Source organism: Sulfuricurvum sp. (genome assembly GCF_041651515.1).
GTDB lineage: Bacteria > Campylobacterota > Campylobacteria > Campylobacterales > Sulfurimonadaceae > Sulfuricurvum.
The window spans coordinates 230,687-287,587 of the sequence record NZ_JBAZJF010000004.1; the positions used below are offsets into that span (position 1 = coordinate 230,687).

A 56,901-nucleotide genomic window follows, 5' to 3' on the forward strand; every position below is an offset into this window, starting at 1 on the left:
TCTGGATGAATGTCCATCCGAAGCTGCCGTTCTACGCCGTACTTAAGTGTATTTCCACTACTCGAACATCCGATACACGCCCCTTGAAGCTGCACATAAATCGTTCCATTTTTAACGGTCAAAAATGCAATATCTCCTCCGTCTAATGCTAAAGAGGGTCTAATTTTATCGATTACGTGACGCACAGGTTGCATCAACTCTTCATCAGTGAACGGAATCATAATAATTTTACCTTTAATATACAAAATAATATGGGTAATAATAGGAAATTTGCGCTAAATGAGCACTAATGCAAAACAGGATGATTTTCGAGCGAAGCTCGGTTTAAGGGGTTGGGGGATTGAACTCGTTAAACGAGTTCAATATATGCCATATGCGTAGCATCGCCGCGACGAATACGAGTTTTAACGATACGAGTATATCCGCCGTTACGCTCTGCATATTTAGGAGCCACTTCATTGACGAGCAATTTAGTTGCTTCTTTGTTTTGTAAAACAGCAAATACAGCGCGATGAGCGTTCGCATCACCTGCACGAGCAGTTGTAATCAATTTTTCAGCGAATGAACGAAGTTCTTTTGCTTTAATCAACGTTGTTTCAATTTTACCGTGTTCAATCAACGCAATGCTAAGGTTAGTCAATAAAGCTTCACGATGTGCGCTTGTACGACCTAGCTTGCGGTATCCGTGACGATGTCTCATGATACTTTCCTCTTGTGTTTACTTATTCAGCTTCAATTTTCTTTTTGAGTGCACTGACGAGATCATCGCTTAGATCTTGTCCAACAGCATAACCGAATTCAGTGATTTTTTCTAAAATCTCTTCAAACGATTTTTTACCGAGGTTTTTAACCTCTTTCAAATCATTTTGACTCATCATTACGATTTCGCCAATGTATTTGATGTTGGAGCGATCCAAGCAGTTAAAACTACGTGCACTTAATCCGAGTTCTTCGATACGTGCACCTAAACGTTTAAGTTCCGGATGCTCATCACCGCGTTCAGCAGTTGCAGGAGCTTTGATGCTCACTTCACTGTTGAAAACAGCCATTTGCGCGTACATTACTTCCAACGCATTTTTAAATGCATCGACCGGTGAAATCTGACCGTCTGTGACAATGTTGATAATCACTTTCTCGAAATTCGGGTTATCTTCGACCAAAATATTTTCGATCGCATACGTTGCACGGCGTACAGGGGTGAAATATGCATCAAGTGCAATATAACCTTCACCTAATACATCACGTACATCTTCACTCGGAGCATAACCGATACCTTGATGAATTTTGACGGTAAAATTTAACGTCGCATCTTCATTCAAAGTTGCTAAGAAAGCATTCGGTGTCACCACTTCGACATCATCATTCTCTAAATCACTACCGTGTATTTCGCAAGGGCCTGCGAAACTGTAAGAGATATCTTTCTCTTTAAGGCCGTTTTTCAATTTGAAACGTACCCCTTTGAGATTAATGATGAAATCCGAAATGTCCTCAAGCATACCGCGCACGGAGTCAAACTCATGCTTAGCACCCTCAATCTTGATACCGATCGGCGCAAATCCAACCGAACTGCTTAATAAAAAGCGACGGATAGGATGGGCGAGTGAAACCGCGAAACCGGTCTCAAACGGGTAGGCAATAATGTTCGCTTCGTTCGCGCTGATTTGCTCGACGACAAATTCTTTCGGAAGAAGCGGAGATGTTTTAATTTTTTTCATGCTGAGCGCCCTTTCTTTAATGATTATTTCGAGTAAAGCTCGACGATTAGACGTTCCTCAACAGGGATAACAACTTCTTCACGCTCTGGGAGACGTGTGAAAATTCCGAATACTTTCTCTTGATCGATGTCGACCCAAGCAGCAATACCGGTTTGGTTGGTAAGCTCTACCGCGCGAACGATTTGGTTATTCTTTTTGCTTTTTTCGCCGATTTCCACTTTTTGACCCGGTTTTACACGGTATGAAGGGATATCAACACGTTGACCATCAACCAACACGTGGCCATGGTTTACCAATTGGCGAGCAAAACGACGTGTCGTTGCAAAACCCATACGGTAAATAACGTTGTCTAGGCGTTGCTCAAGAAGCATAACCAAGTTTGTACCGGTATTACCTGTACGGCGTTTTGCTTCGGTAAACAATGAACGCATTTGTTTTTCACTAAGACCGTACATAAACTTCGCTTTTTGTTTTTCGCGAAGCTGTGTACCGTACTCAGAAATTTTTGTACGACGTTGACCGTGTTGGCCAGGTCCATACGGACGTTTGTCAAGGGCACTTTTACCTGCAAGACGACGCTCACCTTTTAATCCAAGGCTTACACCGAATCTTCTTTCGATTTTTTCTACGGGTCCTCTATATCTTGCCATTACAAACCTCCTTAGACTCGTCGGCGCTTAGGCGCACGACATCCGTTGTGTGGTAGTGGAGTAACATCTTTCATGAATGAAACACGTAGTCCTTCGATTGCACCAACACTTTTTACTGCTGTTTCACGACCAGATCCTGGTCCTTGAACTTTAATTCCCACTTCTTTAATACCGTGGACCATTGCTTTTTCGAGCGCAGATTCTACCGCTTGTTGAGCAGCAAACGGAGTTGACTTTTTAGAACCTTTGAAACCAAGGGCACCAGCCGAACTCCATGCGATCATATTACCCATTTCATCAGTTACCGTTACAAGGGTATTGTTGAATGATGCCAAGATATGTACGATACCTCGTGCAATATTCTTCTTTACAATTTTTTTACGGGTTGCTTTTCTTTTTGCCATACTCTAATCCCTTACTTTGTAACTGAGCCGACAGTTTTCTTCTTACCTTTGCGCGTACGTGCATTGGTTTTGGTTTTCTGACCACGGCATGGGAGACCTTTACGATGACGAAGACCACGGTAAGAACCAAGATCCATCAACGCTTTAATATCCATAGCAACTTGTTTACGGAGGTCACCCTCTACGACGAAACTAGCACGAATCTCTTTTGCAAGAGTTGCTGCTTCATCTTCGCTCAGTTCGAATACACGTTTGTTGTAATCGATACCTGTAGCATCTAAAATTTTGCGTGAAGTATGTAGACCGATACCATAGATATAGGTCAACGCATATTCCACTCGTTTTTTCTTAGGTAAGTCCACACCAGCAATACGTGCCATGCTTATCCTTGTCTTTGTTTATGTTTTGGGGTTTTGCAGATTACGCGCACAATCCCTTTACGCTTGATGACTTTACAATCATCGCACATTTTCTTCACTGAAGAACGTACTTTCATCGGTTGGCTCCGTTGATTTAAATCACTTGCTTTTCGTAGGTGGGATTGATCACACCAATACTTGTAACTACGATTGAACGCAGTTAGAAACATTCAATTCTATTTGTCCGAAAGGGCAAAGTGGACGCGTATATTACAGTATTTAAAGTTAAACTTTTATTAAGGTGTAGAAAGAGGGGAATCGATACCAATCGTAATTAGACGATCCGTATCATATAAGGTGTTTCTAAAACAGCATCCAATACTTCAAGCTGAGACATCAACTCTCGAACGGAGCGCTCCGTTGCCTCATGGGTCGCAAATAAAAGATGAGCACACTCTGTTTCGCTGGGGCGTTGAATCACTGCCTCGATAGAAATCGAATGATCTGCAAATAATTGGGTGATTTTGGCCAAAATTCCCGGTTTATCCAAAACACGCAAACGGAGATAATATTTGGAACAGATATCATCTCTATTTTTGAGATGGAGCCCTTCTTCTAGAGGATGGTTAAACCCAAGCATAGGAGAACGTTTTCCTGACCTAACAATATCAATGATATTAGCTACAACGGCACTGGCCGTCGCATTTCCGCCGGCACCCGGTCCATAGTAAAGGGTTTCTCCCACACGGTCACCCACAACGCTGATCCCGTTCATAACACCATCAATCTTAGCGATCATGGCACTCTCTCTTACCAATGAGGCATGTACGCGAAGTTCAACTTCAGCCCCGTCGCGCGCAGCAATGCCCAAAAGTTTGATCGTATAGCCAAACTCTTTTGCAAATGCGATGTCAGCCTGCGTAATTCCCTCTATCCCCTCTATCAGTATCTCTTCGGGTTTGGCATCGATACCGTATGCTATAGATGCTAAGATAAGGAGTTTATGCGCCGCATCAAAGCCGCCGATATCAAAGGTTGGATCGGCCTCAGCATACCCTAAAGCCTGCGCTTCATCCAAAACCGCGTCGAATGCTACCCCTTCCTTCATCATTTTGGTCAGCATAAAATTACACGTACCGTTCATAATACCCATTATGGAGAGGATATGGTTGGCAGAGAGACCGTCACGAAGGGCATTGATAATAGGGATTCCCCCTGCTACACTTGCCTCAAATTCAAAGGGAATTTCACCTGCGATTTCTTGAAGTTCATAGCGATGGTAGGCCAACACTGCCTTGTTCGCAGTTACTACCGCTTTACCGTTTTTCAAAGCGCTTTTCAAAATCTCAAAAGGGGTTTCAATCCCCCCCATCAATTCGACGACAATATCAATTTCGGGATCATTAATAATGTCATAGGGGTCTTGTGAAACAAGAATCGAGAGGTCACGTACTTTATCCAGATTACGAACCACGCCGCTCTTAACGATAATCGTGTCACCGGCACGTGCCGAGATAATCGAAGCGTTCTCCTCTAAGATAGAGACAACCGCTCTTCCGACTGTTCCGACCCCAATTACACCGACACGAATCACTCTTGTCCCTTAGACTCTAATTGTTGCAAAAAATGTTTAATATTTTTAGCTGCCTGACGGATACGCTTGTCGTTTTCTATCAATGCGATACGGACATACTCGTCGCCGTAATCTCCAAACCCGATCCCAGGAGCAACGGCCACATTGGCTTCAACCAATAAACGTTTTGAAAATTCTAAGCTCCCGAGATGACGTGCACATTCAGGAATTTTGGCCCATACAAACATAGATGCTTGATTGCGGCGTACCGGCCATCCCGCCCGGTTAAACGCTTCAATCAAAACGTCTTGGCGATGATCGTATTTATCGGTAATCTCCTGCACACAGGTCTGATCACCTTGAAGCGCTACCGTAGCCGCAACTTGGATAGGAGTAAACATCCCATAATCCAACCAACTCTTAATTTTTTGCAATGCACCGATGAGTTTTGGATTTCCTACAAAAAATCCGACACGCCATCCCGCCATGTTATAGCTTTTCGAGAGGGTAAAACTCTCCACTGCCACATCTTTAGCGCCTGGAACCGACATAATTGATGGGGTTTTATACCCGTCAAATGTCAAGTCACCATACGCGATATCACTGATAATATAAAAACGTTCCCGCTTAGCCATCTCGACAATACGGGTATAAAACTCCGGCGTTACTGTCGCTGTTGTCGGATTGTGAGGAAAGTTTACGACCACAAATTTCGGTTTAGGAAAAGAGATATGAAATGCTTGTTCCAATCGCTCAAAGAAAAGATCTTCATCCACTTTATAATCTTCATCGAACGGAAGTTCCATTTTTTGGACATTCCCCCCGGCTAAGATAAAGCCATAGGAGTGAATTGGATAGGTAGGATCGGGGACAACCGCCACATCTCCCGGATTGGTGATTGCATACGCTAAATGAGCATATCCCTCTTTGGAACCCATAGTTGCAACCGCTTCGGTATCAGGGTTAAGATCCACATCATAACGGCGCTTATACCAATCACAAATTGCCTGACGCAGTTTTGGGATCCCTTTGGAAACAGAATATCCGTGTGTTTTAGTTTTTTGGGCAGATTCAATCAGTTTTTTACGAATGTGCTCCGGGGTATCCCCATCGGGATTTCCCATACTAAAATCGATAACATCGGCACCAGAGCGTCTACGCGCCATTTTCAGCTCATTAACTTCAGCAAAAACATACTTAGGGAGGCGTTTAATCCGGTCAAATTGGATTTCATCAAACATGGCTACAACCTGTGATTAAAAAATTGCGCCATTTTAGCATAAGAGACTTAGTTTTTATATAACTCAACGCCCCAAACTGATCGATTCAACCCACATTCCCTCTCTAAGTAGTTTCATCCCATTGGTATTGGAAACTTTTAGATAATAACTTCCGTCGGGCAGAGAAAATTTCAGTTCATCCACGCTTTTATCTGAACGGTATGTTGAGAGGACATGCATGGAGGCATCCAGCACACTGACATCCGGATACCATTTCCCTCCGTAAGGGGGATCGATATGTATCTCTTGAGCAGATTCGACCCGAAACCAATAGGGGAGAATTGAGCGTGACATTTGTGCCCCCTCATCTATTCCAAGTGCTTGGATATTCCATACAGCTGACGTAACATCGATACCTAATTCCATCGTACCATGATTCATGCGGGCGTAAAGTAGTTTTATCCCCTCATCTTGGATATTCTCCGTAAGAACAGAAGCGCTAAAGGGCTTTGCACCAATCACCGTTCCATCCATTGCAATGAGAGAGTTTTGGGTTGAAAAAGTCTCTATTTGGTACTTGTATCCAAGGGTATTTAAGGTATGAGAGAAGGTTGCAATCCCGACTAAAGGATCACCAGTGAGATCAATGTGCACTTTAAACTGGACCGCCAGCAAAACAAGAGGCGTTAATAAGAAAATTCCAAGTGTATGCTTAAACATTATTACCAGTTATTACCGCCATTACGCTCTGCAAACTCTGCTTTTGTAAGCCGTTTGAGCGTGCCGTTTTCATACACAAACCATACCGCACCATGCTCTCGAAGCGTTTCATTTCCGCTGGACGAAACGATTTCAATCCGTCCGTGCCCCAATCCGATAAGCCAATTTTTAGAGGTGTCAATTTTAATGGGATCTTTGGTGATGGTTTGCGTTTTTGCATGCGTTCCCATGTCAATCATACCGACCCAAACTTTGTACACCGGACGAATCTCAAGCCCATTTACTGCACGAATACTTTGTTGTTTTTCCGGCACAGTACTATTTTGCTCTATCACCGGTTGGGTCGTATTGGCTTCAACCGTTGTATTCATCTCAACGGCTTCCGTAGTGTTGAGCTCTTTTCTATCATCAACGACCTCTACCGTTGCACTATTAAGCTGCATCACCTCTTCTTTTGGGACATTAGCCATATTAGACTGTGCAAAATATCCGCCGACCACCAGTGCCGCAATCAAAACAAAACCGACAAGTATCCATTTTTGCTTTGAATTAGTATGGGACTGCAAAATAACCGATTGTTTAGGAGGAAGGGTACTTTTGTGTTCCTCTTGATACGCAAGGTACTCTTCCCTTATAGTACTCAGATCGAGACCATATTCACGTTCGAGAATGGATAAGAATCCCATAAATTGAATTTTATTGATCTCTCCATACGATTTAGTCAGTACCAGCTCAATTTTATCACGCGAGATATGAGTTCTCTCATGAATTATTTCAGCTCCTAATGATTGTAATTCCTCGAACGTTTGGCACCCTTTCATCGCATCCTCTCCATCAATATTGCTCCGGCTACGCCCACATTGAGCGAGTCAAAATCATGTGCCATCTCTATCGATACACCATAGTCAAGCCCTTTTTCAACGCGGCCACTCAATCCTTCCCCTTCACTTCCTAGAATCAATGCACGTTTAGCGTCAAAACTCACTTCTCGCACATTCGTCCCCTTCAGTGTTGCACCATAAAGGCTAAAACCTGATTGTTTCAGTTCATGCATCACATCATGAATATTATGAACCACTACAAGAGGTAAATCAAGAGCCGCTCCACTGCTGGTTCGAATCAAACTTTCAAGATTGGGCTCTTTAATACCGCATATCACCAACGCTTCAACTCCAAGAGCATAGGCGCTGCGAACCAACGACCCCATATTTCCCATATCCGTAATGGAGCTAAGCACTACTACAAATCCGCAACGTTTCAAAAAAGGTGAAGCGTAAGGGACAAGGTTGGACATCTCTGCGATGTATCCTTGATGATTCCCCCCCTTAACCATCGATTGTGCCGCATTTTCAGGAATTCGTTTTACCTCGAATCCCATTTTCATAAGGGCTGAATACTCTTTTTTATCGACCTCTTTGGCTAAGAATAGCGTCTTGATACGATCACGATGACGCTCTAGTGCATAATAAACCGGTTGTTTTCCATAAATAAGCATTTGTTATTGTATCCTTATGAGTTTAAGAGTCGCTGATAGCACTCTTTCGGATTTTCTCCGGTAATCTTTGAAATTAACTTCGATGCCGCTTTTTTCGGAATATCAAGGGCTAAAATATCTTGTTCACTTAACGAAGCCGATTTCCCCTCCGATGCTTCTATTACGACAACCCACTCTCCCCGAATCTCGTTTTCCATCTGATGTGCAAGTTCTGAAGCAATACCGTGATGAAAACGCTGATATTTTTTGGTGATCTCTTTGGCCAAAAACACCTTCCGCTCCGGTGCGGCTATCGCAATCTCGGATAGAAGTTTGTCCAGTCGTTTAGGCGATTCATACAAAACTGTTGTATAGCCATTAAACAGTGCTTCTTGAAGAGCCGATGATCGGTCATTCCCTTTATGAGGTAAAAAGCCGAAAAAAAGCATCTTGGTTTGAACAAATCCGCTGGCGACAAAAGCGCTCAGTACCGCATTGGCTCCGGGGAGAATATCATACGCTATCGAATTATCAATACAATAACGGACCAATATTTGTCCCGGATCGCTGATTCCCGGCATCCCGGCATCACTCACATAAACAATATTACGGTCAAAGAAATCAGGTGTTAAAGAGGTGACAAATTCGGCTTCATTATGGGAATGCAAACTAATAAATTGGGGATCATTGAGGACTAAAGCATAGCGTTCTTTGAGAAAATGGAGCAATTTTTTCGTAACACGCGTATCTTCACATAGAAAAACATCAGCTTGTGAGAATATTTCAAGGGAGCGGAGTGAGACATCGGCAATATTTCCGATAGGTGTGGGGACAAGAGACAGCATTGTTTTCTCTATTCTTATAATTTTCTCTATGATTCAAGAAAAAACTTCTGCTTCGAAGAAGCAAGTTTAGTAGCTCAAGCGGCTAGTGCAACCAAAAGGAAAATCCTTTTGGCATTCAAGTTACGAATTAAGTGCGTAACGTTTTTTGAATTTATCGATACGACCTGCAGTATCTACTTGACGCTCAGAACCGGTATAGAATGGGTGACACTCATTACAGATATCAACACGGATAGTATCTTTTGTGCTGGTGGTGGTAAATGAATTACCGCAAGCGCAACTTACAGCGCATTCTACTACGTTAGGGTGAAGATCTTTTTTCATTTTATTAGCCTTGTGATCGACGGCGTTGTACGTCGAATCGGTATAGTTTTACATCCGTACCTGGGGACGGATTGTTAAGGGCGAATTATATCGGAAATTTTCTTTTTTTACAAATGCATGGCAGCAATGGCTACGGCTGCCGTTTCGGAGCGTAAAATCATCGGGGAGGGGAGAGATCGGACACGATGGGCAGCAAATAATTTACGCTCATTATCGTCAAATCCCCCCTCGCAACCAATCACAACCGTATCCATACGATCATCCTTACTCAGTACATCTTCGGCAAAATCCAAAATTACCGCCTCAGGATTCTCTTTTAAAAAGGTACTCAAAGCAGGAGATTCGGATAGCTCAATCAATGAACTCCGTCCGCACTGCATAATCGAGCTTTCCATGATCCGTTCAAACCGCTCAAAATCAAGACGAAAATTACGCTGAGAACGGTGGCAATGGATGAATGTGATCTTGGTTACCCCGAGTTCACTCAGCATCGGAAGGGTTTTTTCAACCGTTTTGGGATCTACCAAACACCACCCTATATGAAGTCTATTTGTTACTTCGCAGAGAGCTTCATGATGCCCTTGAAGGATAAAGTACCCGTTGCGTCCATCGGTGCGGTCCAAACGATACAGATACTCTTCACGCAAATTCTGACGTGAACGAAATGCAATCAGATCACCGATAGTATGACGACGTACTTTGATCAGATATTTATACTCTTCACCCGATACACACAGTTCGCTTGTTCCCGCATCTGAACTCAGGACGAATTTCATACCATCATCCACACGCTAAGTGCCAAAAGTAATGCCGCTTCAATCCCTAAAAAGCGAAAGGCTTTACGTTTATACAGATCAAAAGCCCCCTCATCGGTAATATCCGTACGCCGTTTGAGTGTTTTATACCGTTTTGCTTCTAAAATGATCATAACGATGCCGACCACAATCATTGCAAGATTGGCAAACGTAAAGTGCAAATGTTTTGCCGCCATCATAATCGATCCCGTAAAAAGGATCAATGCAATCAACGATGCCGAAATCGGCATAACGATCCGCATCCGTTTAGAGTAACGAATGACTTGCTTACTCAATGCGAGCATGACGATATTAAACATCACAACTCCCATCAACACCATAACGCCGAAATAGTGGATTTCTAATCCCATTTTATACATAGCTTCCATAAAGGGGATTTTACCTTAAATTGCCTATAATGATTTTTTAAATAACCCTGCAATGCTGTGAATGAATGTTGCATAAAGCAGAGCAGACAAATCCAAGGAGAGAGTATGGCGATAAATGTAGAGGGTGCATTGAAGGAAATCTATACCCTTTCCCTTCCGCTTGGGAGTGAGATCGTCACCCTCGAAAGTGCCGTTCATAGGGTTTTAGCCGAAGTTGTTATCGCTTCTCATTCTCTCCCGTCATTCGATAATTCGGCTATGGATGGGTATGCGGTGCGTGTAGAAGATGCCGGAAAAACACTCAAGCAATCCTGTGTTATTTTTGCCGGAGACGGCGATGAAATCCGTATGGTTGAAGATCAATGCATCCGAATAATGACCGGAGCCAAAATTCCTCAAGGCTGTGAAGCCATTGTCCCTATTGAAGAGGTAAGGGTAGAAAATGATTCCGTAGCCCTCCCCCATACGATTAAGCCCTCGCAACATATCCGCCTCAAGGGCGAAGACATCCAAAGCGGAATGCAACTACTCGATATAGGAACACAACTCTATGCACACCATATCGCTCTGCTCGCATCCCAAGGGATTACCCATATTCGGGTCTATCGCCGTCCCAAGGTCGCCCTTTTCTCCTCAGGAAATGAACTGAAAATGCATTTCGAATCTCTCGGAGCCAATCAACTCTACAATACTAATACCCCAACCTTTGCTTCTCGTGCCGCAGAACTCGGCTGCGATGTCATCTTCACAGGTACCGCTGAAGATACTCTTGAATCCATTCAAAACCATATCCGAAATGCCCTAAGTGCCGACCTCGTAATTACCTCCGGTGGTGTCAGTGTCGGAGATGCTGACTACACAAAAGCCGCATTTACCTCATTGGGATTTGAAGGTTCGTTTGAATCGGTGGATATTAAACCCGGCAAACCGACAACATTCGGTCGTATCGGCAATACCCTCATACTCAATTTACCTGGCAATCCCCTCGCAGCCGCACTTTGTTTTGAACTTTTCGGGCAAAGTGCTATCTTAGCTCTCAGCGGGAGAAGCGATAAATACCTCTCTACGATTACAACCCGTATCGCGAATCCCTTCAAAATGAAAAAAGGTCGCCGTTCATTGATCCCAGGCTGGTTTGATGGAGCTACTTTTACCCCAAGCCCCGTTTTTGGTCCGGGAATGGTCTTGCCTCTCTCACGTGCCAATGCTTTTATGATGGTGGATGCTTCGGTAGAAGGGTTTGAGGAGGGTTCGGAAGTAAAAATAATCCCTACACGATGGTGTATGAGTTCAACAGTACAACATTCTCTCGTGACGGATTAAACCGTCTCCGGATTCATGAATACTTCGCCGGAAAGCATTTTTTCCCATAAGCGTGAATCGCTCCACCCTTCGCGCACTTCGTGGCTAAACACAATCGATTCCAGCGAGATAACCCCCATCAATTCCGAATAGGCATCTTCCTCAAAAGCTTGCGCATATCCCGTCTCGGTCTCATGGACGATAATACTATGCAGCTTCACCCCCTGCTCACCGTTAATCATCTGCGTAGATCCAAGAAGACGATCCAACATCAGAAACAGGACACGGCTAAACTGCTCGCACGATGGAGAGACCGGAAGAATCACCCATCGATTAGAGTGCTCTTTCATACTTGCGATATACTCCGCATCGTCCCCGTCCCAAATCGCTACACCGTGATCGAAACTGTCAATGAGCTCTTTCATACCCCGCTTCATCAATCCGAAATCGTAAATCATCTGACCATTATCAAGATATTGAGACTCAAACAATACTTCAACTTTGTACGAATGACCGTGTATTGACGCTCGGCACCGCTGGGTTGAGCACCCGCGAACGACATGGGCATTTTCAAATTTAAAAAGTTTACGGATAATCATGATGAACCTTGGTATTTTGAAATCACATTGTGTGATCTCAAGTGTTATACGTATTATACTCCATGATTTTGATCCCATATACGGATATGGAGACGGTCGCTGTAGATAAATCCGCGCCGTTTACAAAACTCGATAACCGCTTCACAGTTTGCTTCGATATGGGCTTTATCCCCACCGAGCGGCATACAATAGACGGGGGTAAAAGGATGAGAGGCCACGATGGCGTCGATCTCTTCTTCAAGTACACTTGCCAACGAGGGTTCATCCACGCTGAATTTAAAAAAACTTCCCTGCGTGTGGGCTAAAATAGCCTCTATCACCTCAGGCTTTACCCGTCGGTTCAGCGGCTCACCGCTGTTAGAGAGTTTGACGGAGAGGGCATAGGTAGCCGCTGCATAGAAGGGATAGCGTTTGAAATCGGGTGCGATTGTCGCATTGGTCTCAAAGGTTACCCGATGTCCCTGTCCGATCAAATAATCGATAAATTCGACAAAAATCGGCTCATTCGCATAGATCAACGGTTCACCGCCGGTCAAAACGACATCCACATGCGGAGGCAGGCGATAACCGTTCATAATCCAGATAAGGGTTTGAAGCTCTTCGATCTCTTGCCACAGTTCGCCAAACCCTTTTCGATCGACGGCGTAAACGGTATCGCATCCGATCACTTCGCGCCCGTCGGGAGTTATCTCGGAACATCCAAATCCGGGACAGGTGAGATTGCATCCTCCAAAACGGAAAAAGAGGGAGGGGACACCCGTGTGTTTCCCCTCCCCCTGTATCGAGTAAAAATGTTCAACTAAATAGAGCATCTCATCCCCCCGTCTCATAAAATGCCCGTTTGGACTGTTCGCCGTCCGGATCAGACCAACGGTTCTTCTCTGGTTTGGTACGGATCACCTCTTTAAGTACCAAGGCCGCTTCTTTGATGTCACCTCGACGTACCGCATCACGAATCGACATTGCCTCGTCAAAATAAAGACACGGAATCAAATTCCCCTCTGCGGTAAGACGTATGCGATTGCATTTGGTACAAAAATCGTCTTTGTGCGGTTCGATGATTCCGAATTCATATCCGTCGTCAAGTCTGTAATAGTGTGATGGAGAGTGACCGTCAAAGCCTTGGTCTTCGTAGGCGTAGCGTTTGCTGATAACGCTTAACAGTTCATCACTGTTCATCCCCTTAATGTCCACCTCTGCATGCACGTTCTCCATATACTCAATAAAACGGATGACCATACCACGCGCTTTGCAATATTCTAGAACATCTAAAATTTCGTCCTCGTTCATCCCTTTCATCGGGACCATATTGACCTTGATTTTCAGCCCCACTTTAAGCGCCTCTTCGATCCCTTCTAAAACATTTTTTAATACATCTTTTTTCGCTATCGCTTCCGCAACTTCCGGTTTCAAAGAATCGATAGAAACATTGATTCGGCGCAGTCCTGCGTCGTAAAGTTTTTGCGCAGCGCCTTTGAGCAAAAATGCATTCGTTGTCATAGCCAGATCAATATCGTTTTTATAATCGTGAATCATTTTGACAAAACGGTCTAAATCTTCACGCAACAAAGGTTCTCCGCCCGTAATACGGATCTTTTTTACCCCTTCATCAATAGCAACTTTGATAAACTCAAACAACTCTTCGAAACTGAGCAGATTCTCTTTTGGAACCCATGAAAAGGGTTTTTCGGGCATACAATACTGACACCGAAAGTTACACCTCTCCGTTACCGAAACACGCAAATAATCGACCGTTCGGCCATAACTGTCTATTAACACGACTATCCTTGAAAAATTCCTATAATTAGGAGCGTTGCGCGAGTGTATCGAAAAGTTGTTTGGATTTTTATTTAGCGATAGGATTAGGAAGAGGAATCTGCCTCGAATGAGGAGCCAAAGGGGCTTTTCGTCCCTTTGGAATTAAACTACGATTTACTTACCAGCCGCGAACGACTGCGTGACATGCCGTACAAGCATTCACGATTTCTGAATACGATTGATGCGCTTTAGAGAATTGTTTTTTATCCAATGCTTTAAGCATTTCATCACTCGCGCTGTCAATACGTTTTGATGCATTGAAAGCGATATTACTCATATGTTGTTTATCTTTAGGAAGAAACTTTTTGGTTTCGTCCACATTGTGAAAAAGGGCATTGGCGCTGTGAATATCACTGACACCGCTCTTAATCAACGCAGGGGCATTATACAAAAACCCTTTTTGTACGCTGCTAAGGCCACTTTCCATTTGACTCATGTTCTTAGCCAATGTATCGTCTGCCATTGCACCGCTACCGACAAGTGCACAGAGAGCTAATATTTTGATCATTTTCATATGTTATTCCTCTGAAAGGCACACCTTAGTGTACCTCCTCCCAAATTTTTCGTTTCCACAAATAGGCGAAAATCGCAAATACGACTGAGTACAAAATAACCCATAGGCCAAGACTCTCACGCTCTGCTTTTTTCGAGTCACCGACCTCTTCCATATAGGCGATAACCTCTTCTTGCGCTTTTTCGTTCAATCCCACACGTGGCATTGAAGTCCCTTTGAGCAATACTTGAGGATCATTCACGAAACTATGTAAATAGTGTTCACCACGGCTTTTGATATATTGAGACAAATCCGGTGGTGTCGTCCCCATATAGTTTTTAAGGCTATCACTAGGAGTTGTCGCTTCAATGCCCGCGTATTGCATATTGTGACATCGTCCGCATGCCGCTTCAAACGTTGCTTTGTGCCCTTCTTTATCATCCGCTACTTTTGGAGCAACCGATTGAAGATAGGCTACAACGTCCATGATATCTTGAGGAGACATCCAGTTGTACGATGGCATTGGGAATGCTTTTCCACTCTCAGGAGTGTATTTGTGCTGCAAGTGCATTGCACTTACCGGATCAAAAATAAAGTTAGCCAAGAAGTTTTTATCGTAAATACGACCCGCATGACTCAAATCCGGTGGAACAACACCGTACGAAGCTGCAGCATCGGCATTCGGCATAATCGCAGGATGCCCTGCTTTTTCGATTGCGTGACACGCAATACAGTTTGCTTCAACAAGCGCTTTACCGTTTGAAGTATTACCCTCAAGTGAAGTATCGACGTTTTTTACATCTTTAAAAGTGAAATCAGCTGCAGTAACTTCAGGATGCATTACACTGTGTGCATACGGTTCAATACCGTAATAAGTAATGCCGACAAGAGCCATAATAACGGCTAAGATTTTAAACTCTTTCATTATTTACCCTCCACTTTTTTCGCTTCTAGTTTAGTGATAAACGGCAATGCGATAAATAGAATAAGGAACGTTAATGATGCACCAAATCCTACCCACGCATTCGGGCCGGTCGGAGGTAATTTACCAAATTCTGTAAGAACCATCAAGTCTACAATCATCAACCAAAACCAGTATTTAAAGTAAGGACGTTGATTTGCCGGTTTAACCATCGGTGAACGATCCAACCATGGCAATACAAGGAAAATAACGTTTGCAAAACCAAATGCCATCAATCCTAATGATTTACCGGAAATACCTGCGATTTCAAAGAACCAACCGCGTAATACTTCATAACTCCACAAAAAATACCATTCAGGATAGATATGTGAAGGTGTTTTAAGCCCGTTTGCTTTATCAAAGTTGATCGGGTCCATTGCGAAACCGTAATGGAAGAAAACCAAGTAGAAAAAGAAAACCAAAAAGACACCCAAAACAAAAAAGTCTTTTGACAAGAATACCGGCCAAAAAGGGATAACTTTTGAACCTTTTTTATCACCTGCTTTGAATTTTTTCGCTTCCTCTTCGAAATCGAAAAACTCACCCGCTTCGTTATTAACGTGCGGAAAACGGAGTGCATAAAAGTGAAATACAATCGCACCGATAATCGCGAGAGGGATCAATAATACGTGAAGCATAAAGAAACGGGTCAATGTAGCATCCGCAACGTAGAAGTTACCGCGAATCCAAACCACCAACTCGTCCCCGATAAACGGAATACCGCCGAAAATCTCTGTAATTACGTACGCAGCCCAGTAAGACATTTGTCCCCATGGAAGCATGTAACCACTAAATCCTTCTGCTGAGAAGAGCATAAACAGAAGCATCCCTGAAATCCAGATCATTTCACGCCCTTTTTTATAAGAGCCATAATAGATACCGGTAAACATGTGGATGTACACGATCAAAAATACAACCGAAGCACCAACCGCATGAATGTGACGGAATAACCAACCATACGCAACTTCTTGCATAATAGTGTAGTTAACGCTGTCAAATGCCATATTGGCATCCGGTTTATAATACATCAAAAGGAAAATTCCAGAAACCACCAAGAAAGTAAACAAAACGGTTAGTAATACACCCATCGCCCACAAGAAATTGATATTTTTAGGAATCCAATATTCGCTCATCATCACTTTTGCAAAGTTAATGACACCTAAACGCTGGTCGAACCACTCGAGCATCGAATCTGCTTTTTTAAATTCTGCCATCTCGCTCCCCTTACGCTTTCGCCGTCATTTTTTTGTATTCCGGGCCTTCATCACCCAATACAAGAGTCACACCGTCAAGTTTGAACGGAGGGATATCGAGCGGACGAGGTGGTGGTCCAAATGTATTTTTACCATCAGCAGAATATTCTCCGCCGTGACAAGCACATTTGAACATTTTTTTATCCCCTTCATATCCAGGGATACAGCCAAGATGGGTACAAAGACCGATCATAACTGAGAAATAGCTGTCACCAATTTTGACACTACGGCCATCGGTTGGTTTCATATCTGCGCTGTATTTAAGAATAAACACCGGTTTACCCCGCCATACAACGATTTCTAATTTGTTGGCTTCTAAGCCCGATACGTCAACCGTTGTAAAACCGGCAGACATAACACTTGGAAGCGGATCCCATGTTTTCTTCATCGCAAGTAGGGAGGCTATCCCCCCGACAGCGGCGACGGCACCAAAGGCTTTTCCGACAAACCCTCTTCTGCTTTCATCCATCATTGTCATCTCACTTAGTTTGGAAATTTAACCCTCTATCATAAGTTAAAAAGGTTTAAGTTTCACTAAATCGAAAGTTTTTCTTATGAATTCGATTACTTCACTGTTACTTTTTTTGAAGATGTGATAGCTATGTGATGGAGCCTCTTTTAGTGCTTGCATAAGCTGTTCTGGGCTAAATCCATCAATAATCGGGATAAACAGTGATTCAAATAACGGAATGAAATCTCTAGGATAATCGCTCCTTTGTAAATAAATCGGTTTACCGCCGCCGATTAAGTTTTGAAGCACTGCTTGAGGAGAAGCGCTCACTAAAATCTCACTTTGGCGAATCACCTCATCATAGGCTTCCGTCTCATGAATCGTCACAAAACTCTCTTTGAGCGCGTTCTCATATCCGAGAAAATGGTAAAACCCCATCAATAAATCCATTTTATACGGGGCGAAAAGCGCTTGATTGGCTTCCAAATCTTTCTCATAATCATCATCACCGAAGAAAAGGGCCAAGGGAATAGTTTTCGGAAGCTGCTCGTAATAGCGTTCATTGACCGGAATGGCTTTGCAAATACCCTCACCCTCCAAATACGGTGAAATTAAAAACTCATTGGGGTGCTTAACATCGGAGGGATCATCACTGATACGGATTAAGGGGGAGAAAAATTGGGTCATATCTTCCAAAAGGGTGGGATTGATCTCCGCCGAATCAAAAATAATTTTGTCCCCGTGTTGAGCGATTTGGGGAATATTCCGCACCAAATCCACTCCGACGGCTCGTTTAATCCCAAATTCTTTGGCTTCTGCCGCAATCCGAAAATCAGAGCATAGCAAAGTAATATCAATCTCTTTTTGGAGTTCATTGACAATGGCAACAGCACGATGGAAACGATCCAAACCGATACGGTGTCCGGTGTGGACGTAATAAAAAAATCTCATTTTTTGCCCGCCATTTTGATGTAAATTTGTAAAATATCCAATGCCGCAGGGGTCATTCCGCTGATTTGCGATGCCGCTTGCAATGTTGGTGGATTAAATTTTCCCAATTTATCGACAATCTCGTTCGATAACCCCGAAACTGATTTAAAATCGAAATTTTCAGGGATTGCGATATGGAGCATTTTCGACATTCGCTCAATATCTTCGCTTTGCTTTTCAACATAACGGGCGTATTTAGCTTCAATCAAAATTTGCTCTTGGGTGTATACATCCAATTCACCTAATTTCGGAAATAATTGAATCAATTTTTCTTGTGTAAAACTTTTACGGGACACAAGTTGAGCAGCCGCTATTTTGTCATTGATGTGCTCTTCGTCTATCGACGCTAAAAAGGCTAAGAACTCTTTATTTGGGGTGTAAATCGTCTCTTCAAGAAGTTTCAATCCCTCTTCAATTTGACGCCGTTTTATCTCAATCCGCTCCATCTGCTCATCACTGATTAAGCCCAATGCGTGTCCATAGCGACCCAGACGCAAATCAGCCGTCTCTTCACGAAGAAGAAGCCGATATTCGGCGCGGGAAGTGAACATACGATAGGGCTCTTTTGTCCCCTTGGTCACCAGATCATCGATGAGGACACCGATGTATGCCTCATCACGACGTAATATGAGCGGTTCTTTGCCTTGAAGTGATAATGCGGCATTAATCCCTGCCATCATCCCCTGCGCAGCCGCTTCTTCATATCCTGTCGTCCCGTTAAGTTGTCCCGCGCAATAAAGGTTTTTGACTTTTTTCGTCTCGAGGGTATGCTTCAATTCGGTTGGATCAACATAATCGTACTCGATGGCATAACCGTAACGGACAATTTTTGCGTTCTCCATCCCGTGAACGGAGTGGATCATTGCTCTTTGAACATCCGGCGGAAGAGAGGTGGACATACCGTTAATATAGCACTCGGTATTTTCCGCCGTCTGAGGCTCAATAAAGAGGTGGTGACGCTCTTTGTCGCGGAAGCGGTTGATCTTGTCTTCGATACTGGGGCAATAGCGCGGGCCTACCCCTTCGATCTGTCCGGTGAACAACGGAGCACGATGAAAATTCCCCTCGATCAACGTATGGGTCTCTTCATTCGTATAGGCGATATAGCATGGGAGCTGTTTTTTTGTCCGGGCAAATTCTTCCCGATCGGTGCGAAAACTAAACGGTTTGGGAAGTTCATCCCCCCCTTGAATCTCCATCACGCTAAAATCAATAGAAGAGCTGTCTACGCGGGGACAGGTCCCCGTTTTGAGCCGTCCGACATTAAGCCCCGCGTCACGGAGAGAATCAGTCAGCCCTTTTGCCGGAAACTCTCCGAAACGTCCCGATTCTTGGGTAATTTCGCCGATATGAACGACACCGTTAAGAAAGGTCCCGGTTGTTAAAATAACCCGCTTTGCACGATATTCATTCAGAAGATGGGTGCGTACACCGATGACCGTACTGTTTTCAATAATAAGGGTATTGACCGTCTCTTGGATCAGTGACATATTGGGCGTTGTTAAAATCGTGTTACGGGCGATAATACGGTAACGATCCATATCAATCTGCGCACGGCTTCCCCGAACAGCAGGACCTTTAGTGATGTTGAGAATACGAAACTGGATACCCGCTTCATCGGTAAGCAATCCCATCTCTCCGCCAAGAGCATCGAGTTCACGTACTAAGTGCCCTTTTGCCAATCCTCCGACTGCCGGATTGCAGCTTGTCGCTCCGACCTGTTCGGCTAACATTGAGACCATCAACGTATTGTGTCCCATCCGAGCTGAAGCAAGTGCGGCTTCGATTCCGGCGTGTCCTCCGCCGACGACGATAACGTCATAATTCATTATTACTTCTTTTTGCGTAAATTATTAATGCAATTATAGCTTCCATTGTTGAAACCTATAAATATCGAAAGCAAAAATAGCTTACAATTAAGCAAAACTTTTGATGACGAGTGATTGCCATGAATGACGAAAAACCAAAAACATTAGAAGAGCTTCTCAAAAATTATGACCCTTCACCGATGGAATATGATCCGAATGTTGATGGCGATGAAGAGCATTTGATCCGAGATCAGCTTCTTGAAGAGAAAGAGCGGCTCAAAGATGTTATTACCAAACTTAAAGAAAAACAGCGCCTTGATCGGAAAGTGCGTCGCTAAAGCACCCTAAGATATAATCCGCCAAAAAGAGACTAAACGACCATGATCCAAACTGCATTTGACGCTTTTAATCGGGGAGATTACCCCGCTGCCCTCACCCATTTCACAGCCCTTGCGGAGATGAACCATCCGACTGCACTCTCTTCACTGGGGTATATGTTCCAAAAAGGGTTCGGAGTATCCCAAAATCTCGAACGTGCATTCGAGCTTTATACGCAAGCAGCGCAACTGAATGAACCGACCGCTATCTTCAATCTTGCTCTTATGTATGCAGACGGTGTCGTCGTAGCACATGATCAGTATAAATCGCATGAGCTTCTCATCCAAGCCGCCGTACTCGAATTTCCTCAGGCACAATTTGAGGCCGGACTGAGTCTGGAACGGGGTCTTGGATGTATCCAAAACTTTTCAGAAGCGGCATTTTGGTATGAGGAAGCGGCAAAACGGGGTAATGCGAATGCCTTCAATAATTTAGGCGTTCTTTATAAAGAGGGACATGGCGTTCCACAAGATTACCCACGAGCCTTTATCTGTTTTTCGCGCGCCGCCAATATGAACCTCCCTGAAGCCCAATATAATTTAGGACTGCTCTACGATCAAGGTCTCGGCTGTGATGCGGATCATGATACGGCATTGGAATGGTGTCGTAAAGCAGCCTACAACGGTCATGAAAAAGCGAAAAGTATTATCAGATCGCTCCAAGAAGAGGGTAAAATTGTATTTTAACAAAGGAACACTATGTTTACAGGACTGATTCGAGAGATGGCAAGTGTAAAAAGCTTCGGAGGGAATCGCCTCTCCCTCAAAGCGGCGCACAAACCTAAACTTGGGGACTCAATTGCCATAAACGGCACCTGTCTATCAGTCGTCAGTATCGAAAGTGACGGCTTTTCCGTCGAACTCTCCCCCGAAACGCTCAAGCATATCGCTACCGAAAAGCTCTCAGGAGCAGTCCATATCGAACCGGCTATGATGATGGGAGATCGGTTTGAGGGGCATATCGTTCAAGGACACATCGACACGATCGGAACCATCCGCTCTGTCACGGACAACGGCAACAGCTATGATGTGATCGTCGATGTCAATGCGGAATTTATCCCCCTCATCCCCCCGAAAGGTTCCATCACTATCGATGGGATCAGCCTGACGGTTAACGAGGTTATGGTAGATGCTTTTCGCCTCACCATCATCCCTATTACTATGCGAGAAACCCTCTTTGGCACCTATAAAAAAGGGACACGGGTTAATATCGAAACCGACGTATTTGCCCGTTATATGCGCCATATACTCACCTCATCGACTAAAAAAGATCTCAGCTGGAACGACATCGACCATATCAGTGCCCTCTACTGAAACAAACCCCCATCCAGTTTTTCAGATTTTTACTTTGTACCACTCTACCGTCATTATGAACAAGATAATAATAAACACCCGATATCGATTTCAGTAAAGCCATCCCCTCTTTTTCATCCATCACAGCCACTGCGGTACTCAAAGCATCCAAAGCCGTATTATCCCCCTCCCCCATTAACGTCACGGATGCAAACCTCTGTTCAGATTTTCCCGTTTTAGGATCAAGCAGATGGTTGTGCTTTTTATTACGGATATACCGTTCATAATTACCGCTGGTACTAATCGCAAACCGTGAGAGTGATGATGTTACCGTAGCAATAAAAGCATTCGGATGAAACGGATCGGTGATTTTGACCTCACATTCTCCCAAGCATCCGATATCCCCGCTAGCGGCAATTACCGCTTTCGTAATCCCGTGTTGCATCAAAAGTTCAATGGACTTATCGACGGCGAATCCTTTGCCTATCCCCCCTAAATCAATAATCGTTCCCGGAGTCACATGAACACGATCATGATCAATTTTCAGGTGATCTTCCCCCACAAAAGTGAGCGCATGATTAATCTCAGCCGATGTCGGAAGTCTCTCTTTCGCTCCGAAATGATACGCACCGTGACTCAATGAACCGATCGTCACATCAAAGGCACCGTGCGTAAGTCGATTCATTTCAACAGAACGCGCTAATACCTCACGGATAAGAGCAGATACATTTATATCCTCGTTACGATTTAACCGTGAAATTTCCGAATCACTCTTATAGGTCGAAAGGCGTTGATCCAAATCACGAAACAGATCAAATACCTTATCACTCAAATTCTCATCGTCCACACGGACACTGATTAATGTCCCCATATGCACCTGTGTCCGCTCATGTGCACCAAGCAGTGTTCCCAACACCAAAAAAAGAATAAATGTTTTCATATGGAAAGTTTACCATGACAAAAACTCTTTTAAGTAAATGATAGTTATTTTCAATATTAACTTTAGATTCAGGTTTGTGCTCTATACTTTCGTTATTAATAATCATAATCAAAAAGGATAACGGATGAAATCTCTTCTATTTAGTACCGTTACGGCGATGGCGATAGCAACAACCTTGAGTGCCGATGAAATGAGTGATCTCAAGGCTCAACTTAAAGCTCTAAGTGAACGCCTTGCAACATTAGAGGCGAATACTAAAACGCAAACCGAACAAACGCAAACGTTGACCGATGAACTCATCAATGTCCAAAATGCAACCTCTTTCTCAACGGTCGATACTACAAAAACAGAGGCCGGATTAGGAATTGCAGCATCCAAAGTGTACTATTCGAAAAATCCTCTCTCCATTGGGGGATACGGCGAGCTTTTCTATTCTAGTCAGCTCAACAAAGGCGATACACAGGTTGATGCCAACGGGGTACGGGGAGGAAATACCTCTGAAGCGTATCGTTTTGTCCCCTACATCGGATATAAGTTCAGCGATACTATTATCCTCAACTCCGAAATCGAATTTGAACACGGCGGTGCAGAGATTTCGCTTGAACAGCTTTATATCGATTTCCTCCTAGATCCGAAATTTAATGTCCGTTTGGGTCAACAAGTCGTTCCAATGGGGCTTATCAATCTTAATCATGAACCGGTGATGTTTAATACCGTCAGACGCCCGGATGTGGAAACCTATCTCATCCCATCCACTTGGCATGAAAATGGTCTTACCGCATACGGCTCGCTAAACAATTTTCAATACGCTGCCGGCACCGTCATAGGACTTGACATGGGACTGGCAACCCATGACGGTGCCGTATCCCAAAGAGGGGTTAACTGGATCCGAGATGGCCTACGCGGTGGTACCGAAACCAATAGCGCAACCTCCAATATCGGAGGAGTAGCGCGATTAGATTACATAGGAATCAACGGTTTACTCGTAGGGGCTAGCGTCTATACCGGTAAAGCAGGTCCTGCCAATAAAACAGGTGCACAAGAGGGATCTCTGTTCATGGCAGACCTCCATGCCCAGTATCAAACGGAAGGGTTCAAGATCAAAGGGCTTTACACCCAGACACAATTAACGCATGCCGATTCCTATCAGGGCAACGCTATTGCCGGATTTGATTTCAGTGCAATCCCTATGCCCGAAAAAGGTCACGGCGGTTATGTGAACTTAGAGTATAATATCTTACCATTTTTCGCACAAACGGCGAATCGCCTTCCACTCTTTTTCCAATATGAAAACTATAATCTTGCTTCTCGCATGAATGATGGAACATCCTTTGGAACAACGGAAAGCTTCACCTACGGTTTCAACTATTTTCCGCATGAGCAAGTTGTCTTGAAAGGGGAATATAAATTGCGTAATAATCGCAACAGTATTGATACCTATGCGGCCGAGGGAATCTATTCGTTTGGATTAGGATTTATCTTTTAATGAAAACACTATTACTTTTATTCCTCTCTTTTACCGTTAGTTTCGCCCAGGTATTGGGCGATCCGATCGCACTGACCCAGCGCGTGTTCAGTGCGAAATCGGTTGAATCGCAAAATATCATTCTGAGCGAAGAACAGACTCAGCAGCTTTCCAAAGCCTCGATGCAAAAAATAGAGACAAAACTTTATCGGCTCTATATTGCCAAAAATGATGCTAAAATCGTAGGGTATGGGGTATTGCTCAACAAAAAGGTACGTACCAAAACCGCCATTTCCCTTTACCTCATCGGAACCGATAATAAAATCAAATCCATCGAGATTGTAGCCTTTAATGAACCGATGGAATACCTCCCCACCAAAACATGGCTGGACGGATTTGACAACAAAAGTGCCGCCAATACCCTCCGTCTTAATCAGGATATCCCGACCGTCAGCGGTGCTACCCTCTCGGCACGCGCTATCACCGACGGAGCCCGTATCGCACTCTCGCTCATCGATATCGCAAAGCCCTGACCTATGAAATTTATCGCCTCTAAAAAACTCTCCGATAACACCACATTACGCGCCGTCATGATGTGGATGCTCATAGCCCTTATCCTCGCGATGGGGTTAAACATTGCCGCCAAATCGATCGATTACGGAACCACCCCTACCCAATGGGAAAACACCATCTTGGGCAATGAAGCCGAATTTATCGACCCGCTCAGTTTCAACGACCTCCTTTTAGCCGTTCATACCGAGCTGTTCGGACTGCTATTGGTCTTTATCCTCATCGCATCCCTTAGCGCTCGCACCTCCCGCCCAGTTATTGTTAAAATGGGTTTCTTGAGTATAACACTGCTAACGCTTATCCTCTACCCTGTTGCTCTTCTAACGGCGCCCTGGTTTGGATCGATTAGTGTTATTATCGCTGTATCTGCATATCTCCTTTTTCATACCTTGATGATTGCAAGCGGAACCGATCTGTTTATTGCACTTGTGCGGAACAAACTTTAATGCATCGATTATTGCGTCTTTTGGCACTTGTATTTGTTGCTTTAGTCTTGCTGCAAGCATTTATGGGGGGTATCCTCTTCTACAAAATAATAGGCTTTGGTGCCGATCAGATATTTACCTATTACCATGATAAATCCTTTCACGGTCTCCTCGAAGTCATTCTTCCCCATACCCTCTTTATCGGCATTGCCCTTATGAGCACACTCCATTTTTTAGCGTTTATCGAAACCCTCACAGATAAGATGAAAAAAACGGCTACCCATTTACTTTTTACCCTTTTTATCCTCGATCAGACCAGCCCGATTCTCATCCTTTTGGGAATGCACCTATTTACTTACGTTAAAATGGTCGCTTTTATCGGATTTGAGTTAGGATTAGGATGGGTTTGGGCATTGATCTTTAAACAAACCCTGAAGGAGCTAAAATGATTAAGTGGATGATGATGGGCGCTTTTATAGCCGGACTGGCCCTTTCACTCTATAAACTCTATCTTTTCCTCCCCCAAAAGCCCTTAGCGGATGATGATACGACATCCGAATCGGTTGAGTTGCTAGAGCGGATTATGGTCGAATGCAACAATGCCCACCCGCACCTCGATGAAGAGTCTCTTTATCAGATGATGACAGAACACCACAAATTTGATCCGAAACACTTTTGGCGTTTTAATGAAAACCGCCTGCGCCACCTCATCGAGCACTATCGCCTAAAAGAACCGGATTTTCGTATAAATTAAAAACCTATTGTATTTTTCTGTAACAACGAACATTCCATCTATCATTTTTACTATTGCTCGTTAAACTTAACCTGTTTTTACCGCCAACATAATTAAAATAAACTCTCCAAGCGGTTAAATCGGTGTTTTGAGTTGATGACCAATATAAATCTTCAACATGATACTTCAAATCTTGTTCCTCAAAAAACAGTTGAAATAATGTTTCTTTATCAGGTAAGCGCCAATCATCATATCCATCTAATTTTAAATCTAAGCAATAATTCATGGCTTCATTCCATGTCAACTTGAGTGTCACTGTATCTTGATTATCTTGCCACATTATCATATTTTGGATACTCTTTTTTTCTTCCCTTATAGGCTCTGTTGTAATATTAACAGGTTCAATCTTTAGGGTTGGGTCAACTTTAAGTACCGTATCTTTTGAAACATTATTCTCAAGTAATGGAGAAGATACTTTTTTTAATTCGTCTTTAACTTCATGTATGGGCAATTCAAGTCTTTTTTCATTCTCTTGTATCATCTCAACATTTCGCTTTGCTAATTCATCCCCATTAGTAGCCGCCAACGTAAACCAATAAAGTGCTTGTTTTCTATCACATGGCACTCCTATTCCTTTATAATAGAAATGTCCTAAACTCATTTGTGCATAAACATTTCCGCTTTGAGCCGCTTTTCTATACCACTCAATCGACTCCTTCATATCACGATCGACACCATTCCCTTTTTCATACAATTCGCCTAAAATACGCTGCGGTTCAGACATACCTATAGAGCCAAGCATATGAAAACGTAAAACATCAAAGCGCGAAATACTCTGCGACAAATCAGTTTTTGGAGAAAACAACATATAAATAATTAGAACAATACTAGCCAGTAAAAGGTAACGTACAAATTTATTTGAAGACGGTCGATCTGATTCATTTGTATCCATCCCCGAATCAAGGCTTACTTTCATTTTATCTTGAAAATAACGGCTGAGCGCTTCAAAGCGCTGAACTTGCCGACCGATCAATATCTCTTCAAACAACGGATAAATAGTTTCCGGTACAAACCTTTTTAAATATTCTTGGGTTATTTCAACTTTTTCTTTATTCTCGAAACCTAGAAAATTCAACAGAACTATCGCAAACAAAGCAATCTCTTTTTCGCGGCTCTCATTTTCTGGCTTCAAACTCCAGTTATCGCTAAAAAAAAGCTTGATTTCACCGCCATCATCTACGAAGATATCTTTTAGGGACAAGTCATCCAATCCTATCTCGTTTCGTTGCAGTAAAACCAACGCTCTTAAAAGACCCTCTCCGATTTTTCGAAAACGATCTTCATCATATCGTTCCAAAGGCTTGAGCATTTTGCCTTTTGGTATCTCAGAGACCACAAAACCAGAATCACCTTCACGAAAAAAATCAGATACCTGAATGATACATGGGAGCGAAATCTTTTTAATTTGAGATGCTAAGTTCAGCCACTTATCGTCTGTAGCGTTTCCATTTCTCTCAAAAAATTCGGTGATCCATACCGTTTTATTTGAACGCATATCTTCAGCTAACCACCGACAATAGTGTTTTTCAGAGTGTAGCGTTTCAGTCAACATATAATGGGATATAAATCTTTTTTCAAGTGTCACAATAAAATCCATACCATATTAAATTTTAATTATTTAACACTCTGATAATACACTAAATTTCATAATAAAGAATGCTAATTAAAAAGGCTTCCATCGCTTAAACTCGTAGCATTCGGATTGCACCCGATTTTATGCGCCATATCGACTTTCTCAAACTCGCTTAGTTCCCGTCGTGATGCAATCGTCGCATTACGATACCCCTCACCCGAATTGAGATAAACACTAAAGCCATTTTCATACAGTGCCAGCCGTGTAGCGAGCGCTGTCGAATAGGTCGTAACGATACCATCCTCTCCCAACAACCTCGCAATATCGGAAAAATACTCTTTTGTCCAAAGTACCGGGTTAACCGAAGGGCTGAAGGCATCCTGATAGCACACGTCCCACTCCCCCTCTAACTCCCGCATTGCAACCCGTGCATCCATAATATCGACGGTGATTTGTGTCCGCTCATCTTCATAGCCACCGAGGGTTGCAATGTCGATAATGACATTTCGGTACGGCTCAAAAATTTCGGGATAGGGGAAATCGACAAGCGAAGCGACCAGTTCGCCGTCGAGTTCGGGGGAATAGATTTCGAGCGTCGTATCGGGATAATAGGTGTCACGGTAATAGAGGCTCAACAGGGTATTAAACCCCAAACCAAAACAGATATCGATAATACGGAGATGATCTTTCTGCGGGTGCAGTGCAAAAGCGGGTTCGATGTGTTTTTTGAGCGATTCGTTGAGAGCGCCGTCTTTGGTCGAGTGATAATGCTCGTCGTATTCACTGCTATACGCGGTATAACTGCCATCTTCGCTCTGTACCCACTCTTTCATAGCCCGTTGCCCCACATATGCATCTTCTTCGCCACAATTACATCATACCCCTCTATCAAATCACCAATCGTATTTGCCGCACGAAATTCCGATTTTTCCAATAAAGCCTCCACATCTGATGTCTCCATCACCCCACATTTTTGAATAATAATAACCTCAGCGGAGTTTTCGAGTGACCGATAGACGAGCTGTAACAGTTTTAAAGGGAGAGAATGCAAATGCAAAATATCCTGAAGAATGATTGTCTCATAATCGCGAGTAGCCGAACGAATGGGAGAGTTAAAATCTTTGATCGTATCGACTTTAGAGAGGTAAGGAGATAGGTGTTGCGAATGTTCCCCCGGATATAAGGAAAGATCAACCGTTGCGTTAAAAGGTTCTAAAAAAACACATACCTCTTCGATCAATGTATCCGCATGAGAGGTCGCCACCAGAATTTTCATCTGCGGTGACGTTTGAAACAAATCACAAAAAGAGATCATAGAGCCAAGTCGTGAAGTTCTCTGAATAAATACGCTTCGACAATATCATCGATGGTGCGCTGTGTATGGGCGACAAGAACCATCATCTGCTTATCGATAAACTCCATTACGGGTTCATAGTTATTGGTGACGATAACGGCATCAAGCCACGCTTCGATTTCATTGCGGTCGGTATAGAAATTGATCTCTACTACGCGCCCCTCTTCCACTTCGACGGTAGCCCAATGGGTGGCAGACAAAATTCCGGCTAACTCGCTCTCTTGCGTATCATCTCCGTTCATCGGCAACAAAAGAATCATTAGTCGTTTACCTTTTCAAGGTCAAGTTTCAATGCCTCGTTGTCCATGATATCGATGTCTTTGCGGAGCACTTCGGTCGCAATCGCTTTCGCATCTTCGAGGGAGTGCATTTTATAGGTGCCGCATTGATAAATATTGAGTTCAGGTATATCACTTTGTTTTTCCACCGCGAGGATATCTTTCATCGACGCTTCCCACGCATCGGCAACGATCTCTTCACTCGGTGTCCCGATCACGCTCATATAAAATCCGGTACGGCATCCCATCGGAGAGATATCGATGATCTCCGTACTCTCTGAATTAAGATGATCACGCATAAACCCCGCAAACAAATGCTCTAATGTGTGAATCCCCTCCGGTGATAAAATCGCTTCATTCGGACGGCAAAAGCGAAGATCAAAAACGGTAATATCATCCCCTTTGGGTGTTTTCATTCCCTTAGCACGACGAACGGCTGGGGCTGGCATAATAGTATGATCTACGCAAAAACTATCAAGTAATGGCATGAATATCCTTAAAATCAATCTTTTATTTGCGCTAATATTAGCACATTTCATCCTTGCATCGCTATAATTTGGCCACTAATAGAAGGATCTAACATTATGACAAGTCTCTTTGACGACGCAACCGCTATCCAATTTCAAAATGACCCACTGGGGATGAGAGTTTATACGTCTCAACTGCTAGGTCAAAGCAAAGAGTTGGTTCTCCACGGCGGCGGAAATACCTCGGTTAAAATCGATAACACCCTCTACGTAAAGGGGAGCGGTTGGAACCTAGATACCATTGAAAAAGCAGGGTTTTCTCCCGTAAACCTCGAGGTGCTTTTAGAGATGGCAACACGCGATAGGCTGAGTGATACTCAAATGGTCGCCGAGCAGCGTGCCGCGATGAGCGATCAAAGCTTCCCCAATCCCTCCATCGAAGCGATCCTCCACGCCATCATCCCCTACACATTCGTCGATCACACCCATGCCGATGCGGTCGTTACCCTAACCAATACCCCCGAAGGGAAAGCATTGGCTCATATGCTCTACGGGGAACATATGCTCATCATCGATTACGTGATGCCCGGATTTGAACTGGCAAAACATATCTATGAGATGACCCGTAATATCGATTGGAATAGCCTTACGGGGATGATTTTGATGCATCACGGCGTATTCACCTTTGATAATGATGCCAAATCTGCCTATGGGAAAATGATTGATATCGTCACCGTTGCCGAAGAATATCTTGCAGAGCATGTTACCCTAGCGTGCGGCGATTGCGAAGGGAAAGGAGATATATCCATTGCCACTGCCGTCGCTAATGAAGCATCAAAACTTCGCAGATGCGAACTTTTCCCGCTCCTCATCGATTCGCCTCGCGCCCAGCTTTTCAGTATCCTTCCAAATCTCGAATCACTCGTAAAAAAGGGGGGATTGACCCCCGAACACGTGATCCGAATCAAACCGTTCCCTGCCATCATTGCTAACGATATTGCAGTGGGGATCGCTCAATTTGCAGCGGATTATAAAGCCTATTTTGATACCAATGCCTCCTCGGAGCACATTTGTCTCGATCTCGCTCCGCGCTATGCAGTCGTCAAAGGGGTCGGGATCGTAGTGCTCGGAAAAGATGAAAAAGAGTCCCGCATCATCGGCGATATCGTCAAACACACCATCACCGCTATCCTCTCTGCCGAACAACTCGGGGGATGGCAATCACTGTCATTAGCTCAGATGTTCGAGATGGAATACTGGGAACTTGAACAGGCAAAACTCAAAAAATAAGGATACAACATGAAAATTACGAAAAAAGTGACCTTTATCGCCAAAGAGGAACATATCGCAACGGTAAAAAAATTATTAGAAGATATGGTAGCACCCTCACTCAAAGAGCCGGGATGTCTGTTTTATTACATCTTCCAGTCTCAAACCAATCCGCGCAAATTCTTCGCCGTCGAATCATGGGCAGATGAGGAGTCGTTAGAAGGGCACAAGCATACAGAGCATTACGCCTACTACAAATCGCACTACGAGCCGTTTGTGGACGATAAATACACCGAAGAGCTTGATTTACTCGATCCTAAAGCGTATCAGTTCTAAATCCCTGGAGCCTTCCACATCGGCTCCAATATCCCATCACGTACTAATTCCATCTGTTTGGCGTACACTTTGAGCCATCTCTCTTTGATCTCGCCGTATTGTTCGTGATTGGCCGCGTTCGGTTCATACATCCGCTCGATTTTGACGATATTTTTCCCCGCCTCTTCAAAGCTTTTATATTCGCCTGAACCGATCCCACACGCCATCGCCACGCCCAGTGCAGTCGCCTCTTTGACTACCGGTACACGCACTTCTAATCCTGTAACATCCGCTAAAATCTGCGACCACAACGATCCGTTGGATCCCCCACTAGCAAACGTGATGGAGGTGGGTGAAACACCGCTGAAAGCTTTGATGTTTTCTAGATTGATCGCACTCACGATACACGCGTTCTCTTCGAGAGATCGAAACATCGATGCGATGTTATATTTTGACTCATCCAGCCCCAATCCGATAAACGAAGGGGACGCATGTATCCACTCGCCGTAGTTCATCCGATCACTAAAAATGGGGGTAATGCCGTACGATCCGACCGGAACCGAGGCGGCCATTGCTTCAAGTTCTACATAACTTTTTCCGCATCCGAAGGTATTGCGAAACCAGCGCATCACCAACCCTGTAAAAAAGGTAATCCCCTCTGCCTGAGACATTCCGCGTACGACATGCGGATTAACCCGCAACAGCATCTCATTGGAGAGTTTCGCATCGCTAGGGATATTGACCACCTGCTGCCAAAAACTCCCTCCGAGTACTACTGCATCACCAAGCTTGGATGCTCCCAGACCCGCCGTACCGATCTGAACGTCACCGCCCCCCATTACGACGAGGGTATCACGGCTTAATCCCGTCTCACGTGAAGCTTCTGCACTGATATGACCTAAAACTTCTCCGCTCTCTCGTATCGGGACAAATAAATCTTTGAGTCCACATTGTTCGAACTCTCTTTTGTCCCAATTTCGATTTCGGAGACTAAATGAGCCTGCCGTACCAGCATTGGATGGTTCAGAAGCTAGCTCACCACTGAGTTTGAAAAGTATCCAGTCGCTGATCATCGTAAAATAACGGGCTTTCTTATACAGCGAGAGACGATTGTTTTTCAGCCATAACAACCGAGGTGCGGCAGAGAGGGCAAAGGTTTGTCCGCTGATGGCGTAACTCTCTGATTCCAATGAGGGAAATGCTTTTTTGAGCGAGGAGACTTCTTCACCTGAGCGGCCGTCGACATTGGCTACGCCCCAGAGCTCACGCTTTTCACTGTCATAAACAACAATCCCCTCACGCATACTCGATGCCGATACCGCCACAATCTCTGACGTATTGATTTGCGCTTTAGCTATTGATTCTCGGATGCACCGCTTCGCAAGTTCCCAACCGTGAACAAAATCAAATCCCATCGACCCCGCAACGCCTGTCTCAGCAATATGCTCCCACTCGTATTGTGCAATGGAGATTTGATTCCCCGTTGTGTCAAAAAGTATGGCACGGATACTTCCCGTCCCCGCATCAATGACAAGAAAATATCGGTTCAACGAAGCTCTTTCATATTCACAAAAACATCCATCGGTACATATTGATCCATATCCTCTTTCACTTTATCAATGTGAATATTGCATATCGAACTTTTTAACTCTTCTGCAAGTTCTATAAGTTCATGAATATGTTCACGCTTTTCAATGCCGCGTGCGGAACATCCGGTAACACCGATGTGGTTGTAGGTCATGCGATACATAATTAATTCCAAAACTTTTATTTTGGTATAAGAAGCAAAGAGAGTTCCAAAGTTATATAGAAGAGAATATGGAGAAAAGAGAGGGAGAGGAAGTGTCTTAGACACTTGCCTCTTCACGACGTTGAAGATAATCCCATTTAGCATCGACGCGTGCTTGCCACTCGTCGATAAGGTATTCGTATTGTTTGGTGAAAAGGTGTTTAAAACGCCCTTGTGCACCGAGGTAATCGCGTACCGGAATAATATTTTTCGGACGGTAGGTAATGTTTAATTGAGTACCATCAATGATTTCATACAATGGGAAAACCAATGAATCGGTTGCCAAATCGGAAATCGCAATGGTATCTTCCGGAGCAAATTTCCACTCAGTTGTACATGCTGACATCGCATTGATATAAACAGGACCTTCTGCTGCAAATCCTTTTTGGATTTTAGCTACCATGTCTTTCCATTTATTTGGAGCAACTTGAGCTACATACGGTGCACCGTGCGCTGCCATAATCGCCATCATATCTTTTTTATTTCTTTTCTCACCGTAGCTTACACGTCCCGCAGGTGTAGTCGTTGCCGATGCACCGATCGGAGTAGAAGATGAACGTTGTCCGCCGGTATTCGCATACACTTCATTGTCCAAACAAACGTACATCATGTTGTGTCCGCGTTCGAAACATCCTGAAATCCATTGAAAACCGATATCGTAAGTTGCACCGTCACCGCCGAATGCAACAAATTTAGGGACGCGATCCGGTTGTTTCAAACGCCCTTTGGTTTTAAGCGCTTTGTACATCGCTTCGGCACCTGCTACTGCAGATGAACCGTTTTCAAATCCGATGTGGATCCACGAAGCATCCCATGAAGTATACGGATAAACGGCCGTACACACTTCCAAACATCCTGTTGACGCTGCAAGGATCAAATCATCGTTGGTAGCATTTAAGACTTCACGAACAATAATCGAATGGGCACAGCCCGGGCAAAGAAGGTTAGCCCCCTCAAAGCGATCCGCCGAAGTGGAAAAATCTTTGAGGTTTTTAATTTTTTTAATTTCTGACATAATTGCCCCTTAGAAAAAAGAGAGTTTCGGTCCGCGAAGGCCGATGTACTGTTGCAATGGAGTGGTTACTTTACCCGCATCCGCATTTGCTTTAAGATCCGTAAAGATGCTCACTAAATGTGCTTTCGTCAAGTCACGTCCGCCCAATCCATAGATGTAATTCGTCAATACCGCTTTGGTATCCGTGTTGAATAACGAACCTGAAATTTCATTAAAAAGTGCTCCAACGGTACCGTGTGGACTAGAACGATCCAATGCACCGATTGCTTTAACATTTTTCAATGCTGCTGCGATTTGTTCCAATGGCCATGGACGGAATACGCGGATACCGACGACACCCGCTTTAATGCCGTGTTGTGCACGCATCTCTTCCGCTACTTCTCGAGCCGTTTCAACGGATGTTCCCAAACATACGACCGCAACTTCAGCATCTTCCATGTTATAGGTCTCAACAAGATTGTATTTGCGTCCGCTCAATTTTTCAAAATCATCGAAAGCCGCTTGGATTTTAGGAAGAACCGCTGTCATCAAGGCATGCTGTTGACGTGCTTTATGCTCAAAATGCCAATCTTCTTCCGTTTGTACCCCGTGGGTTACAGGATGATCAAGATCGAGCATATCATTCATCGGTTGATATTGACCTACAAAATTGTATGCCACTTCATCGGTAAGAGTGTGAACCCCTTGAGCTGTATGAGAGGTCATAAACCCGTCTTGGTGAACCATTGCCGGCAAACGAACATCATGATCTTCTGAAACTCTAAAAGCAATAAAGTTCAAATCATACGCTTCTTGCGGGCAATATGAATCGAGCTGAATCCAACCGCTATCACGTCCCATGTACATATCGGAGTGGTCACCGTTTACGTTCAACGGCGCACCGATAGCACGGTTAACGACGTTAAGAACGATCGGCAAACGCATACCTGATGCAGAATATAGGGTCTCAACCATCAAAGCAAACCCTTGGGAACTCGTAGCCGTTGCTACACGTCCGCCTGCGGCAGCTGCACCGATACAACATGACATTGCACCGTGTTCAGATTCCGTCATTACGAATTCACCGTCTACATACCCATTTGCCGTAAAACCGGCATAATTTTCAACGATAGGAGTCGATGGGGTAATTGGGTAAGCGGCAACAACATCCACTTGCACTTGGCGAAGCGCATGGCTCGCCGCCATATTACCGTCCCAGACTTCAATATCGCGTAGTTCCATAGTATCAGCCATTAGTCTTCCTTCACTTCGGTATCAGCTTTTTTCTCTTTTTTAGGCCATTCGGCAAGTGCCGCTTCTTCGTCTTTTTGTTCCGGGAACATTAAAAGAGATTTAGGATTGGTCGGACATACCTCGACACAGATCCCGCACCCTTTACAATGATCGAAATCAATCCCGATCATCTTTTTATCGCGAGCAATAATCGACATATCCGGGCAATACACCCAGCAAAATTGGCAATCAATGCAGTAGTCTTTGTTAAACAAAGGCTTTTCAATACGCCAATCCGCTACACTCGCAGTAAACGAGTTTGATTGTGAATAAGGGCGATCTTCAGGCAATGTCGTCGCGATATCGCGTGTTGCTCCGTCAAATGAACGAAGCATAGCACCGATTTCAAATCCATCCCATCCTTTTTTTTCCATCATGTGCTCCTTATTTCACTTCATCATACGCGCGTTGAATCGCGATCATGTTAGCATCGATAATTTTTTGTGGTAATTTTTTCAGTACCCGTATCATATTCTCTTTGAAAAAATCCATCTCATACATTCCGGATATTTTCATCAAGGCGCCTAACATAGGTGTATTCGGAATTGCTTTTCCAATTGTCTCTTGTGATATCTTGATACAGTCTACGGTATACACTTTTTTACCTGCAAGTTTAGGCTGTGACGCGATCAACTCTTCGGTACTCATATGCGTTGTAATGATATAGACAGTACTCTCTTTTTCATTTGCTGTAATATCTGCCACATAAACAAGTGCAGGGTCAATTACCAAAACATAATCGGGACTCATGAATTTTTCGTGATTCATAATCACTTTATCATCGACACGGTTATACGCTGTCATCGCAGCTCCCCGTTTGGCTGAGCCGTAAAATGCGAATGCCTGAACATGCTTACCGGTGGTGGATACAACGTCTGCCAAACCTTTTGCACCTGTTACGGCACCTTGTCCGGCTCGACTATGCCATCGAATTTCCAGCATGACTTCTCCCTCTGACTTAAGTTTTAAGTTGAATTTTATCAATGATGGTATTCTATGAAAGTTGCTCTTAAATGTAGCTTTTCACTATTTCAGAGATCCAAAACCATAGGAAAAATGTTACTTTCGTCCCCTCTTTGCGATATATTGAACCGCTTCAAGGGCATTGGGTTTTATAATATCTGTTAATGTTCGCAATTGTTCCTCATTATCATACCCTGTAGTGACTGCTACACATTCAACCCCGGCACGCAAAGAGGCTTCAACATCCAAACGGGTATCTCCGATCATCCACACCTCTTGATCTTGGTGCCCCATCTGCGTTAATGCCTTTAAAATCGGTTCGGGGTGAGGTTTTCGGTGTTCTACATCTTCAAATCCTATCAGAACCTCAAAATAGTGCATTATTTCGAAATGTTCCATCAGTTCACGTGAATATCGCCCCGTTTTTGTCGTTACAATCCCAAGTCTAGCGAAGGAAGATGCTTCCTGTATCGCTTCAACGGCATTGGGAAGCATGAAGGTTTTTTGACGCGCTATCTCTTTATAATAAAGCTTGTAGGTGCTCACATGGATATCAACCCTATCCGCATTCACACCGACCCCCGCAAACATCACCTCAAGAGGATGCCCTATCTGCGAAGTTATCATAGACTCTGTAACCTCTAAACCCAGGGCGTGCGTTTTAAGCGAATGGTAAAAACTCTCCAATATTGCCTCTGTCGAATCGATCAATGTGCCGTCCAAATCAAATAAAATAACCGTTTTCATTGTTTTTCCCAATCAATATAATTTTCCCAAATACCATTAATAGTGGGTTTAATCCCTGTAATTTTTCGATTATACACCGTAATCTCATTGGGTATTACTAAAAATAAATAGGGGTTATCCGCTACGATTTGCCCAAAAATAGCTCTTTGGAGTGATGCAATTTTTTCAGGATCAGTCGAACCTTCCATCCGCTCGATTAGAGAGTCGGTAACGGCACTGTGATAACCGATCATATTGAATCCACCCGGAACATCGCTGTCACTGTGCCACACCATATAAGGATCGGGCGTCAATGACAACGACCATCCCAGCAATACAGCATCAAATTTTTTAGGCATAACAACGGTATTTAAAAAAGCCTGCCACTCCATGACCCGCAGCGTCACTTTAACCCCGATACGTGCCAGTTGACGTTGCATAATCTCCGCCGCGTAAGGACGTATTGCATTTGAATTGGAAGTCGCAATCTCAAACTCAAGAGGGTGCGCCGAATCATATCCCGCTGCTTTTAGAAGGGCTAACGCTTTTGGTCTATTTTGCTTCGGTGCTTTGATCTTATCATTAAACCCTTTACTCCCCAGCAAAAACGGGCCAGTACATACTTTACCGTGGTTTAAAAATAAAATATCGATCAACTCTTGACGATCAATAGCAAGCGAAAGCGCTTCACGCACCCTAGGGTCTTTAAATTTATTAAGACGCAGATTAAATCCGAGATAGGTGTAGCTATGAGAAACCGTTTCAATAACGCCGAATGATGTGTGGAAATTCCCCCCTAGTTGCCGCTCATACTGCATCGGTTCCAGTGAGTCAATATCTATTTCTCCCGATTTCAGCATCAAAAACCGTGTCATAGGATCACTGATTACATGAAAAACAATCCGTTCAATCTTTGCTTTGTGCTCAAAATAAGAGGGGTTGGCTTCCAAAATGATCTGTTTTGAAAATTCAAGTTTTTTCAGAACATAAGGGCCGGTTCCGATAGGATGAGTGTTAAAACTGCTCCCCATAATGTCTTTCTCGTTTTGAAGGATATGACGGGGAACAATCCCCATCATCCAGATTTCCAACGCTTTAAAATAAGGTTTTTTATAGGTGACTCGAAGGGTAAAATCATCCATAACGTTTACCGATTGTACCACCCTGAAATCCGAGGCATAAGGGGTGATAGTTTTGGGAGATTTGATCAGATTGTAGGTGAACAGGACATCCTGTGCAGTGAAAGGTTTCCCGTCATGCCACGTAACACCGTGACGCAGTTTGAATTCGATCACCGTAGGGGTAACATATCGATACGATTCGGCTAAATCACCGATGATTTTTTGTCCGGTTGAATCGTATTTCACCAAGGAATTAAACATAAACGCGGCGATGGATGAACTGGCAGAGTCGGTGGCGATAAGGGGGTTAAGGCGTGCCGGATTGGAAGATGCGCTCAGATGAAGGGTTGATGCGATCAGCCAAACGCTTTGGAGTAATACAAAAAAGAGTTTCATCGTGCTTTAGTATCATGCAGTATGTCTAATTCCGGTCGATACACCGTGCTGTTGACATCAAAAAGTCCCAACATCGTATGGAAAAGATAATCATGAGTATACGGCTCAGATGCGCGTTTTTTGAGGGCATCGCGATTAATTTTAAACTCTTTTCCAAACCACATGAGTGCAGGAACATGCTTTTGGGCATCCGGGGCAATCGAGTATGGGAATCCATGCAGATAAAGTCCGTTTTCCCCTAACGACTCCCCATGATCACTCAGGTAAAACATAGCCGTTTCAAATTTTCCATCGTTCCCTTTGAGCAATCCGATCACTTTAGAGAGAAAATAATCGGTGTAAAGGATTGCGTTGTCATACGCATTGGTAATTTCTGCTTGGCTGCACTGTTCAAGCTGATTGGTTTTACACACCGGCGTATATTTTTCAAATACTTTGGGGTAGCGTTTGTAATACGCAGGGCCATGATTTCCCATTTGGTGCAACACAATGACGATATCCCCTTTCGGATGTTTGTCTATGTACTCTTGTAACCCGACCAACATCCCCTCATCCCGACACTCACCCTCATCACACACCGTATTTTTTTCAGCCGTTTTGTAATCTTCATAGGCCACTCGAAGAGCTACCCCTTTGGAGTCAGAGTTGTTATCCCGCCACAAAATAGTGGCACCGGCATGGTGCAGCACATCCAATACGTTCTCGGTATGCTGCGCGATATCTTTATCATAACCTTCCCGACCGTAACAAGAGAACATACACGGTACCGAGACCGCCGTTTCGGTGCCGCTTGAGGTAAACTGCGGAAAGTTAATAATATTTTCTTTTTTGAGCAACGGCGTCGTCTCACGAGCGTAGCCGTTGAGCGAAAAATGGTCCGCACGTACCGCTTCACCTACCACCAAAATCACCAATTTTCTATGATTGTCCGTATTGGTAATATGAGCATCATTGCCAATGGTTTTTAATCCGCTCAATTCATGCGAATACGACTGGTGAATCGTTTCTCCGATCGCATAGAGATAGTTAGCCGGATTGGTATAAGAGCGGAGTGAAACATGCTCCCGAAAAAAGGAGGTGTAAAATTTACTAAATGCAAAAATCAGCAAAAGCGAAAGCCCTAAAGACAATCCAATACTTTTAATCCCATCAATAAGTGCACGGTTTAGCGTTGTCGGTTCAATCTTGGAGCGATACACCAAAATAGAAGGCAATACCCCCAAAATAATGAAATAAAGAACTTGACGGAGACTGAACAGATCCATCGATTCATGGATATCCGTTTCGAGGACGTTTTGGATCATCAGTTTATCGACAATGATGTCATAAGTCCCCATAAAATAAGCAACCAACGAAGAGAGGAGGAGAACAACAATCAAAAACGGTTTCAACAGATAACGAGAACTAAAAAGGGTAAAGAGTATCACCAAGACTGCACCCAAAACAATCCCTAAAGAGGCTATCATAGGAGCATTAGACCACGTTAGAGGATAAACTTGAAGGACGTGTTTAAAAAAAGTACCGTTTGCAAAAATGACTAAAAATAATGAGACCGCAAGTATCAACGTGCGGCTTCGTATCGTTTTATTAAAATTGAACACCCATAACTCCACTGCAAAATCTATCCGGAATGGTACCGAATATTCGTTAATTGTAAGGAATCGACCACCCGCATCTATTATCCATTCTATGTTATAACTTTATATCTACTTTTAGGAAATATCACTTCATGCGGCTACTCAAAGAATTATTGAAAATCTACCTCCTTTTTATACTCCTCTTTTTTCTGGGACGACTGGGGCTTTATCTCCTTTATTTTGATCGGTTGGGGGATATCAGTTTTGCTGAATCGCTCATTGCATTTCTCTACGGACTGAAGCTTGACACGATGAGCACCTCTATGATCCTCATTATTCCTGCCCTGCTTCTTACCTTAACGCCGCAGATGTTTTCGCGCTTTATTGCACGTATCACCACCAGTTATGTGCTGATTTTTTTACTGATAGCACTTTACGTCGAAAATGCAACCTTCCCGTTCGTTGCCCAGTACGATGTTCGCCCTAATTATCTCTTCATTGAATATCTCAAATACCCCAAAGAGGTCACCTCGATGATCCTCAAAGAGTATCCTTTGCAATTGTTTGCCGCCTTGGCCATGATGCTAGGAACTGCATGGGCATTTTTACGCTTTTCACCGCTACGACTGCAAGAAGTTATTCAAACGCCGCTTTGGCAGCGTCTCTTGCTTCTCCCCTTTATCGTGGCTCTTCTTTTCATCGGTATCCGCTCCTCTCTCGGTCATCGTCCCGCCAATATCTCCGATGCGCTGTACAGTACTAACCGCATGGCGAATGAAATTGCCAAAAACTCCCTCTACAGCATCGGTTATGCCTATTACAGCTATTCCAAAGAGTCAGACAAGCTTGTAGCGACCTATGGGAAAATGCCTCTAAATGAAGCATATACACGCGTTTCGAAAGCGCTCAATATTCCTCTCGGAGAAAAAAAATTCCCGTTTAACCGGCTCGAGGCTACCCATTTCCCGACCCAAAAACCTAAAAACTTGGTCATTTTTATCCAAGAGTCCATGGGGAGCCAATTCGTCGGATTCAGCGGCGGCAATGTCTCCATCACCCCCAATATGGAAAAACTCTCTCATGAGGGAGTAGCCTTTACCAACCTCTTCAGTAACGGAACCCGAAGTATTCGAGGACTCTCCGCCATGACATCCGGATGGCTACCCCTCACGGGCGAAGAGGTAGTCAAACGAAACAAATCCCAAAGCGATTTTTTCACCGTAGCCTCACTTCTTAAGCCGCTGGGATACAAATCCAGCTTTATTTACGGCGGCGAAGGACGGTTTGACAATATGCGCAGCTGGTACATGGGAAACGGATTTGATGAAGTGATCGAACAAAAAGATTATAAGAACCCCGGATTTGTAAGCACATGGGGGGTCAGTGATGAAGATTTAGTGATCAAAGCCAATGAAACATTCAAAGCCCATGCACAAAAAGGGGAGAAATTTGTCAGTGTCATGTTCTCTTCTTCGAATCATTCACCGTTTGAACTTCCGAACGGAAAAATAGATTTTATCCCGGGCGAACCACGACAAAGCGTAAATAACGCGGTCAAATACGCGGACTTTGCTATCGGACGTTTTTTCGATTTGGCCAAGAAAGAAGCTTATTATAAAGACACCGTTTTTGTTGTCGTTGCCGATCATAATGTCCGTGTCTACGGAGATGATTTGGTTCCGGTCAATATGTTTCATATACCGGCACTCATCATCGCCGATGGACTAAAGCCACAAAAATTTACTACCCTCGCTACTCAGCCTGAAGTACTCGCAACCGCCCTTGATCTGATCGGTGTCAATTTCACCTATCCGATCTTGGGACACTCTATTTTCAGTAATGCCAAAAAAGAGGTTTCATTGATGATGTTTAACGATATCTTTGCCCTTCGCGATCACAATAATATTGCGATTCTGCAGCCCAATAAAGAGGCTCAAAGCTTTGTATATCTCAATGAGCATCTCAAACCCTCACCACACAATAAAGAGCTTGAGAAAGACGTGTTGGCGTTTATTATCGTCCTTGATGATATGTACAATAAAAAACTTTACCGGATGAAAAACTAAAACGAGAGGGGAACTTAGTGTCCCACTCGTTTTTGGTGTGCTTCAATTACTATAGCTCTAGACCCTAAAACATCAACAACTACTGCATCAGACAACATCTACGTTCAAACAGATATCTGCCCTCTACGGATGATATAAGTGATTTGAAGTCAGTATAATTGGAAGCGTACGTAAATATTAATGACTGAAAAATAGGAATATGAGAGAGAAGAAGGATAGGTATAAAAAGTTCTCCCATAAAAGGGAGAAAAACGATTAACGTTTTGAGAATTGAGGAGAACGACGTGCTTTGCGTTTACCCGGTTTCTTACGCTCGACGATACGAGAGTCACGAGTAAGCATACCGTACGGTTTCAAAATAGCACGGAACGCAGGATCAAATACACAAAGAGCACGAGAAATACCGTGACGAAGTGCATCGGATTGACCTGAGAATCCGCCGCCTGTTGTTGAAGCAGTAATGTCCACAGATGTGTCTTGTTTTGTCAATGAAAGCGGTTGAGTAACACGCAATTTCTTTGCTTCAAGACCACCGAGCCATGCATCGAGTGAAAGACCGTTTACAGTAATTTTACCTGTACCCGGAGCAAGCCATACTTTAGCGATCGAAGATTTTCTTCTTCCGGTTGCATACGTTTTTGCCATAATTTATCCTTACTTAGCGATCTGCGCAGAGTGTGGATGTTCAGCACCTGCATAGACTTTCAATTTTTTCAACATCGCACGACCTAATTTTGTTTTAGGAAGCATACCGCGTGCCGCAAGTTTGAAAAGTTTTTCCGGGTTAGAAACCATAAGCTCTGTCAATTTTTCACTTTTAACGCTACCGAAGTAACCGCTGTGTGTATGATAGGCTTTGGTTGCCAATTTACCGGCACCGTTAACGTTGATTTTTGCCGCGTTAATAATAACAACGAAATCTCCGCAATCAATATTTGGAGTAAAATACGGTTTATCTTTTCCGCGAAGACGAGTAGCAACATCTGTCATTAAACGACCAAATGTTTTCCCTTCAGCATCGATCAAAACCCATTTACGGTCGATTTGCTCAGGTGAAGCAATTTTAGTAAATTTCATCTTGAGTCCCCTTTTAAAGTCTCTATAAATAGTGGCGAAATTATACCTTTTAAAACTTATATAACGCTTAAATTAAGTTATTTATAAGCACTCTATCCACTCTGTTTCCTCTTCGAGTAGATAGCATAAATAGCCACGCACGTCATCATTGCCGAATGCACGGAGGGCTTCCTTATACCAAAGCACTTGATTACGATGCTTCTCCTCGCCCTCACGTCCTGACTTATAATCAATAATAACCCAATGATCTTCATGCCGTACCAGCAAATCGATAATGCCGATAGAGCCATTATGACGGATCATCTGCTCTTTCATACACTCTGCACGGGTCAAGGTAGAAAATTGCTCATCCTCTATCAATCGCAAAATGCGCCGTTCAATCCGAAGCAATGCACCCGATTCCAGCATGGCTCCATAACGATTTCGCGTCGATTCAATGGCAATAACGAGAGATTCTTTATCAAAACTTCCCAACATCTCCATCGTATAATGAAGGGCTACTCCAAACTGTACCGCAGCGTAATCGTGGGTTAGCTCTTTCTCAGTAGAGAGAGATTCCTCCTGTCGTCCGTATGAAAGCCCTTGGTACTCAATGGGTTGGAGCTCTTCTCGTGCGACACATGCTTTACTCCCCTCGAGCAGTTCTCCGAGTTCTCCCTCTCTCAGTTCCAAGGGTGCGAACCATGAGTTTTTTTCTTTGGCAATCACCGCGAGTGATTTTACCGCGCGAGTCAGCGCCACATACAGAGCATTAAGCTGATCTTCCGCTTCAAGCTTTTTCTCTTTTTCCAGCCCCCTCGCATACACCTCATCGAGAAACTCACGCCCTTTTATCCGATAATGGAGTGCTTTAAGATTGGAATCGTCGTATTCATAAAGGATAGGGTCACTCTTGGCGCGTGATTGTCCCAAGCGATCTAGAACGATCACATGCTCAAATTCCAACCCCTTGGATTTATGTACCGTCATAACCCGAATTCCCTCTAAATCGCTCTGCGGCGAAGAGGCTTCCATTCGATCCACTTCAAATACCGCCTCCTCAATATCACGATAATGACGTAATGCTTCTAAAAACATCAAAGCGCTTTTATCGGCAATTTCCCATCGTGAAATAAAGCGAAGAGACATTCCGACGAGATCATCACACGACTCACGACCGATCTTCTCCGATTCTACCCCGATCAATGCCGCACAATTATGCCGATACAATGGTGCACCGAAATAACAGTAGCGCAGATATTCGATAATCGCTCTCACACTCCGCTGATGAATCAGCTTAGCCGTTGTCTCTGTGATAACCGCATACCCAAGACTCCCCAAATACTCCTCTACCGCGCTTCCGTCTTTATTGGTCGCGGTTAGAATCGCGATCTCCTCTAATACAACCCCTTTTTCGATCAAAACACCAATATGTTCCCCTAGCCCTTCCAAAAGCTCGACACACGTGTGAACTCGAACGTATCCACCCGCAAGCCTCGCAGGACTCTCCTGATGAACATACCCCCGAATCCTCTCTCCAAACGCCGTGTTGACAAAGTTAACAATGACACTGTGCGAACGGTAATTAACCCGAAGGGGTTCAACATGGACATCGAAGTGTTCCGCCACCTGGTAAAACAGGGCACTTGTCCCTCCACGAAAACGGTAAATCGATTGTTTCACATCCCCGACAAAAAAGAAGCTTCCCCCCTCATTCACCCCTTTGCCTGCTCGAATCTCCTCGATTAACGGTCGCAAAATATCAAACTGCACAACACTGGTATCTTGAAACTCATCCAGTAATAAATGTTTCAATCGAGAATCGAGCCGAAAATAGAGAAACTCACTCTCCAGTTTTTCACGTAGCAACGAATGAACCATTAGGGTAATATCATCAAAAGAGAGTTCATTGTTTTGGACAATCAAACTTTGGCGGCTTTTAATATAGAGTTTCAAGATACTTAACAGCTCTTTGAAATAGCGAGCCTCTTTTTGGCGCATTTGCCTCCTGATCGCATTTTGTATCCCGCGCAGCAATTCATCCATCTTAGGTTCATAGATTTTTTTGAAATCCCAATACTCCAGACTTGGTTTCAACAGCCATGTCTTCTCTAAAAGAGCCTCATAACTTTCAATCCGCATCGTTTTTTGGGCACGCTCGCTTAACGGCTTGCTCAATACCAATGCAGAGAGTTCATGCGCCAATTCCATGGCTTCCGCATAAGGATTTCCCTGTATTGCCTCATCGCTAAAGCGGAGCGAATCAAACTCTTTGTGTTTTGCGTACAGATTCCCCAATAAAGCGAACAAATCGCTCAACCGCTTATCACTCAACAAAGAGAGCCTGACCAATGCATCACTTTGTCCCGACACCTCAATCTCATGTAAAAAGCGCTCCAACAGTTTCACTTCATGGTGATTTTGAGTCGTTTTATACGTCGGCATAATCCCGGCGTTCAATGCAAATTTGCGCAAGATAGTTCCAAAAAAGGCATCAATAGTCGAAATTTGTACATTGGATCGTAAAAACCGTCTAAGCACATCATCACGACGCTCTACTATTTCATCCTCACTAAGACCGCTTACCACAGCTATTTGTGAGAGTTCACCCCGCTTTTCGAGTTGCTGCAAGGTCACCGTGACCCGCTCCATCATCTCATTGGCCGCTTTATTGGTAAAGGTCAATGCGGTAATGGACGACGGTTCTTCTCCCATAAATAATAAACTTAGATATCGAACGACAAGATTAAATGTTTTACCGCTGCCGGCACTCGCCTCATACGCCAAAAAGGGTTCAAATCCCACTAAAAGCCTCCCGATGGCATAAATACCCGTACACACAATAACGGCAACGGCTCACCTCTTCGCACATCTCCCAATCCCATTGCTTCGTTGCAGCCATCTCTCGCAATATTTCTCGTAAGCGATCAATTTTTACCTCCAAATACTGCTCAAACTTCAATACTCCGGTGGAAAGATCATAATATCCGCATCGATGTACATCCCCAAACTCTCTCGCTAACAAAGCATAAACACTAAGCTGATAATCGACATCACCCTCTTTGGGCTCTTTGTCAGTATCGGCGAATTTACCGCTCTTATAATCGATCACTTCAAGCGCACCTAGATAGTGGTCTATCCGATCAATCCGCCCGATCAAAGTAATCCCCTCAACCATAGCAGAGCCCTCTTTCTCGCGGTAGGCTACACGGTGCCCTTCTCTAAAGCGGACTATTTCATTTTCATAAAACGGGTTCAATTTATCCAGCCACAACCGTCTCATATAGCGCTCTAATGCATCAATATTAGCCTCATTACTCCAAATATCATTCAATCTCTGTTTGATCTGCTCAACAGTAGCATAGGAATCTTTATCGGTGTAGAGCAGTTCCAATGCACGATGAAGAGTATTCCCGATATCCCGCTCTTGACTCATATCGCGCGGCAACTCATGCGATGCGATTTTTGCTATTCTGGAAAAATAAAATTTACGCCGGCACGTTAAAAAATCTTTGAGTCCGCTCGCAGAGAGAGGATGTTTCGTAAAATCGTATTCGGTGTTAAATTCTCCGACATTTCGAGGATGCAGTGAGGGTGCCGCAAACAATACCCGTTCATAGGAATAAAGAGCCGTTTTTGCCTCTATCCCCAGTTGCAGCAAAAAGCGTGACGGCACTGATTCACTGTTTTGGACACACCCTATCGCAACCGATTTAGCTCGGTTAAAGAGCATTGAGTAATAATGTTTTTGGAGGGATTCACGATCATTCGTCGTCGGAAGCGAGGCAAATTGACGTGTTGTCGTATTTAAGAAAAGATCTTTTTGACTTTTATGGGGGACGAATCCTTCATTGAAATCAACTACTATCACCCCATCATAACTCATCCCGCGTGTCTCAAGAAGACCCATCACCGTGATTTTTCCCCCACGTACATCATCAAGGGTAGCACTTCGGAGCCGATTCATAAAAATCCGCAATACCGATTTGAAATCCATACCGCTCAAAGCATCCCCTAAATGGGAAAATCGGTGTACCTCTTCGGTTATAAGCTCCAACGCATCGCTCTTTGCTTCGCCCATCATCTCAAGCAGTTCAGCGAGGAGGGTATGATTAAAGGGGCGATAATATCTCTCCCTTAACCACGACACATAGGCAAGAGGAACTTTTTGGACACGTGCTTTGTTTTGCTCCGTTGATTCGTCCAAAAAGAGGACAATCGCTTCTAGAGATCGAAACAATGGATCGTTTTCCAGTGATGAGCCCATTGCAAAGTTAAAGTTCTCTTCCACATCAAACTCTTTTAAAAACTCCACAAACCCCTCATCCGGCAAAACAACGACAATATTTTCAGGTGCTATTCCACCCTTCACCATCAACTCGATACGTGCTTTTATAAATCCGATCTGGGATAAACGATTATAAAAGATTTCGCACTCTATTCCTCGATTGCAAAACAACGGTACACTGGATAAGATAGTTTTATCACTCAGAGATATAACGTATTCATTCCCCTCTTCCAACACGATTCCCATCTCTAAAAAACGTTCGGTCATCTTGCGATTATAGGCCGTAGTGTTATACTGAATACTTAAGGGTATGATTTCTGCACACGCTCTCAGCAGATTAATCTCACGCCGTGTCAAATACCCTTCCACCACAATACGCAGTGCATCAAAGCTTTTCAAATACGCACAGTTAAGTTGCAATGTCTCAGAAGCAAATATCGGATCGCACCATCCATTTCGGATGCATATATCACGGTATCGGCTCCGAAGATGACTGAGAATCGTTATGTGTTCTTCGTATTCACCATACACATCCGCACGCTGCAAAGCATCGATACCTACCTCTTCCGAAGCAAGCTCCTCAAAAAAACGAAAGATGTATTGAGAATTTTGTATAAAGCTAAAAAAGTTTCGTTCAATTTGCAACGTACTAAATGCGCTAAAATCGGACGCTTCATGAAGGGCAAGAAGCCGAAGATCATTATCAGGGAGAAGAAGAGAAGGGGCGAGCGTAATACGACCTAAGAAGTCACCCATCGTTATCATATGGGGAATTATGCCCGATTCAAAACTAAAAAGAGCATGACGGATACACCGCGCCGTTGGAAAAACGACGCATTCACCCTTAGGCATGCTTAAAACTCGATAGTATTAGGATTTCGTGTATCCGCTTTGAGATTGTAATAGCGTTGATCCGTTCCGACACTCACTTTTGCCAAAATATCCCATCGTCCAATTTTAGGAAGATCCACGGCACTAAAGGTATATGTTCCCTTATCAATCGTAGGGGAGCTAAGGTTTATATCAAGTTTAGTCGTATTTGGACGGGTTAAAACGACATTGACTTTAGCATCATTCACCGCATTGCCCGATTTGTCGGCAACTTGATACGTGATGACCGTCCCCTTTTCGGTAATTTGCGGTGTTAAAAATGTAATAGTGTATTTTTTGTCGAATTCAATCTTAGCATTAATAATATCATTGACTCCATCGTCGTATTCATGATAATTTTGCATCCCGTAATCCGACATTTCAACCGGATTATTAATAGCCATTTTTACGGTTATAACCGAAAAACCAATTACTGCTAAAATAGACAATGCAATAATAATCGGCCATTTACGACCTGCATTTTTACTCATTTGAAGACCCTTTTTTACGAAAAAATCTACCGCGCACATAAATAAAAAGTGCGTAAATAATAATACCGTAAAAAACAACACGCAAAATATCAATGAAATTTTTACTTCCGCTACCGGCAGATGAGCTTAAGGTTACCCCTTGATACTCTGCAATTTGTTCTGCAACATCCGTGTAACCGTTAAACATCGCAACGGAATATTTTGAAACGGTTTCGTTTCCTTTTGTTTTTTCTCCCAATATAGGCAATATCGTCCCACCACGGTTTACGATAAGCTCTTTGGCTTCATCGAAACTGCGTGCGAACATAATAGAGCTCATTACCGCTCCCATAAAGGTAGCATTAGGACTTAACACTTGAGATTTATTAAAATGTTTGTATAAAGTCGTCGGGCGTGCGAGAATATCGACTTGCTGTTTTAACTCAATAAACGTCATAACGACTGCAGGTTGATCAAGTTGAGCGGTGATATTTTTTTCAAAATCGGCAATTGTTTGATTATTGTCCAAATCACGAACCATGACCAAATAAAGAGATACTCCGGTTTTTGCCTTCAGCTCGGCACCGATAGCATTAATTTGTTCTGCAAATTTCGGGTTATGGACAACTTCGTCTTTATACAAAAATTCAGCATGCGCAGGAATAGTGAAGAGTGATACAATGAGGGTGAGGGCCGCTAGCCCTCGCGAGAGACGCAAACGCTTCCCTTACCCGACGTATAGGTGATTTGGTGTTAATACCGCCCACAACGTTACCGCTGCAGAAACCACCAAAGCTACTGTAATGAGTTTATCCATGATACTTGCCATCTAAAACCCCTTATTTTACATCAACACGATGAGCAGCGTTATCCGTGCTAATCATTTTGATCTCTTTTTCATTTACAATTTGGTAAAAATTAGCCGCACTACCTTGTTGTACACCCAATCCCCACACGGTTAAACCGGCAAGGATAGAGAGAAGCAACACAGTCGCGATCAACATACCAGTAATTCCGTCCAATGCAAAAATACTGCGATTTTCCATCTGGCTCTCCTTATTTACTGAGGTCGGTGACATAAGCACCAAGCGCTTTAACTTGAACTTCTGTCAAGTTGTTGAATGCCGGCATTGTACCGATTGCACCTTTTTTACCGTGACTTAGAATATTTGCAACCAAAGTAGGGTTAAAGACAGCGATACTTGGAGCAACCATCTCCATACCTTTACCGTCAGGTCCGTGACATGCAGCACACGTACCAGCAAATACATCCGCACCTTCGGTACCTTTGAGTCCGCCTGCAACGTATTTAGCAACTGCATCAATTTCAGCGTCTGTAATAAGAGCACCGGTATTTGCATTCATTAAACCGTTACGATCAGGCATTGGAACACCTGTACCTAATATATTGTTGTTTCCACCGTTCATAATAACATGTTTTACTGATTTCTCAGCGATACGGTGATGTAAATTGGCAGCTTTGCCGTCGATACCGTCGGCTTGCAAACCATGACACGGCGCACATTGTACAATAAAGATAGATCCGCCCATCTCTTTAAGAGTTGACTCATCCATGTTTTTGTATTGCTCTTCGAACTTAGCATCATGTTCAGCTACCGCTTCATTGTACTCACCGATTTGTGAATACGCATTAACCGGATATCCCGCAAGGAAATACCAGATCGCCCAAATGGTTAGACCAAGGAAAATAACCGCCCATCCAAAAGGAAGTTCGTTTTTATATTCTCCGATCCCATCCCAGTTCTCATCAGCAAGTTTACCGCTAGCGCGGTCATACTGCATTTGACGAACATATTTAGTAACAACAAATGCTGTTACAATAACCAGGACCACTGCACCTAAAACGGCGAGTTTATTAACCCAGTCATGCTCACCGCCCATACCACCGGCAGAGCCGACAGCAAGGTAAGTAAAGCCAAGCATTGCAATTACAACTATAATAGCAGCAAGTACTGTCTTGTTCATTTATCCCTCCTACTTATTTTTCATCATTTTTTGAGATTTCTTCAACCGGCTGGTCAGTAATCTCGTCGTGTAGCGCGATATTGCTGTACTTTTCATAATCGCGCTTCCCTTTTCTCTGTGAGCTGTACAAATGGTATATGTACGAATACAGCACGATCACCAAAAAGGCGACGAAAAAAAAGTAAGCATACGCTTGAAGTGTACCTATATCCACGCTCGATCCTTATTTCATGCTGTTAAGATAGGCGATAATCGCTACGATTTCAGGGATTTTGCCCGCTGCAACCGCATCTTTAACATCTTGATCTTTCATGTCTGCTGCAATTACTTTTGCCTCTTCGAGTGCATCTGTTTTCGCTTCATCCAATGTAGCCGCCAATTTAACAGTCGCTTTTGAGCCGTCTGCCATTGGTAGTTCTTGGTTATATGGAGTTTTAAATACTTTGTTAACGGTTACTTGCTCAGCATAGGCTGTATCGATATCCGCAGTATTTTTAAACATCCATGTATATGCCGGCATGATTGAGCCCGGGACAACTGCCGAAGGATCTTTCATGTGATTTTCATGCCAGTCTGTCGTACGGTAGTTACCTACACGCATCAAGTCTGGACCAGTACGTTTTGAACCCCATAGGAATGGGCGATCATACGCATATTCACCGCTCAAGCTGTAATGACCGTAACGGTCAGTTTCAGATTTGAACGGGCGAACCAATTGTGAGTGACATGCATTACAGCTATTTTTGATGTAAACATGACGACCAGCCAACTCAAGCGTACTATACGGCTTTGTCCCGATAACCGGACGAGACGCCTGTGCGAAGTTTGGCAAAATTTCGATAAGTCCCGCAAACGCGATAGTAACGAAAACCGCTACCGCGAAAAAGAATGGGTGTTTTTCTAACCAGTGAAACATATTTCCTCCTCCTGATTATGCGCCCATAGGCGATGCAGTTTGAAGTTCACTCTCTTCAACACGGCGAGAGCTTGTCATTGTTTTATACATATTGAATGCAAACAAGAACATACCTAAGAAATACAATGTACCACCAACTGCACGAATCGTGAAATACGGGTGCAATACAGCAACGGTATCGATGAATGAATACGCAAGGTTACCGAATTCATCGTGAGCACGCCACATCATACCTTGTGTAATACCGGCAATCCACATAGAAGTGAAATAAAGGACAACACCAAGCGTTTGAATCCAGAATTGAGTATTCATCAATGATTTAGAATAAATCTCACGTTTGAATACACGTGGAGCCATATGGAAAAGTGATGCCATAATCATGAAAGCAACCCATCCAAGAACACCATCATGTACGTGACCAACGATCCAGTCTGTGAAGTGTGCCAATGCATTGACCGATTTGATCGCCTGAATTGGACCTTCAAGAGTCGAGAACATATAGAATGTTGATGCAAGAACCATGAACTTAATCAATGGGCTTGCCGCAACTTGTTGCCATTCACCCTTCATTGTAAGAAGCATGTTGATCGCAGAACCCCATGATGGAAGGATCAAAACAACAGAGAAAACTGAACCCATTGTTTGCATCCAGTCAGGAACAGTTGAATAGATCAAGTGGTGTCCGCCTGCCCATAGGTAAACAAACATTAAGCCCCAGAACGCAAGAAGAGACAATTTATACGAATAAACCGCTTGGCCTGATTCTTTTGGAAGAAAGTAGTAAATCATCGCAACGATAGGTACAGTAAACCCGAACGCAACCGCATTATGACCATACCACCATTGTACCAACGCATCATTCGTACCTGAGTACATTGAAACCGAGTGATACCAGTTACCGATTCCGCCGGAAGCAAAATACGTTGGGATTTCCATATTGTTGAATAGATACAACATAGCGATACCAAGGAAGGTTGCAATGTAATACCAAATAGAGATGTAGAGTGATTTTTCACGGCGGATACCGATCAAACCGAAAATAGACATACCCCAAATAACCCATACCAATACTACTGCAATATCAATCGGCCATTCAAATTCAGCATACTCTTTTGAAGTGGTAATACCCATCAAAAGGGATCCTACAACCGCAACAACTACCAATAGGTAAAGTGCAAAGTGTAATTTTCCAAGAAACATCAAAAATTTTGATTCTGCCATAGAAACTTTTAATACACGTTGACCTACATAGTACCATGTTGACCAAATACCGCTAAGGGTAAACCCAAAAATGACTGCATCGGTGTGCAATGGTCGAAGACGGCTGAAGTTTGTGAACTCTGCCAATCCTGATCCCGCAATCGTATTAACAGCAGGAAATGCCATTTCCCATGCCAAAATTACGCCGACAAGCATCCCGACGATTCCGAGTACAACAGTTGTAAGCATAAACATCTTTGCAACCGTGTAATCATACTCCAATGGACGATTCTCCATTTACGACCTCCTTAAAGATTCAAAGCATAAGAGCCTATTAGGGCACCTCTGACTTCGCAAAACTGTGAAATCAAAGATGCCCTTAACACTTTTGTAACAAAAGTAGGCTATTAAACGCTCTAATGATAGCAACGACAGTATTTAAGGAATCTTAAATTATTAAATGTTTTTCAGTATATCAAAACTTAACGATTAATTTAAGTTTATACACAGAATAAGGGGTAGAAAAGTAACACTCGGAGATGAAAAAAGTTTATGAAGGGCTAGGGAAATCAATTCCCTAGTCTGGTAAAGTTATCGTTGAATCAATGAAAGAAATTCGCCAAAAATATATCGGCTCTCTTTTGGCCCTGGACTTGCCTCTGGATGATGCTGTACCGAAAATACCGGAGCATCTTTATAGCGAAGCCCTTCAATCGTGTTATCGAATAAATTAATATGTGTCACTTCAGCGATTTCACGAACCGATTCAGGAACATTATAGTTATGATTTTGCGCGGTAATCTCAACCATTCCGGTTTGAACATTTTTAACAGGATGATTTCCACCGTGGTGGCCGAATTTCAGTTTATGCGTATCATGCCCGTGAGCAATACTCAAAAGCTGATGCCCAAGACAAATGCCGAATAATGGAATGCGGCGCACTATGAGCTTTTTGATCTCTTCTTGTTCTTGTTTAAGAACCAACGGATCTCCCGGCCCGTTCGAGAGGAAAACACCGTCAATCTCTTTATTCTCGTAACGTGCAATCAACTCATCGCCATTAAAGGTATTCGGAAGTACTTCAACTTCGATTCCGGCTTGGGTTAATTCATTCAAAATATTGCGTTTTACCCCAAAATCAATCGCTGCAATGCGCGCTTTTGGAGCCGGTACGTCGTTGTAACGAAAATTAAACGGATCATATACTCCGTGAGCATGAACGTAGGATGTTTTAGTACTCACTTCTTGAATATAATTGATCTCTTCGATACGAGGAGAGGCATCAAGAAGTTTTTTGAGTTCTTCTTTGTCAGACACTTTTGTCGAAGCGATCATCATCATCGCCCCTTCCGTTCGGAGCATTTTTGTCAAATAACGGGTGTCAATATCGCATATCCCAATAACACCGTGTTTTTCTAAAAAGGTGTGCAACGCTTCTTCTGCACGGAAATTTGAGTGTTTACTTTGATATTGACGAACAATTATCCCCTTACAGTGTGCTTTTATGCTCTCCATATCTTCGCCATTCACACCAACATTGCCGATTTCAGGCATCGTAAAGGTGATAAACTGCCCCGCATAGGATGGGTCGGAAATAATCTCTTGGTAACCAGTCATCGACGTATTAAAAACAATTTCACCGACGTTTGTCGTGTCGGCTCCAAAACTTTTAGCCTCTAGAAAAGTTCCGTTTTCGAGATATATCCAAACATCACGCATCATGCCATTCCCCTTCGGTTAAGTTCATCTTTGTACAATTTTTCGTACATAATCTCATACTCATCGGTACCCGGGATCAAACGGCGTTTATAGCTTTTGATCTTTTCATAAACAGCCGATTCAATCTCGCTCGTATCGGCGACAAACATCGTTATTGCATCATAAATGATATTTTTAATACGATTTTCACTCACATCGTAATGGATCAAATCTTCTTCGTACAATGCATCCAAAATTTGGTGGGCAATATCCGAATAGCGCTCTTCATAGGATAAAATAACACCATACTCAGGAGCGAGTTTTTTCTTAATCATAAAAAATAGCTGCCGCTCATCGGCAAGGTAAAAATCGATCTGCTCTTCATTGGCATTTACGATCTCTTTAACCTTTTCTTCAAGTGCCATCTCTTTTTTAACGTTGGCAACTAAAATACCTTCGGCCTCTTTGGCAACACTTTCAAGCCCGTGGGTCATCGTGACTAGTCCGCTCCGGTTGAGGTCTACGGCGATACGCGTCGATATATGGGGTACATGGGTGAGTGAAACCTTCATTGCAAAGCCCTATCTTAATTTTTCGCTATTTTACTTTATCACACCTCTAAATAGCCTTATAGCGACTCGGAAATGTAAAAATTTCCCTTATGATATCGAAGGCTCAAAACTGCCAATATCCCGCCGAGTATCAAGCCCCCTATTACATCCATGAACAAATGCTGCTTAATCGCCATAGTGGAATAAATGATCCCTAGACACCACACGGCACTCATCATGCGGATTCCTATGTTTCCCTTCATCTGTATCAGCAGATAATCAAACCAAAAAGCTGAAAAAAAAGCTGTCGCTACATGTAAAGAGGGAAAAGCATTTCCAGCTGTGTCTATCGTTTTAAGCAATGAAAATTGGGGATACTGATGTAAATCTATTGCATATTGGGGTACAGACGTTGGAAAAAGGATATAAAAACCTACCCCTATCAAGCAGACGGCACCTATATATATACCGTAGTAAATGAGTTCTTTTCGATTTTTCATCAGAGCAGGGACCAGCGATACATATACCCATAAGGAAAGATAAAAATAAAGATAATTCGGCTTAAAACCAATCCAATTATCGACAAAAATGGGTGCTATGTGAATAACGGTAAAATAGGGGTTTTTGAGTAAGTAAAGGTACATTGTGAAAAAGAGTGCCATAAAGAGCATTGTCCCTACAGCCTTCAGACACCAATGTACCCATAATCGAACCGCTAAGTTTCTAGAGAAAGAGGCTCCATCCTGATAATCTACATTCCCACACATTTTCATTTATAACCTTTTACGGCTGACTTGATGGAAGTTGACGAAGCTTATTAGTAATTTCAGACCCTTTTTTAGGATCCATTTTACCCAATATTTGTCCCACTACTTTACTGTTTAAGGTACTCATAATATCGGCCGCTTCACTTGCTGACATCTGAGAGAGTATCCCTGCTGAAGCAGACGGTTTCATTTTTGCAAAGGTCTGAGAAACTTTACCCGCTTTGACATTTTTAATCTCATCAAGGACTTTTTTATTATCCTCAAGCATTTTTTTTACGGAGGCTTCTTTGGCTTTAATCTCTTGTAATTTTTGATCGACTTTGCTGTCTTTGCCCTGTATCATCGTCTCTTTTTTCTTGAGCAAATCTTCCGTTGCATTTTTGAGTGCATCCAAAGATTGACGCTGTTCATCGATCCTTCCCAATTCTACTAAAAGTTCATTTTTTCGCTCTTCAAATATTTTGGTACAGTCGTAAGACTTTGTAGCTTGTGCACCGAATAAAACACTTCCCATAAAAAGAGATAAAAGAACGATTTTTTTCATATAGATTCCCTTTTATAGGTCATAATACCAATTTCATCAAGCATTTTAGCCTCTTCTTTTTTGATTTTTACCATATACGCTTGAGCTTCTTGAAGTTCAAGGTATTTAAACTTCTCATAATCGATCATTGCCGTCTTAAATGCCTGTTGCCTTTGTAACTGCTGATCTTCTGCAAATGTCAGCCACTCGCGGCATTGTTCAATGGTTTGATGTTGTGCATGGATCATCATCTGAGACTGTGTCAGCTCACTAACGGAGCCTTTTATGGGCAAAGAGAGGGTGGAGAGGGTTTCATACGCACGATCCAGTGCACCGGACGCATTGGCTAAAGCGTTATTTGCGGCAATCAGATTTTGCTCCGCACGGTCA

At 43.4% G+C, this 56,901-nt stretch carries 68 protein-coding genes (2 of these 68 only partly in view); 12 read left to right on the forward strand and 56 right to left on the reverse strand.

Going from position 1 to position 56,901, the window contains the following annotated elements:
• The 16 genes from WC407_RS09100 to WC407_RS09175 all read right to left on the reverse strand — a co-directional run.
• On the reverse strand, positions 1-221 hold the 5' portion of the coding sequence (locus WC407_RS09100) for a NifU family protein (RefSeq protein ID WP_373022311.1). Its footprint begins 55 nt before the window's first position; 221 of the gene's 276 nt are visible here — the first part of the coding sequence; its start codon is at positions 219-221; its stop codon lies beyond the left edge, outside the window.
• Between the two features lie 128 nt (positions 222-349).
• On the reverse strand, positions 350-700 hold the full coding sequence (rplQ, locus tag WC407_RS09105) for a 50S ribosomal protein L17 (RefSeq protein WP_373022312.1): 351 nt from the start codon (positions 698-700) through the stop codon (positions 350-352).
• A 22-nt stretch (positions 701-722) separates the two neighbouring features.
• Complete coding sequence (locus WC407_RS09110) at positions 723-1,715, reverse strand: DNA-directed RNA polymerase subunit alpha (protein ID WP_373022313.1); 993 nt, start codon at positions 1,713-1,715, stop codon at positions 723-725.
• A gap of 23 nt (positions 1,716-1,738) precedes the next feature.
• Complete coding sequence (rpsD, locus tag WC407_RS09115) at positions 1,739-2,365, reverse strand: 30S ribosomal protein S4 (RefSeq protein WP_373022314.1); 627 nt, start codon at positions 2,363-2,365, stop codon at positions 1,739-1,741.
• Between the two features lie 11 nt (positions 2,366-2,376).
• Positions 2,377-2,769 carry a 30S ribosomal protein S11 gene (gene rpsK, locus WC407_RS09120; RefSeq protein WP_015654589.1) on the reverse strand — a complete coding sequence of 131 codons (393 nt, stop codon included), beginning with the start codon at positions 2,767-2,769 and terminating at the stop codon, positions 2,377-2,379.
• An 11-nt stretch (positions 2,770-2,780) separates the two neighbouring features.
• The gene (gene rpsM / locus WC407_RS09125) at positions 2,781-3,149 is read right to left on the reverse strand and encodes a 30S ribosomal protein S13 (RefSeq protein WP_373022315.1); all 369 of its coding nucleotides are present in this window, start codon (positions 3,147-3,149) and stop codon (positions 2,781-2,783) included.
• Positions 3,150-3,151: 2 nt separating this feature from the next.
• Entirely contained in the window at positions 3,152-3,265 is a 114-nt protein-coding gene (rpmJ, locus tag WC407_RS09130; protein ID WP_013461154.1) for a 50S ribosomal protein L36, read from the reverse strand.
• A gap of 197 nt (positions 3,266-3,462) precedes the next feature.
• Complete coding sequence (locus tag WC407_RS09135) at positions 3,463-4,722, reverse strand: homoserine dehydrogenase (RefSeq protein ID WP_373022316.1); 1,260 nt, start codon at positions 4,720-4,722, stop codon at positions 3,463-3,465.
• Entirely contained in the window at positions 4,719-5,942 is a 1,224-nt protein-coding gene (locus WC407_RS09140) for an LL-diaminopimelate aminotransferase (RefSeq protein WP_373022317.1), read from the reverse strand. The genes WC407_RS09135 and WC407_RS09140 overlap by 4 nt, the downstream gene beginning before the upstream one ends.
• Positions 5,943-6,005: 63 nt before the next feature.
• Positions 6,006-6,641 (reverse strand): hypothetical protein, encoded by a 636-nt coding sequence (locus WC407_RS09145; protein ID WP_373022318.1) that lies wholly within the window; start codon positions 6,639-6,641, stop codon positions 6,006-6,008.
• A 2-nt stretch (positions 6,642-6,643) separates the two neighbouring features.
• Positions 6,644-7,462, reverse strand: a complete 819-nt coding sequence (locus WC407_RS09150) for a hypothetical protein (RefSeq protein WP_373022319.1) — start codon at positions 7,460-7,462, stop codon at positions 6,644-6,646.
• Positions 7,459-8,136, reverse strand: coding sequence for a TrmH family RNA methyltransferase (locus tag WC407_RS09155; RefSeq protein WP_373022320.1), 678 nt, complete (start codon positions 8,134-8,136; stop codon positions 7,459-7,461). The genes WC407_RS09150 and WC407_RS09155 overlap by 4 nt, the downstream gene beginning before the upstream one ends.
• A 14-nt stretch (positions 8,137-8,150) precedes the next feature.
• A complete protein-coding gene (gene rsmI, locus WC407_RS09160) occupies positions 8,151-8,960 on the reverse strand; it encodes a 16S rRNA (cytidine(1402)-2'-O)-methyltransferase (protein ID WP_373022321.1) in 810 nt (269 codons plus the stop codon).
• A 120-nt stretch (positions 8,961-9,080) separates the two neighbouring features.
• Entirely contained in the window at positions 9,081-9,284 is a 204-nt protein-coding gene (gene rpmE, locus WC407_RS09165; RefSeq protein ID WP_373022322.1) for a 50S ribosomal protein L31, read from the reverse strand.
• A 107-nt stretch (positions 9,285-9,391) separates the two neighbouring features.
• Positions 9,392-10,060, reverse strand: a complete 669-nt coding sequence (locus WC407_RS09170; RefSeq protein WP_373022323.1) for a 16S rRNA (uracil(1498)-N(3))-methyltransferase — start codon at positions 10,058-10,060, stop codon at positions 9,392-9,394.
• Complete coding sequence (locus WC407_RS09175) at positions 10,057-10,467, reverse strand: hypothetical protein (RefSeq protein ID WP_373022324.1); 411 nt, start codon at positions 10,465-10,467, stop codon at positions 10,057-10,059. The genes WC407_RS09170 and WC407_RS09175 overlap by 4 nt, the downstream gene beginning before the upstream one ends.
• A gap of 105 nt (positions 10,468-10,572) precedes the next feature.
• On the opposite strand from WC407_RS09175, the gene glp reads away from it, so the two are divergent.
• Entirely contained in the window at positions 10,573-11,790 is a 1,218-nt protein-coding gene (gene glp / locus WC407_RS09180; protein WP_373022325.1) for a gephyrin-like molybdotransferase Glp, read from the forward strand.
• On the opposite strand, the gene WC407_RS09185 is transcribed toward glp, so the two are convergent.
• The 9 genes from WC407_RS09185 to mnmG all read right to left on the reverse strand — a co-directional run bounded on the left by WC407_RS09185 (position 11,787) and on the right by mnmG (position 20,163).
• Positions 11,787-12,368, reverse strand: coding sequence for a 6-pyruvoyl tetrahydropterin synthase family protein (locus WC407_RS09185; protein ID WP_373022326.1), 582 nt, complete (start codon positions 12,366-12,368; stop codon positions 11,787-11,789). The genes glp and WC407_RS09185 overlap by 4 nt on opposite strands.
• Positions 12,369-12,421: 53 nt before the next feature.
• On the reverse strand, positions 12,422-13,180 hold the full coding sequence (locus WC407_RS09190; protein ID WP_373022327.1) for a 7-carboxy-7-deazaguanine synthase QueE: 759 nt from the start codon (positions 13,178-13,180) through the stop codon (positions 12,422-12,424).
• Between the two features lies 1 nt (position 13,181).
• Positions 13,182-14,147 (reverse strand): GTP 3',8-cyclase MoaA, encoded by a 966-nt coding sequence (gene moaA / locus WC407_RS09195; RefSeq protein WP_373022328.1) that lies wholly within the window; start codon positions 14,145-14,147, stop codon positions 13,182-13,184.
• A 157-nt stretch (positions 14,148-14,304) separates the two neighbouring features.
• Positions 14,305-14,700 (reverse strand): hypothetical protein, encoded by a 396-nt coding sequence (locus tag WC407_RS09200; protein WP_373022329.1) that lies wholly within the window; start codon positions 14,698-14,700, stop codon positions 14,305-14,307.
• Positions 14,701-14,725: 25 nt separating this feature from the next.
• The gene (locus tag WC407_RS09205; RefSeq protein WP_373022330.1) at positions 14,726-15,604 is read right to left on the reverse strand and encodes a c-type cytochrome; all 879 of its coding nucleotides are present in this window, start codon (positions 15,602-15,604) and stop codon (positions 14,726-14,728) included.
• Positions 15,604-16,854 (reverse strand): cytochrome bc complex cytochrome b subunit, encoded by a 1,251-nt coding sequence (locus WC407_RS09210; protein ID WP_373022331.1) that lies wholly within the window; start codon positions 16,852-16,854, stop codon positions 15,604-15,606. The genes WC407_RS09205 and WC407_RS09210 overlap by 1 nt, the downstream gene beginning before the upstream one ends.
• Positions 16,855-16,864: 10 nt before the next feature.
• Positions 16,865-17,365, reverse strand: a complete 501-nt coding sequence (gene petA / locus WC407_RS09215) for a ubiquinol-cytochrome c reductase iron-sulfur subunit (RefSeq protein WP_373022535.1) — start codon at positions 17,363-17,365, stop codon at positions 16,865-16,867.
• Positions 17,366-17,407: 42 nt separating this feature from the next.
• Positions 17,408-18,295 carry a hypothetical protein gene (locus WC407_RS09220; protein ID WP_373022332.1) on the reverse strand — a complete coding sequence of 296 codons (888 nt, stop codon included), beginning with the start codon at positions 18,293-18,295 and terminating at the stop codon, positions 17,408-17,410.
• Positions 18,292-20,163: a tRNA uridine-5-carboxymethylaminomethyl(34) synthesis enzyme MnmG gene (gene mnmG, locus WC407_RS09225; protein ID WP_373022333.1), complete on the reverse strand. Its 1,872-nt coding sequence runs from the start codon at positions 20,161-20,163 to the stop codon at positions 18,292-18,294. The genes WC407_RS09220 and mnmG overlap by 4 nt, the downstream gene beginning before the upstream one ends.
• Before the next feature lie 119 nt (positions 20,164-20,282).
• Between mnmG and WC407_RS09230 the strand changes: the two genes are divergently transcribed.
• From WC407_RS09230 to WC407_RS09240, 3 genes are read left to right on the forward strand one after another with little or no spacing between them, the layout of a single operon-like run.
• Positions 20,283-20,480 (forward strand): hypothetical protein, encoded by a 198-nt coding sequence (locus tag WC407_RS09230; RefSeq protein ID WP_373022334.1) that lies wholly within the window; start codon positions 20,283-20,285, stop codon positions 20,478-20,480.
• Positions 20,481-20,522: 42 nt separating this feature from the next.
• On the forward strand, positions 20,523-21,206 hold the full coding sequence (locus WC407_RS09235) for a tetratricopeptide repeat protein (protein WP_373022335.1): 684 nt from the start codon (positions 20,523-20,525) through the stop codon (positions 21,204-21,206).
• A 12-nt stretch (positions 21,207-21,218) separates the two neighbouring features.
• Positions 21,219-21,833: a riboflavin synthase gene (locus WC407_RS09240; protein ID WP_373022336.1), complete on the forward strand. Its 615-nt coding sequence runs from the start codon at positions 21,219-21,221 to the stop codon at positions 21,831-21,833.
• Here the strand turns inward: WC407_RS09240 and WC407_RS09245 are convergent.
• Positions 21,817-22,752 (reverse strand): FAD:protein FMN transferase, encoded by a 936-nt coding sequence (locus WC407_RS09245; RefSeq protein WP_373022337.1) that lies wholly within the window; start codon positions 22,750-22,752, stop codon positions 21,817-21,819. The genes WC407_RS09240 and WC407_RS09245 overlap by 17 nt on opposite strands.
• A 124-nt stretch (positions 22,753-22,876) precedes the next feature.
• Here WC407_RS09245 and WC407_RS09250 point away from each other — a divergent pair, with 124 nt between their 5' ends.
• The 5 genes from WC407_RS09250 to WC407_RS09270 are packed head-to-tail and all read left to right on the forward strand — an operon-like array spanning position 22,877 to position 25,966.
• Positions 22,877-24,238, forward strand: coding sequence for a porin (locus tag WC407_RS09250; protein ID WP_373022338.1), 1,362 nt, complete (start codon positions 22,877-22,879; stop codon positions 24,236-24,238).
• A complete protein-coding gene (locus tag WC407_RS09255; protein ID WP_373022339.1) occupies positions 24,238-24,750 on the forward strand; it encodes an FMN-binding protein in 513 nt (170 codons plus the stop codon). The genes WC407_RS09250 and WC407_RS09255 overlap by 1 nt, the downstream gene beginning before the upstream one ends.
• A 3-nt stretch (positions 24,751-24,753) precedes the next feature.
• Positions 24,754-25,233, forward strand: a complete 480-nt coding sequence (locus WC407_RS09260; RefSeq protein WP_373022340.1) for a hypothetical protein — start codon at positions 24,754-24,756, stop codon at positions 25,231-25,233.
• Positions 25,233-25,661 (forward strand): hypothetical protein, encoded by a 429-nt coding sequence (locus WC407_RS09265; protein ID WP_373022341.1) that lies wholly within the window; start codon positions 25,233-25,235, stop codon positions 25,659-25,661. Before WC407_RS09260 ends, WC407_RS09265 begins: the two co-directional genes overlap by 1 nt.
• Positions 25,658-25,966 (forward strand): hypothetical protein, encoded by a 309-nt coding sequence (locus WC407_RS09270; protein ID WP_373022342.1) that lies wholly within the window; start codon positions 25,658-25,660, stop codon positions 25,964-25,966. Before WC407_RS09265 ends, WC407_RS09270 begins: the two co-directional genes overlap by 4 nt.
• Before the next feature lie 4 nt (positions 25,967-25,970).
• Here WC407_RS09270 and WC407_RS09275 read toward each other — a convergent pair whose 3' ends face one another.
• From WC407_RS09275 to luxS, 5 genes are all read right to left on the reverse strand, one after another.
• Positions 25,971-27,602, reverse strand: a complete 1,632-nt coding sequence (locus tag WC407_RS09275) for a DUF1566 domain-containing protein (protein ID WP_373022343.1) — start codon at positions 27,600-27,602, stop codon at positions 25,971-25,973.
• 62 nt (positions 27,603-27,664) lie between these two features.
• Entirely contained in the window at positions 27,665-28,411 is a 747-nt protein-coding gene (locus WC407_RS09280) for a tRNA (5-methylaminomethyl-2-thiouridine)(34)-methyltransferase MnmD (RefSeq protein WP_373022344.1), read from the reverse strand.
• Positions 28,408-28,854: a hypothetical protein gene (locus WC407_RS09285; RefSeq protein ID WP_373022345.1), complete on the reverse strand. Its 447-nt coding sequence runs from the start codon at positions 28,852-28,854 to the stop codon at positions 28,408-28,410. Before WC407_RS09285 ends, WC407_RS09280 begins: the two co-directional genes overlap by 4 nt.
• 35 nt (positions 28,855-28,889) lie before the next feature.
• On the reverse strand, positions 28,890-29,192 hold the full coding sequence (locus WC407_RS09290) for a hypothetical protein (protein WP_373022346.1): 303 nt from the start codon (positions 29,190-29,192) through the stop codon (positions 28,890-28,892).
• Positions 29,192-29,698, reverse strand: a complete 507-nt coding sequence (gene luxS / locus WC407_RS09295; protein ID WP_373022348.1) for an S-ribosylhomocysteine lyase — start codon at positions 29,696-29,698, stop codon at positions 29,192-29,194. The genes WC407_RS09290 and luxS overlap by 1 nt, the downstream gene beginning before the upstream one ends.
• Positions 29,699-29,794: 96 nt before the next feature.
• On the opposite strand from luxS, the gene WC407_RS09300 reads away from it, so the two are divergent.
• Both WC407_RS09300 and WC407_RS09305 read left to right on the forward strand, forming a co-directional pair.
• A complete protein-coding gene (locus WC407_RS09300; protein WP_373022349.1) occupies positions 29,795-30,967 on the forward strand; it encodes a class II aldolase/adducin family protein in 1,173 nt (390 codons plus the stop codon).
• 9 nt (positions 30,968-30,976) lie between these two features.
• Positions 30,977-31,282 (forward strand): putative quinol monooxygenase, encoded by a 306-nt coding sequence (locus WC407_RS09305; RefSeq protein ID WP_373022350.1) that lies wholly within the window; start codon positions 30,977-30,979, stop codon positions 31,280-31,282.
• Here WC407_RS09305 and lsrK read toward each other — a convergent pair.
• The 9 genes from lsrK to WC407_RS09350 all read right to left on the reverse strand — a co-directional run bounded on the left by lsrK (position 31,279) and on the right by WC407_RS09350 (position 40,144).
• Positions 31,279-32,811, reverse strand: coding sequence for an autoinducer-2 kinase (gene lsrK, locus WC407_RS09310; protein ID WP_373022351.1), 1,533 nt, complete (start codon positions 32,809-32,811; stop codon positions 31,279-31,281). The genes WC407_RS09305 and lsrK overlap by 4 nt on opposite strands.
• Positions 32,808-33,011, reverse strand: a complete 204-nt coding sequence (locus WC407_RS09315; RefSeq protein WP_373022352.1) for a hypothetical protein — start codon at positions 33,009-33,011, stop codon at positions 32,808-32,810. The genes lsrK and WC407_RS09315 overlap by 4 nt, the downstream gene beginning before the upstream one ends.
• 97 nt (positions 33,012-33,108) lie before the next feature.
• On the reverse strand, positions 33,109-34,065 hold the full coding sequence (locus WC407_RS09320) for a thiamine pyrophosphate-dependent enzyme (RefSeq protein ID WP_373022353.1): 957 nt from the start codon (positions 34,063-34,065) through the stop codon (positions 33,109-33,111).
• Positions 34,066-34,074: 9 nt separating this feature from the next.
• Positions 34,075-35,298, reverse strand: coding sequence for a 2-oxoacid:ferredoxin oxidoreductase subunit alpha (locus tag WC407_RS09325; RefSeq protein WP_373022354.1), 1,224 nt, complete (start codon positions 35,296-35,298; stop codon positions 34,075-34,077).
• The gene (locus WC407_RS09330) at positions 35,298-35,711 is read right to left on the reverse strand and encodes a 4Fe-4S dicluster-binding protein (RefSeq protein WP_373022355.1); all 414 of its coding nucleotides are present in this window, start codon (positions 35,709-35,711) and stop codon (positions 35,298-35,300) included. Before WC407_RS09330 ends, WC407_RS09325 begins: the two co-directional genes overlap by 1 nt.
• A gap of 10 nt (positions 35,712-35,721) precedes the next feature.
• Positions 35,722-36,279 (reverse strand): pyruvate flavodoxin oxidoreductase subunit gamma, encoded by a 558-nt coding sequence (locus WC407_RS09335; RefSeq protein ID WP_373022356.1) that lies wholly within the window; start codon positions 36,277-36,279, stop codon positions 35,722-35,724.
• 117 nt (positions 36,280-36,396) lie between these two features.
• Positions 36,397-37,047: an HAD family hydrolase gene (locus WC407_RS09340; RefSeq protein WP_373022357.1), complete on the reverse strand. Its 651-nt coding sequence runs from the start codon at positions 37,045-37,047 to the stop codon at positions 36,397-36,399.
• On the reverse strand, positions 37,044-38,543 hold the full coding sequence (locus tag WC407_RS09345) for a peptide-binding protein (RefSeq protein WP_373022358.1): 1,500 nt from the start codon (positions 38,541-38,543) through the stop codon (positions 37,044-37,046). Before WC407_RS09345 ends, WC407_RS09340 begins: the two co-directional genes overlap by 4 nt.
• The gene (locus WC407_RS09350) at positions 38,540-40,144 is read right to left on the reverse strand and encodes a phosphoethanolamine transferase (protein WP_373022359.1); all 1,605 of its coding nucleotides are present in this window, start codon (positions 40,142-40,144) and stop codon (positions 38,540-38,542) included. Before WC407_RS09350 ends, WC407_RS09345 begins: the two co-directional genes overlap by 4 nt.
• A gap of 128 nt (positions 40,145-40,272) precedes the next feature.
• Between WC407_RS09350 and WC407_RS09355 the strand changes: the two genes are divergently transcribed.
• Positions 40,273-42,186, forward strand: coding sequence for an LTA synthase family protein (locus tag WC407_RS09355; RefSeq protein WP_373022360.1), 1,914 nt, complete (start codon positions 40,273-40,275; stop codon positions 42,184-42,186).
• Between the two features lie 255 nt (positions 42,187-42,441).
• Here the strand turns inward: WC407_RS09355 and rpsI are convergent, their stop codons facing one another.
• The 16 genes from rpsI to WC407_RS09435 form a co-directional block, all read right to left on the reverse strand.
• Positions 42,442-42,831, reverse strand: coding sequence for a 30S ribosomal protein S9 (rpsI, locus tag WC407_RS09360; protein WP_373022362.1), 390 nt, complete (start codon positions 42,829-42,831; stop codon positions 42,442-42,444).
• Between the two features lie 9 nt (positions 42,832-42,840).
• Entirely contained in the window at positions 42,841-43,263 is a 423-nt protein-coding gene (rplM, locus tag WC407_RS09365; RefSeq protein WP_373022363.1) for a 50S ribosomal protein L13, read from the reverse strand.
• Between the two features lie 81 nt (positions 43,264-43,344).
• On the reverse strand, positions 43,345-46,047 hold the full coding sequence (locus WC407_RS09370) for a RecB-like helicase (protein WP_373022364.1): 2,703 nt from the start codon (positions 46,045-46,047) through the stop codon (positions 43,345-43,347).
• A complete protein-coding gene (locus WC407_RS09375) occupies positions 46,037-48,382 on the reverse strand; it encodes a RecB family exonuclease (protein WP_373022365.1) in 2,346 nt (781 codons plus the stop codon). Before WC407_RS09375 ends, WC407_RS09370 begins: the two co-directional genes overlap by 11 nt.
• A 2-nt stretch (positions 48,383-48,384) precedes the next feature.
• On the reverse strand, positions 48,385-48,891 hold the full coding sequence (locus tag WC407_RS09380; protein WP_373022366.1) for a FixH family protein: 507 nt from the start codon (positions 48,889-48,891) through the stop codon (positions 48,385-48,387).
• Positions 48,884-49,588, reverse strand: coding sequence for a 3-dehydroquinate dehydratase (locus tag WC407_RS09385; RefSeq protein ID WP_373022367.1), 705 nt, complete (start codon positions 49,586-49,588; stop codon positions 48,884-48,886). Before WC407_RS09385 ends, WC407_RS09380 begins: the two co-directional genes overlap by 8 nt.
• A gap of 121 nt (positions 49,589-49,709) precedes the next feature.
• Positions 49,710-49,916 carry a DUF4006 family protein gene (locus WC407_RS09390; RefSeq protein WP_373022369.1) on the reverse strand — a complete coding sequence of 69 codons (207 nt, stop codon included), beginning with the start codon at positions 49,914-49,916 and terminating at the stop codon, positions 49,710-49,712.
• 10 nt (positions 49,917-49,926) lie between these two features.
• Positions 49,927-50,856, reverse strand: a complete 930-nt coding sequence (locus WC407_RS09395; protein WP_373022370.1) for a c-type cytochrome — start codon at positions 50,854-50,856, stop codon at positions 49,927-49,929.
• A 13-nt stretch (positions 50,857-50,869) separates the two neighbouring features.
• Entirely contained in the window at positions 50,870-51,070 is a 201-nt protein-coding gene (locus WC407_RS09400; protein ID WP_373022371.1) for a cytochrome c oxidase, cbb3-type, CcoQ subunit, read from the reverse strand.
• 9 nt (positions 51,071-51,079) lie between these two features.
• Complete coding sequence (gene ccoO / locus WC407_RS09405; protein ID WP_373022373.1) at positions 51,080-51,772, reverse strand: cytochrome-c oxidase, cbb3-type subunit II; 693 nt, start codon at positions 51,770-51,772, stop codon at positions 51,080-51,082.
• Between the two features lie 15 nt (positions 51,773-51,787).
• Positions 51,788-53,269 carry a cytochrome-c oxidase, cbb3-type subunit I gene (gene ccoN / locus WC407_RS09410; protein ID WP_373022374.1) on the reverse strand — a complete coding sequence of 494 codons (1,482 nt, stop codon included), beginning with the start codon at positions 53,267-53,269 and terminating at the stop codon, positions 51,788-51,790.
• Positions 53,270-53,563: 294 nt separating this feature from the next.
• Positions 53,564-54,691 carry a glutamine-hydrolyzing carbamoyl-phosphate synthase small subunit gene (carA, locus tag WC407_RS09415; protein ID WP_373022536.1) on the reverse strand — a complete coding sequence of 376 codons (1,128 nt, stop codon included), beginning with the start codon at positions 54,689-54,691 and terminating at the stop codon, positions 53,564-53,566.
• Positions 54,691-55,242, reverse strand: a complete 552-nt coding sequence (locus WC407_RS09420; RefSeq protein WP_373022375.1) for a DUF507 family protein — start codon at positions 55,240-55,242, stop codon at positions 54,691-54,693. Before WC407_RS09420 ends, carA begins: the two co-directional genes overlap by 1 nt.
• 56 nt (positions 55,243-55,298) lie before the next feature.
• Positions 55,299-55,994, reverse strand: a complete 696-nt coding sequence (locus WC407_RS09425; RefSeq protein WP_373022376.1) for a phosphatase PAP2 family protein — start codon at positions 55,992-55,994, stop codon at positions 55,299-55,301.
• A 10-nt stretch (positions 55,995-56,004) separates the two neighbouring features.
• Complete coding sequence (locus tag WC407_RS09430) at positions 56,005-56,532, reverse strand: MotE family protein (RefSeq protein ID WP_373022377.1); 528 nt, start codon at positions 56,530-56,532, stop codon at positions 56,005-56,007.
• Positions 56,529-56,901, reverse strand: the 3' portion of a protein-coding gene (locus tag WC407_RS09435) for a flagellar export protein FliJ (RefSeq protein WP_373022378.1). 47 nt of this gene lie beyond the right edge of the window; only the last 373 of its 420 coding nucleotides appear in the window; its start codon lies off the right edge, out of view — the gene reads right to left on this strand; it ends in the stop codon at positions 56,529-56,531. The genes WC407_RS09430 and WC407_RS09435 overlap by 4 nt, the downstream gene beginning before the upstream one ends.

Bases quoted from the DNA above. Each gene is read 5' to 3' on its own strand.
- rplQ (WP_373022312.1), bottom strand. From the start codon at position 700: ATGAGACATCGTCACGGATACCGCAAGCTAGGTCGTACAAGCGCACAT.
- WC407_RS09110 (WP_373022313.1), bottom strand. From the start codon at position 1,715: ATGAAAAAAATTAAAACATCTCCGCTTCTTCCGAAAGAATTTGTCGTC.
- rpsD (WP_373022314.1), bottom strand. From the start codon at position 2,365: ATGGCAAGATATAGAGGACCCGTAGAAAAAATCGAAAGAAGATTCGGT.
- rpsK (WP_015654589.1), bottom strand. From the start codon at position 2,769: ATGGCAAAAAGAAAAGCAACCCGTAAAAAAATTGTAAAGAAGAATATT.
- rpsM (WP_373022315.1), bottom strand. From the start codon at position 3,149: ATGGCACGTATTGCTGGTGTGGACTTACCTAAGAAAAAACGAGTGGAA.
- rpmJ (WP_013461154.1), bottom strand. From the start codon at position 3,265: ATGAAAGTACGTTCTTCAGTGAAGAAAATGTGCGATGATTGTAAAGTC.
- WC407_RS09140 (WP_373022317.1), bottom strand. From the start codon at position 5,942: ATGTTTGATGAAATCCAATTTGACCGGATTAAACGCCTCCCTAAGTAT.
- WC407_RS09145 (WP_373022318.1), bottom strand. From the start codon at position 6,641: ATGTTTAAGCATACACTTGGAATTTTCTTATTAACGCCTCTTGTTTTG.
- WC407_RS09150 (WP_373022319.1), bottom strand. From the start codon at position 7,462: ATGAAAGGGTGCCAAACGTTCGAGGAATTACAATCATTAGGAGCTGAA.
- WC407_RS09155 (WP_373022320.1), bottom strand. From the start codon at position 8,136: ATGCTTATTTATGGAAAACAACCGGTTTATTATGCACTAGAGCGTCAT.
- rsmI (WP_373022321.1), bottom strand. From the start codon at position 8,960: ATGCTGTCTCTTGTCCCCACACCTATCGGAAATATTGCCGATGTCTCA.
- rpmE (WP_373022322.1), bottom strand. From the start codon at position 9,284: ATGAAAAAAGATCTTCACCCTAACGTAGTAGAATGCGCTGTAAGTTGC.
- WC407_RS09170 (WP_373022323.1), bottom strand. From the start codon at position 10,060: ATGAAATTCGTCCTGAGTTCAGATGCGGGAACAAGCGAACTGTGTGTA.
- WC407_RS09175 (WP_373022324.1), bottom strand. From the start codon at position 10,467: ATGGAAGCTATGTATAAAATGGGATTAGAAATCCACTATTTCGGCGTT.
- glp (WP_373022325.1), top strand. From the start codon at position 10,573: ATGGCGATAAATGTAGAGGGTGCATTGAAGGAAATCTATACCCTTTCC.
- WC407_RS09185 (WP_373022326.1), bottom strand. From the start codon at position 12,368: ATGATTATCCGTAAACTTTTTAAATTTGAAAATGCCCATGTCGTTCGC.
- WC407_RS09190 (WP_373022327.1), bottom strand. From the start codon at position 13,180: ATGCTCTATTTAGTTGAACATTTTTACTCGATACAGGGGGAGGGGAAA.
- WC407_RS09200 (WP_373022329.1), bottom strand. From the start codon at position 14,700: ATGAAAATGATCAAAATATTAGCTCTCTGTGCACTTGTCGGTAGCGGT.
- WC407_RS09205 (WP_373022330.1), bottom strand. From the start codon at position 15,604: ATGAAAGAGTTTAAAATCTTAGCCGTTATTATGGCTCTTGTCGGCATT.
- WC407_RS09210 (WP_373022331.1), bottom strand. From the start codon at position 16,854: ATGGCAGAATTTAAAAAAGCAGATTCGATGCTCGAGTGGTTCGACCAG.
- petA (WP_373022535.1), bottom strand. From the start codon at position 17,365: ATGATGGATGAAAGCAGAAGAGGGTTTGTCGGAAAAGCCTTTGGTGCC.
- WC407_RS09220 (WP_373022332.1), bottom strand. From the start codon at position 18,295: ATGAGATTTTTTTATTACGTCCACACCGGACACCGTATCGGTTTGGAT.
- mnmG (WP_373022333.1), bottom strand. From the start codon at position 20,163: ATGAATTATGACGTTATCGTCGTCGGCGGAGGACACGCCGGAATCGAA.
- WC407_RS09230 (WP_373022334.1), top strand. From the start codon at position 20,283: ATGAATGACGAAAAACCAAAAACATTAGAAGAGCTTCTCAAAAATTAT.
- WC407_RS09235 (WP_373022335.1), top strand. From the start codon at position 20,523: ATGATCCAAACTGCATTTGACGCTTTTAATCGGGGAGATTACCCCGCT.
- WC407_RS09240 (WP_373022336.1), top strand. From the start codon at position 21,219: ATGTTTACAGGACTGATTCGAGAGATGGCAAGTGTAAAAAGCTTCGGA.
- WC407_RS09245 (WP_373022337.1), bottom strand. From the start codon at position 22,752: ATGAAAACATTTATTCTTTTTTTGGTGTTGGGAACACTGCTTGGTGCA.
- WC407_RS09250 (WP_373022338.1), top strand. From the start codon at position 22,877: ATGAAATCTCTTCTATTTAGTACCGTTACGGCGATGGCGATAGCAACA.
- WC407_RS09255 (WP_373022339.1), top strand. From the start codon at position 24,238: ATGAAAACACTATTACTTTTATTCCTCTCTTTTACCGTTAGTTTCGCC.
- WC407_RS09260 (WP_373022340.1), top strand. From the start codon at position 24,754: ATGAAATTTATCGCCTCTAAAAAACTCTCCGATAACACCACATTACGC.
- WC407_RS09265 (WP_373022341.1), top strand. From the start codon at position 25,233: ATGCATCGATTATTGCGTCTTTTGGCACTTGTATTTGTTGCTTTAGTC.
- WC407_RS09270 (WP_373022342.1), top strand. From the start codon at position 25,658: ATGATTAAGTGGATGATGATGGGCGCTTTTATAGCCGGACTGGCCCTT.
- WC407_RS09275 (WP_373022343.1), bottom strand. From the start codon at position 27,602: ATGGATTTTATTGTGACACTTGAAAAAAGATTTATATCCCATTATATG.
- WC407_RS09280 (WP_373022344.1), bottom strand. From the start codon at position 28,411: ATGAAAGAGTGGGTACAGAGCGAAGATGGCAGTTATACCGCGTATAGC.
- WC407_RS09285 (WP_373022345.1), bottom strand. From the start codon at position 28,854: ATGAAAATTCTGGTGGCGACCTCTCATGCGGATACATTGATCGAAGAG.
- WC407_RS09290 (WP_373022346.1), bottom strand. From the start codon at position 29,192: ATGATTCTTTTGTTGCCGATGAACGGAGATGATACGCAAGAGAGCGAG.
- luxS (WP_373022348.1), bottom strand. From the start codon at position 29,698: ATGCCATTACTTGATAGTTTTTGCGTAGATCATACTATTATGCCAGCC.
- WC407_RS09300 (WP_373022349.1), top strand. From the start codon at position 29,795: ATGACAAGTCTCTTTGACGACGCAACCGCTATCCAATTTCAAAATGAC.
- WC407_RS09305 (WP_373022350.1), top strand. From the start codon at position 30,977: ATGAAAATTACGAAAAAAGTGACCTTTATCGCCAAAGAGGAACATATC.
- WC407_RS09315 (WP_373022352.1), bottom strand. From the start codon at position 33,011: ATGTATCGCATGACCTACAACCACATCGGTGTTACCGGATGTTCCGCA.
- WC407_RS09320 (WP_373022353.1), bottom strand. From the start codon at position 34,065: ATGTCAGAAATTAAAAAAATTAAAAACCTCAAAGATTTTTCCACTTCG.
- WC407_RS09325 (WP_373022354.1), bottom strand. From the start codon at position 35,298: ATGGCTGATACTATGGAACTACGCGATATTGAAGTCTGGGACGGTAAT.
- WC407_RS09330 (WP_373022355.1), bottom strand. From the start codon at position 35,711: ATGGAAAAAAAAGGATGGGATGGATTTGAAATCGGTGCTATGCTTCGT.
- WC407_RS09335 (WP_373022356.1), bottom strand. From the start codon at position 36,279: ATGCTGGAAATTCGATGGCATAGTCGAGCCGGACAAGGTGCCGTAACA.
- WC407_RS09340 (WP_373022357.1), bottom strand. From the start codon at position 37,047: ATGAAAACGGTTATTTTATTTGATTTGGACGGCACATTGATCGATTCG.
- WC407_RS09345 (WP_373022358.1), bottom strand. From the start codon at position 38,543: ATGAAACTCTTTTTTGTATTACTCCAAAGCGTTTGGCTGATCGCATCA.
- WC407_RS09355 (WP_373022360.1), top strand. From the start codon at position 40,273: ATGCGGCTACTCAAAGAATTATTGAAAATCTACCTCCTTTTTATACTC.
- rpsI (WP_373022362.1), bottom strand. From the start codon at position 42,831: ATGGCAAAAACGTATGCAACCGGAAGAAGAAAATCTTCGATCGCTAAA.
- rplM (WP_373022363.1), bottom strand. From the start codon at position 43,263: ATGAAATTTACTAAAATTGCTTCACCTGAGCAAATCGACCGTAAATGG.
- WC407_RS09375 (WP_373022365.1), bottom strand. From the start codon at position 48,382: ATGCCTAAGGGTGAATGCGTCGTTTTTCCAACGGCGCGGTGTATCCGT.
- WC407_RS09380 (WP_373022366.1), bottom strand. From the start codon at position 48,891: ATGAGTAAAAATGCAGGTCGTAAATGGCCGATTATTATTGCATTGTCT.
- WC407_RS09390 (WP_373022369.1), bottom strand. From the start codon at position 49,916: ATGGAAAATCGCAGTATTTTTGCATTGGACGGAATTACTGGTATGTTG.
- WC407_RS09395 (WP_373022370.1), bottom strand. From the start codon at position 50,856: ATGAACAAGACAGTACTTGCTGCTATTATAGTTGTAATTGCAATGCTT.
- ccoO (WP_373022373.1), bottom strand. From the start codon at position 51,772: ATGTTTCACTGGTTAGAAAAACACCCATTCTTTTTCGCGGTAGCGGTT.
- ccoN (WP_373022374.1), bottom strand. From the start codon at position 53,269: ATGGAGAATCGTCCATTGGAGTATGATTACACGGTTGCAAAGATGTTT.
- carA (WP_373022536.1), bottom strand. From the start codon at position 54,691: ATGCGTGATGTTTGGATATATCTCGAAAACGGAACTTTTCTAGAGGCT.
- WC407_RS09420 (WP_373022375.1), bottom strand. From the start codon at position 55,242: ATGAAGGTTTCACTCACCCATGTACCCCATATATCGACGCGTATCGCC.
- WC407_RS09425 (WP_373022376.1), bottom strand. From the start codon at position 55,994: ATGAAAATGTGTGGGAATGTAGATTATCAGGATGGAGCCTCTTTCTCT.
- WC407_RS09430 (WP_373022377.1), bottom strand. From the start codon at position 56,532: ATGAAAAAAATCGTTCTTTTATCTCTTTTTATGGGAAGTGTTTTATTC.